The following is a 57,671-nucleotide window of genomic DNA, read 5'->3' as shown; positions in this document are numbered from 1 at the left end:
AGTTGAGAAGCTCGAAAGCAAAGTCGTGAATCGCATTGAAAATGTCAAAGTTGATCCTGCGTATAAAGTTGAAAGCTATAAAGTGCAGCGTGGTGATACGCTTTACAGCATTGCGACGCAGTCAAAAATCAGTTTGTCAGAATTGGCGAGTCTAAATGATATGTCGGTAAATAGTGGGCTGATGGCTGGGCAAAGCATTAAAGTTCCTGCAAGTTCAACTGTTCCGGATACATATGTGGTGCAGTCTGGCGATACACTGACAGGCATTGCTAGTCGCTATGATTTAGGCATGGACTATGTCGCAAATTTAAATGGTATAGAGCGTAGTTCTGGTCTACGCGTTGGGCAGAAATTAAAATTAACAGGTGATGTCGCACCGGTTAAAGTAGAAACCAAAGCTGAGGCGACCAAAATTGAAAGCAAAACCAATACACGAACGAATTCCGTTGATGCGACCGATATTCATGTGGTGAAATCAGGTGAAACATTGGGTGTGATTGCGAAGAAATATCATCTTCAATTACGTTATTTAGCTGAATTAAATGGCCTAAATACCAATAGTGCGATTCGTGTAGGGCAGCGTTTAAAAGTAGATGGTGAACTACCTGCTGATGTAGCTAGTAAAGCAACTGAAACCAAAAAAACGGAAGCTAAATCCTCTACGAGCAATGTGAAACCAACAAATACTGAAAGCTATACTGTGAAATCAGGCGAGTCTTTAAATTCGATTGCTAGTCGGACAGGTTTAACTGTGGCAGCATTGGCTGAATTAAATAACTTGAACCCGCGTGCAGGACTGCGTGTCGGTCAAAATTTACAAGTCCCTAAAACTATTAGTGAATACCGTATTAAACGCGGCGATACGCTGATTGGTTTGGCAAGTCGCTATGGACTTGATACATCAAAACTCGCTGAAATGAATGATATGCAACCGTCTGCTCAGTTACGTATTGGTGACGTGATTAAAGTACCGAATTAAGCAACGACTACAGGGAGTTGTCAGTGATGTTGGTGTCGTTCAAATCAGCACATCAAGCTATTGGGATTTGTGTGCTTACTCTGTTCGGTCAAAGTGTGTGGTCTGCGATACAGACCACGCCTTATATTGCGATTCATAGCACACCCAAATATGACTCTGTCAAAGTCATGCCTTATGCCAATGCTTCTGCACCCAAAGGTGGATATTTAAGTACTTCATCAAATGGGACATTTGACAATTTAAACAGTATGAATGGTAAGGGCAGTGCGGCTGAGGGGGTAAATTATTTATTTGACTCCCTTATGGATAGCTCTTTAGATGAACCTGGCGTGATGTATCCATTATTAGCTGAGAAGGTAACGTTCGACCCCGATCATACGAATTTTGTCATTTATCACTTAAATCCAAAAGCACGATTTAGTGATGGTTCAGAACTCACTGCTGAAGATGTTAAATTTAGTTTTGATACTTTTCAGACCAAGTCAAACCCAGGTTTACAAATGTATTTGGCAGATTTAGATAAAACCCAAGTGTTATCTAAATATGAAGTCAAAATGACCTTTAAGTCGGGTAATAACGCTGAAATGCCATTAATATTGGCGCAAATGCCGATTTATTCCAAAAAAGATTGGGCAAAAAAAGATTTTACTAAAATTACTATGCAGCCGATTTTAGGTTCTGGCCCGTATTTACTTGATCGAATTGATTCTGGCCGTAGTATTAGTTTTAAGCGCAATCCTAATTATTGGGGACGTGATTTAGTGATTAATCGCGGACGATATAATTTTGATCATTTGAAATATGTCTATTACCGAAATTTAGATGTTGCTTTTGAAGGCTTTAAGTCTGGCCAATATACTTTGCATGAGGAATTTACAGCACGAAAATGGGTGACGGAATATAAGTTTCCGTCCATCACTGCAGGAATGGTGGTGAAGTATCGTGATAAGCATGAAAATCCAATTGCAACTCAAAGTTTTGTATTTAATACGCGTCGATCGCCGTTTAATGATATTCGTTTTCGACAAGCTTTAACCTATGCTTATGATTTTGAATGGCAAAATAAAGCTCTGTTTTATGGTCAATACCAGCGCCTACAAAGCTATTTTTCAAATAGTGAGTTAGAAGCTAAAGGGGTACCCTCAGATGCTGAAATGCAAATTTTAAAACCATTGTTAACGAAATTAACCCCTTTAGAGCGTAAAGGGGTGTTATCAAACTGGAAATATCCCGTTTCGGATGCTAGTGGATTTAATCGAAATAATTTATTGACTGCTCGTCAGCTATTAATAAATGCTGGTTATCGATTTAAAAATGGTCAATTATTAGACCGACATGGTCAAGCCATTCGTATTGAATTTCTCATTCACCAAGATGGCTTACAGCGAACATTAATGCCTTTTGTGCGCAATATGAAACGTTTAGGTGTGACTGTAAACATTCGCCAAGTGGACGTGCCTCAATATATAGAACGGATGCGTTCGAAAGACTTTGATATGACAACAAATGTTATGCCACAGTCGCTCAATCCGGGTAATGAGCAAGCGCAATTTTGGGGAAGTGCATCGGCAGATCAGCCTGGCAATTACAACTATGCTGGCATTAAAAGTCCGATCATTGATGAAGTCATACAACAGGTGATTCGGGCACCAAATCGTGAACAATTGGTGGTGCGTACCAAAGTATTGGATCGATTATTAAGAGCTGGGTATTATCAAATTCCAACCTATGGTAAAGGTGAAAAATGGTTTGCGTATTGGAATATGTATCAACAGCCAAAAGTAAAACCAAAATTATCAACAGGTATTGATTATTGGTGGAGTAATGAAGCGCAATCGAAAAAAGTTGCAAACTATTTGCGCCAACAATAAATACTAATGAATGACAGGGAATGTTAAAGCAACATGGGCACATATATTTTAAAAAGATTGCTCCTGATTATTCCAACATTGTTTTTCATTTTACTGATTAACTTTGTCGTGATTCAGATTGCACCGGGAGGACCTGTTGAACAAGCCATACAGCAAGCTGAGTCCTTTCAAGGTATGGGAAACACAGGTGGTGGTGAAACTGCGACGACAGGCAGTAAATACCAAGGTGCTAAAGGCCTCAGTGAAGAAATGGTGGCAAAAATCGAAGCGCAATATGGTTTCGATAAACCATTATTCGAACGTTTTTGGCTCATGTTAAAGGGCTATGTGACGCTAGATTTTGGTACCAGTTTCTTTAAAGATAAGCCTGTGACCCAGCTACTTTGGGAAAAGCTGCCTGTATCCTTATCCCTTGGCTTATGGAGTACCTTGCTGATCTATATGGTGTCTATTCCATTAGGCATTAAAAAAGCCCGTCAACATGGTCTGTTATTTGATAAAAGTACGTCTATTTTATTGGCTATCGGCTACGCCATTCCTGCTTTTGCCTTTGCCATTTTACTCATTGTATTTTTTGCAGGTGGTTCATATTTTCAGTGGTTTCCTCTACAAGGTTTAGTTTCAGAGAATTTTGCTGAGTTAAGTGTATTTGGCAAAATTTCAGATTATTTTTGGCATATGGTGTTGCCTTTGTTTGCTATGGTAATTGGTGGTTTCGCTGGCTTAACTTATCTGACCAAATACTCTTTTATGGAAGAATTAAATAAGCAATATGTTCTTGCTGCTCGTTCTAAAGGTTTGACCGAATCACGTGTGCTGTATGGGCATGTATTTCGTAATGCAATGCTCATTGTTATTGCTGGTCTACCAGAAGCATTAATTGGCATCTTCTTTGTGGGAAATCTATTTATTGAAATTATTTTCAATCTAGATGGTCTGGGGTTATTAGGATTTGAAGCCATTGTACAGCGTGATTATCCAGTGATTTTTGGCACCTTGTTTATTTTTACCTTGATGGGGCTGATATTAAGATTAATCAGTGATGTCATGTATCAAATGATTGATCCACGAATTAATTTTGATTCGCAGGGGGCAAAATAATGTCTCCGATCATGCAAGCACGTTTTCAACGTTTTAAAGAAAATAAATTAGGCTTTACATGCTTTATCAGCTTTGCCTTGATTTTTATGTTGTCATTAGCTGTCGAGTTTATTGCCAATGATAAACCGCTCTTGGTCAAATACGATGATTCTTTATACGTTCCCGTATTAAAAAGTTATCCAGAAACTGCTTTCGGTGGCGTATTTGAAACTGAGGCAGATTATAAAGATCCTGTGGTACAGCAACTGATTGATGATAAAGGATGGGCTGTATGGCCACTGATTAAATTTTCCTATCAAACACCGAATTTAGAGTTGGCTGTGCCTGTGCCATCTGCACCGACTGCACAAAATTGGCTCGGTACCGATGACCAAGGGCGTGATGTGCTCGCACGTATTTTATATGGACTACGTGTGTCGCTCTTGTTTGGTTTTGCATTAACTTTTGCTTCAGCCATATTGGGCATCATGGTTGGGGCGATACAGGGCTATTATGGTGGCTGGGTAGACCTCATTGGTCAACGGATTTTAGAAGTCTGGGGCGGACTACCGATGCTATTCATGGTGATGATTTTGGTCAGCATGTTTACTCCGAGTGTGTATTGGCTCTTTGTCATTATGCTGCTGTTTGGCTGGCCCACTTTGGTCGGCTTGGTTCGTGCAGAGTTTTTGCGTGCTCGTAATTTTGATTATGTCCGTGCAGCACGGAGTCTTGGCGTTACAGATAGCACCATTATGTTTCGGCATATCTTACCAAATGCGATGAGTTCCAGTCTTTCACAGCTACCTTTCATGCTCACGGCAAATATTACGGCACTGACAGCCTTAGATTTCTTAGGTTATGGCTTACCGCCTGATGCCGCGTCCTTAGGTGAGTTATTGCTTCAAGGGAAAAACAATCTGAATGCACCATGGCTAGCCTTATCGGGGTTTTTTACCTTAGCGATCGTGCTGTCTTTATTGATTTACATTGGGGAGGCGACACGTGATGCATTCGATCCTAGACGTCAATAATCATCAAGTTAATGTACCTCCCATCGTGTTAGCGGTGGAGCATTTACATATTTCACATGCAGCACAGGTCTTGGTTGAAGACCTGAATTTTAATTTGCATGCAGGTGAAACGATAGCCATTGTTGGAGAAAGCGGTTCAGGTAAATCGATTAGCAGCCTAGCTATACTCGGTTTGTTGCCAAGTGATCTGCAGGTCACAGGCAGCGTCAGCTTGAATGGACAGAATATTCTTGGACTGAGTCCTGAGCAGCACCGAAACATTCGTGGACAGAAAATTGCCATGATTTTTCAAGAGCCGATGACGGCCTTAAATCCCTTACATCGGGTGGAAAAGATTGTTGGTGAGTCACTGTTGTTACAGGGTTGGTCGAAGGCAAAAACACGACAGCGGGTTATAGAATTATTAAATGATGTGGGTATTCCGGATGCTGAAGATAAATTAAGACGCTATCCACATGAGTTGTCAGGGGGGCAGCGACAACGTGTCATGATTGCCATGGCATTGGCCTTAGATCCTGATATTTTAATCGCTGATGAGCCAACCACGGCTTTAGATGTCACTTTGCAAGCGCAAATCTTAAATTTATTAAAGTCGCTACAACAGCAGCGTAATATGGCCATGATTTTAATTAGCCATGACCTGAATTTGGTCAAGCGCTATGCCGAACATGTGATTGTGATGAATCGTGGACAAGTGGTGGAACAAGGAGATGTTCAGGAAATTTTTGAGCAACCGAAGCAGGCGTATACCAAAAATCTATTAGACCATGATTTTGGTAAAGCAATACAGGTTTCACAAACGCAGACACTTTTAAAATTACACCAATTAGGAGTGAAGTTCCCAGTCAAACAAGGCTTATTGAACCGCATCAAAGATTATGTCGTTGCGGTAGAGGCTTTGGATTTAACAGTGGCTGAAGGTGAGTCGATCGGTATTGTTGGAGAGAGTGGTTCAGGGAAAAGCTCCCTAGCATTGGCTATTGCTCGGCTCATAGAAAGTGATGGCGAAATTATGTTAAATCTACACGCCATCCATCAACTTTCAGAAAAACAGCTCAGACCTTTACGTCGTGAATTTCAAATTGTCTTTCAAGATCCATTCAGTAGTTTAAATCCACGGCTAAATGTAGAGCAAACCATTGGCGAAGGTTTGGCCTTACAGCATTTACCTGCAAATGAAATTGTACAGCGTATAGATGAAGCTTTGCAGAAAGTCGAATTAGCCAGCTCATTTAAGCAGCGTTATCCACATGAATTATCGGGTGGGCAACGGCAGAGAGTCGCCTTAGCACGTGCGTTGGTATTACGTCCTAAATTATTGATACTCGATGAACCCACATCGGCACTAGATCGGACGACACAAAAAGCCATCGTGAAGCTGCTACGGCGTTTGCAGCAAGAATTTAATATGAGTTATTTATTTATCAGTCATGATTTACACGTGGTCAAAGCCCTGTGTCAAAAAGTGTTGGTACTGCGACATGCCAAAGTCATGGAGTTTCAAGACACTGAAGATCTATTTGCACGACCACAAACGGACTATACCCGTAAATTAATTGCAGCCAGCCAATACTAAAATCAAAGCTATGGATATTTTGACATGTGTCATTGTCAAAATATCCTTGACCTTTAGAAAATAATAATTAGAGTAAATACTCAGGACTTATTATTTCATTTTGGACATTGCCATGAGCCATTTAGCTGAAAGCTTTAAAATTCGTAATACCACATTTAAAAATCGCATCATTAAAGGTGCAATGAGCGAAGCATTGGCCAATACCGCAGGCCAACCCAATCACTTACATTTTGGATTATATGAAGCTTGGGCGAAGGGTGGTTTAGGCTGTGCCATTACCGGTAATGTCATGGTGGATTTTCGTGCTAAAAATGAGCCGGGGGTTGTTGTCGCTGAAACAGAGCGAGATTTAGCGCAATTAACACAGTGGGCTGAGCTAGGGAAAAAGCACGGCATGGTGCAATTGGTTCAACTTTCACATCCGGGCCGTCAATGTCCTAAAGGTTTAAATAAAGAAACGGTTGCACCGTCTGCTGTGCCATTTAGTCCGATGTTAGCTACAACATTTGGAACACCGCGCGAACTTCGTGAGGATGAAATTTTAGATATCATTCAGCGTTTTGCACGTGCCGCACACATTTGTCAAAAGGCAGGCTTCGAAGGCGTGCAATTGCATGGTGCGCATGGTTACTTAATTAGTCAGTTCTTGTCGCCACTGACCAATAAACGTCAAGATCAGTGGGGCGGTTCAAATGAAAATCGCATGCGCTTTTTGCTTGAAATCTATAAGGCAGTTCGTGCAGCGACGACAGATAATTTTATTATTTCGGTCAAACTAAATTCTGCTGATTTCCAACGCGGCGGAATTAGCGAAGCAGATGTGATTGAGGTCTTTAAAGCAATCGATGCCGCAGGGATTGATATGATTGAAATCTCGGGCGGTTCCTATGAAGCGCCAGCGATGGCGGGTGCTAAAGAAGAAAAACGTAAAGCCAGTACCATTGCTCGTGAAGCTTATTTCCTCGATTTTGCGGACAATATCCGTAAAGAAGTGAAATGCGCGTTAATGGTTACCGGCGGGTTTAGAACCGTGCAAGGCATGAATGCTGCACTAGACAGTGGAGCTTGTGATTTTATTGGTATTGCACGTCCTTTCGCTGTAGAAGTCGATTTGGCTGATCGTTTATTGTCGGGGCAGGATGTTCGTTACGGTGTGGATAAAATTAAAACTGGCATACCGATGATAGATAAAATGGCGATTATGGAAATTATTTGGTATGCCGCTCAGTTTAAATCGATTGGTGAAGGCAAACAGCCAAATCCTAAACTTTCGCCCTTAAAAGTGTTTTTTAAATATCTCAAAGGTAATTTAACCGCGGTCATTAAAGGGCAAGTCAATTCACGTAAGTCGGCTTAATCAATCATTGAATTTTTAGAATCAGGGCAACCGACATATATTCATGTTATGGTTGCCTTCATTCATATCAATATTGCTTACAATAAAAATGTCTAAAATTTTAATATTAACGGTCATTCTTTCGGGGCTCAGTTCTGCCCTCTATGCTCAGTCTACATTTCAGACGGGAGATATTATTTTTCATATCTCAAAGTCACAGCAAAGTTTAAGCATTCAAAAGGCCACACATTCGCCCTATAGTCACATGGGTATGATCGTAAATAAAAATAACCAAACGTGGGTGCTTGAAGCCATTCAACCTGTGCAATATACCGCTTTAAATCAATGGATCACGCGTGGGGAAAATGCTCACTATGTGGTGAAAAGGCTCAAACAACCCTTAAATGTGCCGCAGAAAACGAAGCTGGTACAACATGCGGAAAAGTACTTGGGCAAACCCTATGATATTTATTTTGAATGGGATGACCGTGCAATTTACTGTTCTGAAATTGTTTGGAAAGCTTATCAGCATGCTTTAGGTATCGAACTTTCTCCATTACAACAACTGAAACAATTTGATTTAAAACAAAATGAAGTGCAGCGTCTAATGCGGCAGCGCTATGGTCAAAATATTCCGCTAAATGAGCAGGTGATTGCCCCTAAGGCCATTTATGATTCAAAACTTTTAAAAGAAATATTTAGAAATTAAGGCAATAAAAAAGCCCAAGTCGCAATGCTTGAGCTTTTTAATGAGTGGTTAAAACCAACTCGAATATGGCGTCCCTACGGGGATTCGAACCCCGGTTACCGCCGTGAAAGGGCGATGTCCTAGGCCTCTAGACGATAGGGACAGTACAGAAAGCAAATTTTAAAACCGTTTATTTTAGTCTAAGTTTTTAGACTAAATAATGGCGTCCCTACGGGGATTCGAACCCCGGTTACCGCCGTGAAAGGGCGATGTCCTAGGCCTCTAGACGATAGGGACTTAATAAAATGTACTTCTGAAAATTGGCGTCCCTACGGGGATTCGAACCCCGGTTACCGCCGTGAAAGGGCGATGTCCTAGGCCTCTAGACGATAGGGACGTTTCAGAGGTGGGCGTATATTAGGGTGAAAATTGGGGGGTGTCAAACGCTTTTCTATAAATAAATTCAGTTTTTGTTGTTGAGTGCATAAAATTAAAACAATTTGCTAAAAATGTTTGAAAAATACATTATTTATGTCGATTTTTTCAACACTTGTAAGATTGTAGCAATAACTTCTGGATGTGTTAAATATCCAGCAATATCGTGTGGGTGTTCAATCGATGTCTGAATTTGCTGATTGAAAATGGCGGGTTGAAAATCAAATGGTGCCTGACTCAGCGGAAAAGCGCTGAGAAAATCATCATGTGAATAAAAGTTTAACCAATCTCCTGAAATTGCATCAGATCGCTGTAAAGGCTGAGGTAAGTGGGCTTGGATGACACGAAAAGCCAAAGGTGAGCCCAAGGTGATAAAGCGCTGTATGTTGAGTTCAGGATGTAACAGTAAAAAATGATACGCAATCACGCTACCTAGCGAATGTGCAATCAACAGGGTGGGTTTCGTTTGATGTAATTGCTCATGCAGACGAGTATGAACTGCCTGAATAAAGTGTGGATTGGATAAATAGAGTTAAGTTTCGACCAAAAATTTATGCAAAAGTGTGGCATGTAATTTGGGGAAATAATTCATTAAAACTGCAAAATCGCGTAGCGCAAGATCTTTGCCGAGTGCGGTGATCGATTTGAATGACTGGCTCAATCCAATAGCATCATTGAGGGTGATGTCAGGTAGATTGTTTTGTACGGCATGATGCTCAAATACTTTTGGTGATTTTTCTGGGAGTTCAGTGCGATGGATAAACGGAAAATGTGGCCACGTTTGAGGTGTCAAGGTGCTGGCTTGAAGCATATTCTGCAAATGATAACGCGTGAGTAAGTCTCCATAAAAAGGCATGCGCATATGGTGCTGTATATACGATAAAAAAGTCTCTTGATGGCTTTGCTTTAAGCCTTGAGACAACAGTGCAAGCCAATGCTGTTCGAGCGAACGTGCAGTTTGTTGCTGTTGATTCATGCCATGGATAAAGATGATCTGCATATTGCACCTCATCGACGGACCAGTTTTTATTCTACTTTTATTAAAATATAGCCATAAAAAAAGAGCAACCGAAGTTACTCTTTTATCGTGTTTGGTGGTATGACAACGCAGATCAATCTTTGTTGTGATACAAGGTGTAGTAGCTGATATAACACGCCACAATGAAGATCATACAGCAGATAAAGCCAGTTAACATTTCTGGGTCAAATACCATACTAATACAGGTAATCAGACAGAATACAAAACCGAGTATCGGCACGATTGGGAAGAGTGGTGCAGCAAAAGCTAAATCTTTTGCAGTTTTGCCTTCTTTATACCACTGACGACGGAAGTTGAATTGGCTTAAACAAATACTCATCCATACCACCACCATGGTAAATGCCGCAACACCTAACAAGTTTTTGAAGATGGTTTCTGGTGCAAATTGCTCAGAAAGTAAGCCTGGCATACCACCGATCATGGTCACAATCACCGCAACATAAGGAATACCACGTGAGTTCACTTTAGAGAACACCGCAGGTAATTGCTTACTATAGGACAATGACCACATCATTCGAGATGCAGCAAATAAACCAGAGTTAGCAGCAGAAAGTAGGGCTGTGATAATCACAAAGCGGATGATGTCTTCTGCATAAGGAATACCAATGTGCTGGAATACTGTTACGAAAGGTGAACTACTTACACCTTCGGCAGATAAGCCAGCTTCTTGATGGGGCAATAATGCAGTAATAACAACAATGGTACCCACAAAGAAAATCAATAAGCGGAAAATCGCCGTGTTAATGGCTTTAGGTACATTTTTCGCTGGATCTTTGGTTTCACCCGCAGCAACACCAATCAGTTCAGTACCTGAGAATGCAAAGTTCACAATCAACATTGTAGCGAAGATTGGGAACAAGCCTTCAGGGAACCAACCTTGTGCAGTGAGGTTGCTAAACAGCGGTGCAGCTTCATAGCCTCGATAGCCTAAAACACCAAAAATGGCCAATAGACCTAAAATAATAAAGGCTACAACGGTAATCACTTTGACTAAAGCTAGCCAAAATTCAGATTCAGCAAACCATTTGGTTGAAATCATATTCAAGCAGAATACAAAAGCACCAAAGATTAAGGTCCACATCCACATAGAGCTGTCTGGGAACCATTCCTGCATTAAAAGTGCAGCAGCGGTAAATTCAGTTCCTAGCGTTACTGACCATGTCAGCCAATAGAGCCAAGTGATGGTATAACCCGTACCAGGTCCGATATAGCGTTTAGCATAAGCGCCAAATGAACCAGATTCTGGCATATGTACAGCGAGCTCGCCTAAGCAAAGCATCACCATATAGGCGATAATACCGCCTAAAAAATACGAAATAATGGCACCTACAGGCCCCGTTTGTGCAATGACTTCACCCGAACCAAGAAATAAACCAGTACCGATTGCGCCGCCAAGCGAAATCATCACCAGATGTCGAGTACTCATAGCGCGTTTTAACGGCGCAGAATTGCCCTGATGCGAAGCATCATTCGGAGAATGTGATGACTGCATAGAGAAAAAGGAGAATCAAATAATGAAGCGAGTAATTGTAGAGAAGAATGCAATGATGATGCAATCAATTAATATAAATTATAGATAAATAAACTTTAAGTTTGTCAGAACTGACAGAAGAATTGGCGTCCCTACGGGGATTCGAACCCCGGTTACCGCCGTGAAAGGGCGATGTCCTAGGCCTCTAGACGATAGGGACGTTTTGAGGTGGGTGTATAGTACATAGCCCATCTATATTTGTCAAAATAGAGTTTCATTGTTATATTCTAAATGTATATAAATGAAACAAAAAACAGAATTTTTTTAATGAAAAATAATTTTAATGAGTTTATTTCTGGAATTTTATTTGAAATCAATCAATTTAATGTGGGCAAAGTCCATGAAAGATTCTATATAGTTTTATTGAATTATTTGCATTGGTTTGAAGTTTATCCAAATAATTTTTCTTCGTATATCAGTAAATCAGAGTTTGAAAGAATTATTGATGAACTTTTATTTAGGGATTTAGATGGGGAAAGTAGAATTACGTATAATCACCTCAAATCTTTAGATGATTCTCATTATTTTTTAGATATCCAGAGCTTTTTTAAATTATATTTAATCTTAAAGGTTCGAAGATATCAGTTGTCTAGTGATGATGTAGAACTTGAAAAATTAGAAAAAAAATTGGATGTAAGTTTTGAGCCAATGTTGTGGAGTAAAGACAAACAAGATTTATTGGTTATTAATCGTGATTTTCCTGAATTTAAAAAACAGATGAATTCAAGTCGGGTGCTTTTGCCACTTTCATTAATAGTTTTTAACTTTACTTTTGTTGAATTAATATCTAATACAAGTTTGAGAGTATCTATCCAAATATTTCTAGCAATAGTAGCTGTGTGTCTTTTAGCTAATGTTTCTAAAGGGGCAAAATCCGAAAAGGACTCATTAGAGTTGAAAGTATGGGATTATATCTTGGTGTTGAGCGAGGATAAAAACTCATTGACGAAAAGCAGTTGAACTATTTCTTTAAATTATAATTTGTACAGTGGTTTTTGTGGATTAAACTGCTCCCACAAATCATTTTTGAATTTATATGGAAACCCTAATTTTTCTCTCATAGGGAAGAGAAATAGTTTCATAAAAAAAGGTGGCTAATGAGCCACCTTAACTATTTTATTTATCGTGATATAACCAATAATAACCTGCATAACACGCCGCCATAAAGATCAGACAGCCAATAAAGCCTGAAAGCATTTCAGGATCTGCAGCCATACTTAAACCTGTTGCGGTACAGCAGACAAAGCCAAGAATTGGAACCAGCGGGAACCATGGTGTACGGAATTTAAGTTCTGACACGCTATGACCTTGTTTCAGCCATTGGCGACGGAAGTTAAATTGACTCCAGCAAATACTCATCCACACGATCACCATGGTGAAGGCAGCAACCCCCATCAAGTTCTTGAAGATGACATCTGCGCCAAATTGTTCTGACAATAGACCTGGTAAACCACCGATCATAGTGACCAATACAGCAATATAAGGCACACCTGTTTTGCTTAATTTGCCGAAAGCACTTGGTAATTGTTTTTGTGCAGACAGTGCCCACATCATACGCGATGCAGCATATAAACCAGAGTTAGCTGTAGACAGTAAAGCCGTAATAATGACGAAACGAATTAAGTCTTCTGCATAGGGAATGCCCATCAGGTTAAATACGGAAACGAATGGACTACTACTTAATCCGCCATGTCCACCGACATTTAAACCTGCATCGGTATAGGTCAACAGGGAACTGATGACGATAATAGTGCCGACAAAGAAAATGATTAAGCGCCATACCGCAGCATGGATGGCTTTAGGTACATTCTTTTCAGGGCTTTCAGTTTCACCTGCAGCGATACCAATCATCTCCGTACCATTAAAGGCAAAGTTCACGATCAATAGCGTGGCAAACAGTGGGAACAAACCATTTGGCAGCCAACCATGTTCAGTCAAATTGTGGAACATTGGAGCTGATTCATAGCCTTGGAAAGGCACGAAACCAAAGATGCAGGCAAAACCAAGGATGATGAAAATCAACACTGTTGCAACTTTCACCATGGATAACCAAAATTCTGACTCTGCGAATGCACGTGTAGAGCTTAAATTAGAGATCAGTACGCCAGCTGCAAAGATCAGTGTCCATAACCAAATAGAGGTTTGTGGAAACCATTCCTGCATCAAAATAGCCGCCGCAGTAAATTCTGTACCTAAGGTGGCAGACCAGCCCAACCAGTACATCCAAGACACCATATAACCGGTACCCGGGCCAATATAATTAGTCGCAAAAGCACCAAAAGAGCCAGAAACAGGTAAATGTACGGCAAGTTCACCCAAACAGAGCATGACCATGTAGGCAATCAAACCGCCAATAATATAGGCAAGAACAGCGCCTAAAGGCCCAGCTTGTGAAATAACTTCACCTGAACCCATAAACAAACCAGTACCAATTGCACCACCAAGTGAGAGCATCACAAGGTGTCGAGTCGTCATCGCACGTTTAAGCGATGGACTTTTACCTTCAGCAGACGAGTGTTGCGAAGGTTCAGAGGGAGATTGCATAGTGAAATGAAAATTGAATGAAAGGTATATTTTATGATTGAATGCAGTGAAATGATTGATAAATCGAATTTTTCTTATAATGTGATAATACTGATCTAAAATTTAAATCTTTAGCACTGACCATTAGATTAATGGTCAGGAGTTTGATATTCGGCTTCGGAGGTTGCAGGTACTTGAGTTTGTTCGGTTACAGGGGCTTTGTTGTCATCGCGGCTCACAATATACAGATAGAGTGCAGATGGAAATAAGATGGCTAAAACCAAGAGCAACTTTTTAAACATAGGGTATTCTTACATCAAAATAGATCAAGCTGAAGTATAAACAAAACCAGTCAGGCTGTAATTAATTAAAGTTTACGGTTTTTCTGTTCTAGATTGGATAGGATGACTTGGTAAATGTCGGGGTAGTGTTGTTTAAAGTTCCGTTGTTGCATGATTGTGATGGTTGAAGCATTTGGCTCGATACCCAGTTTTAAAATTTTTTGGGTTAAAGCGAGTTGAGGGGAGCGACCATCAAAATGTGTATTTAGTAAGTTACCATCGGTATATTTTACTGTGAGTCCGATATTCAGGAGATAATCAAAAACATCAGGCAAACCAAAACCGGCAGCTTTGTAGAGTAAATTATATGTTTCTGCACGATAGCCACGGCCGTATGTTTGATGTGTTTTTAATAATCCTAATGCATTATAAAATTCTAATTTAGCAATAATTTCTTGTTCATTAATAGAACCATCGCCATTTTTTAAAGTCCTATTGATGGTATTAAAAGTGACATCGTTTGAGCTGGGTTTGCAATTAGCAGCAATCAGTCGCTTGATATCTTGAAGTGGAAGTATAAGATGCGCTGTGTCACACATTTTTTTAACTTCTTTATTTTTCATTTTACTGCTTTGAATATTTTTATTTTCAAATTCCTGCACTATGGCTGACCAACCATATATGTTTATAAATTTATAATAACGAGATGCATCATTTGTCATCCCTTTGATCTTTTTAAAGTCTTGAATGTTTTTCACTGATGGTGCATTGGTAGAGAGATTTTGTGGTAATGGAGCATTTGCAAAGCAATGCATACTCATTAGCAGGCAGCTGGTAATAACGATGTTTTTCATGGTTTGTGTGCTTTTAATAAATTGTAAACGTCAGGATATTTGGTTGAAAAGTCATTCTGTTCCATTTGTTTATAAACGTTACTATTGGGCTCGATTCCTGCATTCAGTAGTTTTTGAACCAAACTCACAGAAGGGTTACGGCCTTTGATATTGTCTAAAATTAAATTACCATCCACGCCCGTGTAATCGACTCCAATACTCAGCAAATAATCAGAAACGTCTTCAAGCCCCCAGCCAATTGCTTTGGATTGCAAAGAGCTTTTTTCTTCATACGGGCCAAATTTATACGTAACGTGTGTTTGTAAAACATTTTCCGACTTGTAGAGTTTTAATTTTTCAATGATTTCGTTTTGATCTATTTTGCCTTCTGCATTGGTTAATGCGCCATTAATAATCATAGAGGATGAACGGCCATTGAGTGGTTTGCAATTTGCTTTAAATAAGCGTTTGGTTTTATCGGCAGTGCTTTGACTCAGTGCAATTTCGCAAAGTTTTTCTATTTCCCCTTTAGGCATTTTACTTTTTAGGATGGTTCCATTTTCAAAATCACGAACGATTGACTCCCAACCGTATTTACTTGCTGTTCGGTAATACTGTATTGCTTCTTCGCTCAATTTTTTGGTTTTTTTCGCTTGTATTTGAGTGTCACGATCGTTGGTTTCGGGAATAGAAGATTCTTGGTCATCATTCAATGCTGTTTGATTTGTCTGATTGGCATCGTGCTCAACAGTATTTGAAAGATTTGTCGGTAGGCTGGCTTCGGGTCTAAAAATGTAGATGAAGATACCGAGACATACTATGCACAGGCCAAAGAGTAAGATTATTTTTTTCATGTTTTAGTCTATTTTAAAATGAATCAAGAGCGTTTTTAAGGCGCTCTTGATAGGGAAGATTAAAATTTAAATGTGACATCAGCAATGAACTGTCGCCCAATTTCAGATCTAAGTCTGTTGGTCGACTCACTAATACCTGGGGTGGTATAGATATTATGTCGATTGGTAATATTGTTAATGGTTAAACCGAATATTGCTTTGTAGTCTTTAGCGAAATTGAAATCATAAGTGGTACGCATATCCCAACTAAATCGAGGTCTAATCGTATCTGTAGCATAGGCTTCCAACAGGACACCATCATGCTCAACTTTGTTTTTTAGTTTATACGTATCTTTATATTCAGATTTGTAGCTTAAGAAGTTATTAATCTTTAATGGTAAATTTGAAAACTCAATGTCCCAACCAAAACGAGCAGTCCAAGGCTGATTGAAATTTTCAACAGGACGTTCATTAAATTGGATGAGGCTGCCGTTAAAGATAATATTGCGATCTTCAGCAGCGGTATTACTGTTAACGTTATATGACTCAGAATAGTCTAAATAATTTTTTTCCGATTCAGTGTAATCAAAGCCAAAGTTAAACCCGTGCAGAGAGTTTTTATAAACGACTGGCAGCGTATTTCTGAGTGTGAGTGTGTAAATGTCAGCTTTTGCTTTACCACTATTGCTATATTCAAAATGATCGATGGTGTTACTGGTTGTTGGATCAATAAAACGATTTTTTGTGATTTCATCTTTGCTATCGCGATTCACCCATTTCAGACCAAGGTTCCAGTTTTTAACTTGGCTATTAATGGCAAACACAATTTCGTCAGCATAAGGGGTCTTTAAATTGGCACGTTGAATATTGGAATTAGCTAATATTAAATCTGATAACCCAGTTTGAGTCCAATAGTCTTCAGTTTGATTTTTTGTGCGTTTTAAATTGTATTCCAAAAATGCAAGTTGATCTTGCAGCTCAGTGGCTAAGGTATAGTTTGCATAATATCGATTCCATCCCGTAGTGAAGGACAAAAGATCATTTTTTAGCGGTTTATAGTTAAAGGCAGTACGAGGTGCAATATTTAAATTTTTCGACAAGCTGTCATAATCTGCACGTAAACCTATACGCGCTGAAAAATTATCCCAAGTCGATGTGTTTTCAATGAAGGTATGCACACGTTGTTGGTCAATATTAACTTTACCTTTTTGATAATACTTGCCATTTGTTTGATATTGGCCTTGATAGTTATTTTCATCCGTTGCTTCATCACAAAGAATATCACCTGCCGTACAGCTAATGCCTGAACTAGATGTAAAAGTCTTAGGCTGATTATACATATAGGCATCGTTAGGCCGTTCCCATGCAACTTTAGAATAGTCATAGCCCATACCAAAGCTTAATTGTTGCATGCTGTTGCCAATCTGAATGGTATCAAAAGCATTTTTTAGACTATACGAAAATGTATCTTGGTGTAATTCAATATCACTACTTGTGGCACCTTCACCAGGATTGGAACTCCAGTTTTTAGTTGGTGTTTGCTTCCAAAGAATGCCGGTAGTTGAATCATTTTCACGTGCTTGGCTTAGCGTTTGATAGCTAATATTTTGTTTTAATGTTGAATTATTGAGTTTACTTTCTAATTCACCAAAAAATGTCAGCGTTTCTGTATTGCTAATACTTTTTGAATTTATTCGCTTATCAACGAAATTTAGACTGTCCAAATCCCCTAAATCAAAGCCAAACTTCGCTTTGATTGTGTCCGAAGGTGTGTAAAAAAGGGTAGTTCCTAAGTTGATATTATTACGCTCGCTTTTGACTTTACTGCGATCTTCTAAACCACTCATTACTGGAACGATGGATTCACGTTTAGAGGCATAACTATTGATGCCCCATTGTTCAGAGAGTTTGCTGTATAGGTTCAGGCTTAGGCCGTGTTTTTTATATTCTTTATTATTTGATGATGTTGGATCTTCAAACTCTGCAGCTTCTTCTTCATCGGTAAAATGATAACGTGACCAATCACTTTCCGTGTAGTCGTAAGTAACGGAGCCGTGGATTTTGCCAATTTCAGTATTTGGTGCACAAGTTTCAGCATTAACTACACCACCTGTAAATTCGCCGTATGCTGCAGAAACATTACTATCGATCAATTCTAATTTACAAATTAAATCGGTATTTAGGGCAATCCCTTGTGAGCCACCATCAAGCTTGCCTGAATAGGAGTTGCCGCTTGCCAGAGGGTCAAGGTTATTGGTGGTATTGACGCCGTTAATTACAAATTTATTTCGGTAAGATTGCGCGCCATTAATAGAAATCTCGGAAGGTCGTAGCTCAGCCTGTGAATCTGCAGAACGTTGTTCACGGCTAAACTGCACATTTGGATTAACTTTTAAAAAGTCTGTGATATTTTTTGAGCTATTCGGCGTTTTTTCTAAATCTTCTTTGGTGTAGACGGTTTTACCTACTTCTTGCTTGGCTTTGACTTCAACCTCAATAGGTGTCATCGACACCGTAGTGGTTTTGATTTCTTCGGAGATCTGGCTTTCATTTGCATACGTTTGAGATGCTAAAGCAGTCAAAATTGCGATATTAAGGGGAGAATAGGCAAAGCGCATGGCTGTCAACAATTATGCAGATAAAAACGATAGCGATTATCATTAACTTTACAAGAATAATCAATAGAAATGAGAATTATTTGCAATAAATGTTTTTTTAATACACAGAAATTCAGTCAATGAGAATTAAGATAGAAATAGTGATGATTTAAGAATATTCATTCGTTATGAATATTAGAAAAAAGAAAAAGCTTGATAAGAAGTATTGGCGTCCCTACGGGGATTCGAACCCCGGTTACCGCCGTGAAAGGGCGATGTCCTAGGCCTCTAGACGATAGGGACGTTTAGAAGATGGCGGTATATTATTGATCCGCCATCATAGTGTCAAGTAGGTGAGGGCCGAGTTTGTTCAAAATATAGCAGAACAGTTCAGCGGTCTTCTGAGTATCGTAAAGTGCAGAGTGTGCTTCTTTACCATCAAACTCAATACCTGCTTGAATACATGATTTTGCCAGCACAGTTTGTCCAAACATTACAGCGCTCAAAGTCACTGTATCGAATACGGAAAAACTATGGAAAGGATTTTGATTTTTTGTCCCTGTACGTGCAATAGCTGCCTGTACAAACCCTAAATCAAAATGGGCATTGTGACCAACTAAAACAGCATGAGTGCAGTTTTGTTGACGACGTACTTCATTCACTGACTTAAAAATACGTTTTAATGCTGATTTTTCATCTTCAGCCATGGCCATACGCATCGGATTAAATGGATCTACACCAATAAAATCCAGTGAACGACGGTCAAGGTTGGCACCTTCAAATGGATTGATATGTGCATGGTGGGCTTCACCCGGTACAAAATTACCTTCTGCATCATACACAATAGGAATCGCTGCAATTTCCAGTAAGGCATCGGTCTGTGAATTAAAACCTGCTGTTTCGACATCGACAACAACAGGTAGGAATCCACGGAAACGTTGACCAATGACTGGTCGAGTTTCATCTGTCACACTTTTCTCCATTGGATGGTCTTACCCGCATACAACGGAATAATTTTTTCGCCATCCAAATAGTCTAAACTTTCAGGGATCACTTGATCTTCTTTTACCAAGGTAATGGTATTGGTATTTCGAGGGAGTCCGTAGAAGTCTGCACCAAAGTGGCTTGCAAAACCTTCTAAACGGTCGATTTTACCGACTTGATCAAATGCTTGAGCGTATAGCTCAATTGCTGTTGGTGCACTATAACATCCTGCACAGCCACATGCATTTTCTTTAGCATTTTTTGAGTGCGGCGCACTGTCTGTACCTAAGAAAAATTTAGGGTTCGCACTGGTCGCGACTTCGAGCAAAGTTTGCTGATGGGTTTGACGTTTTAAAATCGGTAAGCAATAGAAATGCGGTTTAATACCACCCACCAACATATCATTACGGTTAAACAATAAATGTTGCGGTGTGATTGTCGCAGCGACATTACGGTCTTGTTCTAATACAAAATGCGCAGCTTCACTTGTGGTGATGTGTTCTAGCACCAATTTTAATTTAGGGAACTGTTTTAACAGTGGAGAAAGTACTTCATCAAGGAAACGTTTTTCACGGTCAAAAATATCGACATGGTTATGCGTCACTTCACCATGTAAGAGTAATGGCACTTGGTGTTCTTCGAGTTGCTCAATCACACCATATACTTTACTAATGTCACTGACACCACTGTCCGAGTTCGTGGTTGCACCTGCTGGATAGAGCTTAATGGCATTAACATACTCAGATTCTTTAATTTTTTTAACTTCACTTGCAGGTGTGTTGTCTGTGAAATAGAGCACCATGCGCGGGTCAAAGTGAACGCCTTCAGGAACATGTGCCATGATACGTTCACGGTATGCATTTGCTTCTTCAACGGTTTTTACCGGTGGTACAGTGTTTGGCATACAAATCGCGCGAGAGAATTGTTGTGCTAAATCAGGAACTGTACGCTTTAGGGCTAGACCGTCACGTAAATGTGCATGCCAATCATCTGGCTGAAGAAGAGTAATCGTATTCACAGCGATTCCAAGCTTGGAAATAAAACAAATGATAATGCAAATAATGTGAAAATGGTAACGAGATTTCTGTACAAATGACTGAACAGATATAAATAAAGAATAAAACTGTGGTATTTTTAAATGACTAAAAGAATTAGATAAATGCTTGGAAATGGAATACAAGTATAACCTTGCAAAGTTGCAATACGATAAAGAAAAAATAGAGGAACTGATTACACGGCAAACTCGTCGTGTAGGGGAAATGTTTCCTAAAAAACTGGAAACTCAATTTTGGACTTTAAGTCTCGATCGTGCGCAAACCAACATACGTCATTTTTTTTGGATGGGAGTGTTGATCTACTTTGTGCTCACGATGCTGATCATTCCCGGAGATTACTGGATAATTAATCAACAGCATTTTGTGCATGATTTTATTCGTTGTTTGCTTGGTCAGCTCAATGGTGCGCTGTGTCTTTTGGCTTTATATACCTTTGCCCGTTACGACCGTCTGAAGCCTTATTTTTCACATGCCAGTATGTTTGTAGTGTTTTGGGCTGTTATTTCAATGTCTTGGCTCACCATGACCGTGTATACCGAAGCACTTAAACATCAGGCCATGATGATCCTTTGTATGATTTACATCTTGAGCTATATTTTGACGGGGGTTAAACCAGTCCAAATGTTGATGTCTGGATTGTTGGCTGCTGTGGTCACCATGTTGATGCTTTTTTCATTAGAAGTGAAATTTGATGTGATGGTGTTGGGGCGTGTACTGATTGGAAGCTGTGTATTGGGTTTTGCAATCAGTAAGATGCTCTGTGCGCGTGAACGGATGATATTTTTGAATATGCTGCGCGCGGATATTAGTGAAAAAATCCATCGTATTCATACCACAGAGCTTTTACATTTAAGTCAGCATGATGAATTAACCAAGATTTCAAACCGACGTACTTTTGATGAAATGCTCGATACCTTTTATGAGCAATCTCGACGTAATAACACCTCGCTTGCTGTGCTATTTATCGATGTTGATCATTTTAAAAACTATAACGATTTCTACGGTCATCAAAAAGGCGATGATGTAATTTCAACCATTGCCAAAACCATTAAAAATGCCATTCGACATATGGATTTTGTAGCGCGATATGGTGGTGAAGAATTTGTGGTTTTATTGCCTGAAACCGATGCGCATGGTGCTTATGCGGTAGCGTCAAATATTTATAAAGCAATCGATCGTTTAGAAATTCCACATGCCAAATCACAGGTTTCAAATCACGTCACTATTAGTTTGGGTATTACGGTATATCGTGCTGAAAATATGACGAAGGATGAACTGTTAAATATTGCCGATCAGGCGTTGTATCGTGCGAAACAATTAGGCCGGAATCAAATTTACTATCAGTCGATTCGTTCAGCACATGTGGCTTAATGTTTAATAAAATTGAGAACTTCTCTGAAATCGGCAATAAAAAACCGCGCAAAATGCGCGGTTTTTTATGACTCAACAAATCTTATTTGTTTTTGTCTTTTAATTGAGGCACTGCAGAACCTGTACCTACTGCAAGTAAGCCAGAGTTTGTGTAGATACCTAATTTAGCGCGAGTATCTGTGATATCCAAGTTACGCATAGTCAATTGACCGATACGGTCAGCAGGGCTAAACATAGAGTCACCTTTCTCCATAGTTAAACGCTCAGCTTCATAAGTGAGGTTAGGAGATTCAGTGTTTAGAATAGTGTAGTCATTACCACGACGAAGTTCTAAAGTCACAGTACCAGTGATTGCTTTAGCAACCCAACGCTGCGCAGTTTCACGAAGCATTAATGATTGAGAATCGAACCAACGACCTTGGTAAAGAAGACGACCTAAACGCAGACCGTTAATACGGTATTGTTCGATGGTGTCTTCGTTATGAATACCAGTCACAAGACGCTCATAAGCGATGTGAAGAAGCGCCATACCCGGAGCTTCGTAAATACCACGAGATTTTGCTTCTATGATACGGTTTTCGATTTGGTCTGACATACCTAGACCGTGACGACCACCGATACGGTTGGCTTCAAGAATGAATTCAACAGGGTTTTCGATGCGTTTGCCGTTTAATGCAACAGGGAAGCCTTCTTCGAAAGTTACAGAAACTTCTTCAGCTTTTACTTCTACGTCATCTTTCCAGAACGCAACGCCCATGATTGGGTCTACGATTTTGATACCCGCATTAAGGTATTCAAGATCTTTTGCTTCGTGAGTCGCACCTAACATGTTTGAGTCAGTTGAGTACGCTTTCTCTTTTGACATTTTGTAGTCAAAACCATTGTCGATCAGGAACTGTGACATTTCTGCACGGCCGCCTAGCTCGTCAATGAAAGTTTGGTCTAACCAAGGTTTGTAAATTTTTAGCGATGGGTTAGTCAATAGACCATAGCGGTAGAAACGTTCAATGTCGTTACCTTTATAAGTCGAACCGTCACCCCAGATGTTTACATCATCTTCTTTCATTGCGGTTACAAGCATCGTACCTGTAACTGCACGACCAAGAGGAGTCGTGTTGAAGTAAGGCATACCACCAGTTGAAATGTGGAAAGCACCACATTGAATAGCCGCAATACCTTCTAATGCAAGTTGTAAACGACAATCAACTAAGCGAGCTTTAACTGCGCCATACGCTTCCGCTTTTTTTGGAATCGCATCGTAGTCGTCTTCATCAGGTTGACCTAAGTTTGCTGTGTAAGCATAAGGTTCTGCACCTTTTTGTTTCATCCACAAAAGCGCAGCTGAAGTATCTAGACCACCAGAGAAGGCAATACCAACTTTTTTGCCAACTGGGACATTCTGCAAGATAGTTGCATTATCAGTCATTGTTAATCCTAACGATATAAATATAGGCACCGAGAATGGGTGGCCTGAAAGAATACATATATGTGCATGATTGTAGCACTTTTCTGCGGGGTTTTTCTAAAAAATCATGAGATACAAGCGATGAGGTGGAAAAAAATGATCGTTGAAATCTATTGGTGAATACTTCATCCAGTTTTTGCGGGCGGAAAATGCGTTTTCTGAATGGAATAGGATGTAAATATAAAGAAATCTATTTGATTTAAATTAATGGTCATACCATTATTGGGTTAATTTGGTTTTTATGCTTTTCATTGAAATGAGACTGAGGTCAAACAAAGCGTGGTTATTAGACTAAAGTATATTTTATAAAGTTTAGTTGTAAATAATAAATACAAAACAGATATTTAAAAGTTGATATGGAGGTTTTTAAACGGAAAAATAATGTTTTTGTATTTTATATTGGTCATACCAAAAACAAGAAAAGCTTGAATGATTGAGTTGAAATAATTAAAAATTGCGGAGTATTTCAGCAATAGTATGAGTTTTTATGTGTTTAATATTTATATTGGTCATACCAATGATAAAAAGACCACATGCTGATATTGCTCAATAATTAAATCTTAGTAAGCATTTCAAGGAGATGACAATGCTTCAATGGCAGCAAATATATGACCCAATGGGGAATATATGGATATCAAGTTTAATTGCGCTCATTCCGATTATCTTTTTTTTCTTGGCGCTTGCTGTATTTCGTTTAAAAGGCAGTGTGGCAGGTACGATCACCGTTGTACTGGCACTGTTGGTGTCTTTATTTGCCTATGACATGCCTGCGCTTATGGCATTGGCTTCGATGGTCTACGGTTTTTTCTATGGTTTATGGCCGATCGCATGGATCATTATTGGTGCGGTGTTCCTGTATAAAATCTCAGTCAAAACAGGGCAGTTTGACATCATCCGTTCTTCGATACTTTCCATTACTGAAGATCAACGTTTACAGATGCTATTAGTCGGCTTTGCTTTCGGTACTTTCCTAGAAGGTGCTGCGGGCTTTGGTGCTCCTGTGGCGATTACCGCAGCACTATTGGTAGGTTTAGGCTTTAAACCTTTATATGCGGCAGGTCTTTGTCTGATCGTAAATACAGCGCCAGTGGCTTTTGGTGCGATGGGTATTCCAATTATCGTTGCTGGACAAGTGTCTGGTGTAGATACGATGGAAATCAGTCAGATGGTTGGTCGACAGTTGCCATTTATGGTGCCGATTGTACTGTTTTGGATTATGGCGATTATGGATGGCTGGCGCGGTGTGAAGGAAACTTGGCCTGCGGTTGTGGTTGGGGCGAGTAGCTTTGCGATTGCACAGTACCTAACCTCGAACTTTGTCGGTCCTGAATTACCCGATATTACTGCGGCGATTGCCTCTTTAGTGTCATTAACGATTTTATTTAAATATTGGCAGCCTAAACATATTTTCCGCTTTGCAGATCAAGATGCGACGATGAGTGAAGATGTGGCTGCACAAAAACAGCAAAAATATAGCTTGGGTCAAATTGCAAAAGCGTGGTCGCCATTTGCGATCTTAACGGTGATGGTCACGATCTGGAGTATTAAACCGTTTAAGGATTTATTTACCAAAGACGGTGCTTTACATGATTTGGTTATTTCGATCAAAGTGCCATTCTTACACCAATTGGTTCAAAAGATGCCGCCAGTCGTACCTGAAATGAAGGACTACGATGCCATCTATAAATTTGATTGGTTTTCGGCAACAGGTACGGCAATTGTCATTGCTGCGATCATTACCATTATTTTCTTAAAAATGAAGCCGAAAGACGCGATTGTGACCTTTGGTGAAACCATTAATGAATTAAAAATTCCAATTTATTCGATTGGGATGGTGTTGTCTTTTGCTTTTATCGCCAACTATTCAGGTATGTCTTCGACCTTGGCTTTGGCCCTTGCACATACAGGTCAAGCCTTTACCTTCTTCTCGCCATTTTTAGGATGGCTTGGTGTATTCCTCACGGGTTCAGATACGTCAGCCAATGCGCTATTTGCAGCATTGCAGGCGACTACTGCACAACAAATCGGTGTGCCAGAAGTATTACTCGTTGCTGCTAATACCAGTGGCGGTGTGACAGGGAAAATGATTTCACCACAGTCAATTGCAATTGCATGTGCGGCAGTCGGGTTGGTAGGTAAAGAGTCGGATTTATTCCGTTTTACCGTAAAACACAGTATAACGTTCACAATTATGATGGGGATTTTAATCACCCTACAAGCTTATGTGTTCCCTTGGATGATTCCATAACACGAATTGTGTAACAACGTTAAGGAAAGCAGATGAAAGTCTCTGATAAAACTGTTCAAAGTCTTCGTGTATTGATTGAACAAAGCAATATGCAAGTTGGAGATCGTCTGCCTGCTGAACGGAAATTGTGTGAACAACTTGGCGTCTCACGCACCTCTTTACGCGAGGCGATTTCTCAATTGACTAGCATGGGCGTGTTGGTCAGTAAAGTGGGTGCGGGGACTTTTTTAAAGCAATTACCAGCGACTTGGTCGAGTTATCAAATTGTGCAGCCCATCAGCAGTTTGATTAGTGAAGACCCTGCCTACCGTTTTGATGTGCAAGAGGCGCGCATTATTTTAGAAGGTGGTACTGCATGGTATGCGGCACAACGTGCTACAGCAGAGGACTTGGCACATATCCGACATTATTATGATCAGATCAATCATTTTCAGGCTTTAGGCAATGACGATGAAGCAGCGCGTGCAGATGCCAAATTTCATTTAGCAATTGCTGAAGCATCACATAATTTAGTGTTGATTCAGATGATGCGTGGTCTATTTGATCTGTTGCAATTTAATGTCGTTTTAGGTCGTCGAAAAGTTTATAGCGAAGCACACCGATTTGATCAATTGCATGATCAGCACTTCCAAGTCATGAATGCAATTGAACGTCGTGATCCTGAAGCTGCACGTAAAGCAGTCTGTGGACACATTGAGTTTGTAGTACAACAGGTGCGCATGATTGATGAAGAAGAAGCTCGTCGTCAGCGTGCCAGTCGATTAAACAGGATATAAGCATGATTATTTCTTCTGCCAATGACTATCGTGAAGCGGCACGTCGTCGTTTACCGCCATTTTTATTTCATTACATCGATGGCGGGGCGTATGCCGAATATACCTTAAAGCGTAATGTAGAAGATTTATCAAAAATAGCGTTGCGTCAACGTGTGCTGAATGACATGTCACAGCTGAGTTTAGAAACCCAACTGTTTAATGAAACCTTATCAATGCCTGTGGCTTTATCACCTGTGGGTTTAACGGGAATGTATGCACGCCGCGGCGAAGTTCAAGCAGCAGTAGCCGCAGATAAAAAGGGCATTCCATTTACGCTGTCTACCGTTTCAGTATGTCCTATTGAAGAGGTGTCGCCAGCGATTCAGCGTCCCATGTGGTTTCAGTTATATGTGCTACGTGACCGTGGCTTTATGAAAAATGCCTTAGAACGTGCCAAAGCTGCAGGCTGTTCAACTTTAGTGTTTACCGTGGATATGCCTGTTCCGGGCGCGCGTTACCGTGATGCGCACTCAGGGATGAGCGGGCCAAATGCAGCCATGCGCCGTTATATGCAGTCGTGTTTCCATCCACACTGGGCATGGAATGTGGGTTTATTAGGTCGTCCGCATGACTTAGGGAATATTTCTAAATACTTGGGCAAACCAACAGGTTTAGAAGATTATATCGGCTGGTTGGGTAATAACTTTGACCCATCAATTTCATGGAAAGATCTTGAGTGGATTCGTGAATTTTGGGATGGACCGATGGTTATTAAAGGCATACTTGACCCTGAAGATGCCAAAGATGCTGTGCGTTTTGGTGCAGATGGCATCGTGGTGTCAAACCATGGTGGCCGTCAGCTCGATGGGGTTTTATCTTCAGCGCGTGCATTGCCACCAATTGCCGATGCCGTAAAAGGCGATATTAAAATTCTTGCGGACTCAGGTATTCGAAATGGTTTAGATGTGGTGCGTATGCTGGCTTTGGGTGCGGATACCTGTATGCTCGGTCGCGCCTTTGTTTATGCGCTCGGTGCAGCAGGTGGTGAAGGTGTTTCCAATCTTTTAGAACTGATTGATAAAGAAATGCGTGTTGCGATGACCTTAACAGGTGCAAAAACCATTGCGGATATTACATCTGATTGTTTGGTGAAGTTAGAGAAAGAGTTGGCTGGGTGATTTTTTGAATCGATCTCTTGGGAAAGTTATTCGTCATCAAAAAAATTAGCAATGAAAGTTCCCTCTCTTTGCAGGAGAGGGTTAGGGAGAGGTGTTTATTGAATAATTCTCCTAACCCTCTTGCGTAGCGTTGCTACTCATCCCAAAGGGAGAAGGGATATTCATTATAGATTTTAATAACAATGACTAAAAACTTTTGATATGTGCAAATAAACCTACGTTGTTTAAAATTATTTAAATCAATATTTTTTCATTGCATAACAATGCTATTCCTCTTTATCAAGGAGAGAAAATATTGAAAATGGAAAATTCTACGAGCATGCAAACTCAATCATTACAAACCATTCAAAACCTCATCAACATCGTCGGTAAGCAACACGTTTTAACTGAAGATAAAGACACACGTTTATACCGCCAAGGTCGCCGTTACGGTGCAGGAAAAGTATTGGCTGTGGTTACACCGGGCTCTTTGCTTGAGCAATGGCAAGTGCTGCAAGCGGCTGTGGATGCAAATTGTATTGTGATTATGCAAGCCGCCAATACAGGTCTGACAGGTGGTTCAACGCCGTTTGGTGATGACTATGACCGTCCTGTGGTGCTGATAAGTACACGTCGTTTGGTTGGCATCCAAGTGATTAATGAAGGCAAGCAAGTGATTTGTCTACCGGGTGCGACATTAGACAAACTTGAAAAAGATTTGCTGCCATTTAATCGTGAACCTCATTCGGTGATTGGTTCTTCTTGTATTGGGGCATCGGTTTTGGGTGGCATCTGTAATAACTCAGGTGGTGCTTTGGTGCGCCGCGGTCCTGCCTATACAGAGCTTGCACTGTATGCACGAGTGAATGAGTCAGGTGACTTAGAGTTGGTCAATCATTTAGGTATCAATCTTGGCAATACGCCTGAAGAAATCCTCACAGCGTTGGAAAATAAAAATTATCAAATCAATGACATTGTGAATAATTCAAGTTGCTGTGCCTCTGATCAGCGCTATTCACATGACGTTAAACAAGTCGATGAAAATACGCCTGCACGCTTTAATGCAGATCCGAGTCGTTTATTTGAAGCATCGGGTTCAGCAGGTAAGGTCTGCGTCTTTGCAGTACGTTTAGATACCTTTGAAAAAATCCCTAGTCAGGTGTTTTATGTAGGGACCAATTCACAAGATGATTTAACAGAAATTCGTCGTTTTCTATTAAAAGATCTTGCACGCCTCCCGATTGCAGGTGAGTACATTCATCGCGTGGCATACGATATTGGGGCTGAGTATGGCAAAGATTCTTTTGTATTTATCGAAAAATTTGGCACCGCAAAAGTTCCTGCTGCTTTTGCCATGAAAGATAAAGTCGATGGCTATTTAGAAAAACTGGGTTTGCAAGGTTTTTCGGATAAGGTTTTACAACTCGTCACTAAATTTATGCCGAATCATCTGCCAAAACGCATGAATGAATTTCGTGATTTATATGAACATCATTTGATGATTCGTATTGAAAATCAGGATGTTGATCAAGTTGATCAGTATTTGAAAACGTATTTTTTAGACAAAACCTCAGGCAATTATTTTAAATGTACGGATGAAGAAGGTCGTAAGGCATTTTTACATCGTTTTGCGGTGGCTGGTGCTGCCATTCGATATCGTGATACGCATCGTTCAGAAGTGGAAGACATTGTTGCATTGGATATTGCATTACGTCGCAATGATCGTGAATGGGTGGAAACTTTGCCGAAAGCCATGAATGAGCAAATTATCCATAAACTCTATTATGGACATTTTCTCTGTCATGTTTTTCATCAAGATTATATTGTGAAAAAAGGCGTAGACCCTTTGGCAATGGAACATGCAATGTGGCATTTACTCGATGATCGTGGCGCTGAATATCCTGCGGAACACAATGTTGGGCATTTGTATGTGGCCAAGCCTGCATTAAAAAATCATTATCAAAAACTGGATCCAACCAATAGCTTTAATGTCGGGATTGGACAAACCAGTAAGCTGAAACATTGGAAATAATGCTTTATAAAACAACACGCCGTGATGTGATATATCACGGCTTTTTTATGAGTGAATAATTTATGCGTCACACGGTATTGACCATAAAAACGAAGAATATTTTCTAAATTGTCATCCCAAAATATAAAAAAACCGCTAAAGTGTTATGCAACAAGTTGCAAAGCCAAAATAAGGATTCAGCATGACAACGACTAGCTATGCAAATATTTTAAAGCCTTTACATTTGGGTTTTACCACGATTAAAAACCGTGTCGTAATGGGGTCCATGCATAGTGGGCTGGAAGATCGTTTTTATAACTATCCTAAATTGGCAGCTTATTTTGGTGAGCGTGCGAAAGGTGGTGTTGGCCTGATTATTACAGGCGGTATTTCGCCAAACCGTCAAGGTTGGCTGTTACCTGCTGGCGGTACCATGAATACTTTAGGTGATATCGCTCCGCATCGCTTGGTGACGCATGCCGTACATAAGCATGGTGCCAAAATTTTAATGCAAATCTTGCATGCTGGGCGTTATGGCTATCAGCCTTTTGCAGTGTCAGCAAGTCCGATTAAATCTCCGATTTCACCGTTTAAACCACGTCAATTAACGGACAAACAAATTCTTTCAACCATTGATGATTATGTCAAAACTGCAAGCCTTGCACATAAGGCCGGCTATGATGGTGTTGAAATTATGGGGTCAGAAGGCTACTTGCTGAATCAGTTTTTAAGCCGTCATGTCAACCAACGGACAGACCGTTGGGGCGGTGAAATTGAAAATCGTATGCGCCTTGCGGTTGATATTGTGAAATCAATACGTGCTGAAGTGGGTGAGAAATTTATTATCTGCTTCCGTTTGTCATTGCTTGATTTGGTTCATGATGGGAACACCATGGCAGAAGTCATTACTGTTGCTAAAGCGTTGGAAGCAGCAGGTGTAACGTTGTTGAACACGGGGATTGGTTGGCATGAAGCACGTATTCCGACAATTGTGACCTCAGTGCCTCGCGCAGCGTTTGTGGACTATACCGCTGAAGTCAAAAAACATGTTGCGATCCCTGTCATTGCGTCCAACCGTATCAATATGCCAGATACTGCTGAAGAAATTTTGGCTTCAGGCAAGGCGGATATGGTGCAAATGGCACGTCCATTCTTGGCAGATCCGTTTTGGGTAAATAAAACGGCGACCAACCGTGTTGATGAAATTAATACCTGTATTGCCTGTAACCAAGCCTGTTTAGATCATACCTTTAAAAATCAGCGTGCGACGTGTTTGGTCAACCCACGAGCGGCATATGAAACTGAATTGGTTTATTTAAAGACCAAAAAACCGAAGCGTATTGCAGTCGTCGGTGGTGGCGTTGCTGGGATGTCTGCTGCAACGGTAGCGGCAAGCCGAGGCCATGCGGTGACACTATTTGAAGCTGGTGCGGAGGTGGGGGGGCAATTTAATTTGGCGAAAGTTGTTCCCGGCAAAGAAGAATTTCACGAAACGATTCGCTACTTTAAAGTTCAAATCGAAAAAACAGGGGTTGATTTGCGTTTAAATACACGTGTAAACCGTGAACAACTTGAACGTGAAGGGTTTGAGGAAGTTGTTATTGCAACAGGTGTGGTTCCTCGCAGCTTAAAAATTGAAGGTAGTGATGCACCGAATGTCTTGTCTTATGCAGAAGTGCTGAAAGGCGCAGCTGTGGGCAATAAAGTTGCTGTGATTGGTGCAGGCGGCATTGGTTTTGATGTATCTGAATTTTTACTCAAACCACCACATCAGCCACAACCAATGCCTTTAGCGGATTGGCAGCGGGAGTGGGGTGTCGATCCGAATCCGAACTACATAACAGAAGGTGGTATGCAGGCTGCTGAGCTCGAACCTCCTGTTCGTGAAATCTACTTATTACAACGTAAAACAACTGCAATTGGTGCTGGGTTAGGTAAAACATCAGGCTGGGTACATCGTGCACAATTAAAGAAAAATGCGGTTCGTATGCTGCGTGGTGTTCAATACAAAGCCATTACTGATGAAGGTCTTTGGGTTGAATATGAAGGGCATGATCAATTATTACGTGTAGATACGATCGTTGTTTGTGCAGGTCAGGAATCGGTAAAGCATTTGATGCCAGAACAGGGTGAGAAAACCCTTGCCAATTACCATATTATTGGTGGTGCAAAACTAGCAGCAGAGTTAGATGCGAAACGCGCAATACGTGAAGGTGCGGAGCTTGCGGCTAAACTTTAAGGATTTGGCGAAACAATATTCATTTGAATGGTTTAGTTGTAATTTTTACTTGTCAGATGAATAAAACCTCCGTATTATGGCGCACATGGAAGCGTGGCAGAGCGGTTTAATGCACCGGTCTTGAAAACCGACGAGGGCGCGAGTCCTCCGTGAGTTCGAATCTCACCGCTTCCGCCATATTCAAAAAAGCCCCTGTAGTGATACAAGGGCTTTTTTTTTGTCTTAGATTTTAATTTGAGACGGCAATCTTATTCATTAGTATTTTTAAGCAATGCTAAAAATGGATATCAGACTTAAAATTCAAGTCAGAAATTAATACAAGGGTTGTCAAAGGTAGAATTAAAAGTAAGAGAAAAGAATGTTTATAGATTGATAGTGTAGAATTTATTTTTAATGGCTTATTTATTTAAATCTTTCACAAGCATTGGGCAGAGCTATGATCGCTTATTTTGAAAAAATATCAATTGTATTTTATTTGATCAAATGTTTAGAAGTGTCACGACCCCTTGGCAAGGGATAAAAAAGTGCTATATTTAAATCACAGTAGGTCATAAGCAAGACGCTACTAATAGGTTGGACGGATCAATGACAGCTCGTTGAGTTTAGTAATATTTAAGATGTTTTTGAATATTACAGACAAGAAATCAGCACTAGCCTTCCAACATAGAGCCCGCAGCAATGCGGGCTTTTTAATGTCTTTCAAAATGTGAAAATATAGTGTTTTTGTCAAACAATAATTAAATAGTCAATCTATGTTATTGATATATATTTACTAAAGTAAAATAAGTTTACATTGCCATGAAATCTAACATTTACAAAGCAGGTTGTTGCGTAAAGGTGTGATATAAACAATTCAATTATTAAAACAAGTAGAGACGTCACTATGACACAGATGATCGATATTAAAGTGAAGGACCAATTTAGTCAGGTTTATGAAGCACAAGCTTTGGTGCGTAATCCTTCAGAAGAAGATTCAAGAGCGCTGTTTCATCGCATTGAACATATCATTATTGCAGGTGAAATCATCCTACCCAGTATCGAATTACTTTTTGAAAGTCAAAAATCGGACAGTATTTACAAGCTTTTAGAAGCTTAAATTGAATGAATAAAAAACTCACCTTAATGGTGAGTTTTTTTTTAGAGATAGAACTTTAAGCTATTTGATCTGCTTTAAATTGATTCAAAATATAAGACAGTAACTGATAGCGTGTCATCGGGTTGCTAGAAGACAGTTCAACGTCTTGTTTACGTACTTGGATTTCTTGAGTTAAAACACCAGCTTGAAAACGTTGTACGATCATATGATCTTTTGATACATCATGGTCGGTCAGCACCAGTTTTGGTCCAAGGTGCAAATGTCCAATCGCATCTAGACATTGTTCTAGGCTGCTATATAGGTTGAAAAGGATGAGTGCCTGATCATTAGAATAATTGGCTAAGTTCATTTTTATTATCCGTGGTCAAAAATTATTGAGCAGGAATAGTGTATACGAATTGAGCAATATTAATCTGTATGGATTATTTTTCATTTAATGTCTGTCTAGGTAACTTTGGTTAAATCATTGAGACAGCTTGAGTCTTTATGCAAAATAAGTTGAAAGTCGCTTTAAATTAAAGAGGCTTGAATACAAGCGGGACATCATAGCGAGCAAATTCTTCAATGATAGTGTTTAAAACCATTTGAGCTTGAGGTTCCGCTGCTGTAAAGGTGAGTTCTTGGTTCGTTTGGCTGTTGAAGCATTCAACTTGTTCTATACGCCAAATTGTTTCAATGGCTGTATTTTGAATGACCACACGTCTAGGCTGTAATTCATCACTAATTTTTCGTGGCATGACATAGGTAATGGCCAATTGAACATTAGGCAATTCGTCTTGTGAGGTTAAGAAGGTAAATACCCAATTGCCAATTTTGCTGAGTTGCATAGGATTATCGAAAGAATCAAATTCTAAACAAAACTGTTGTGACATTGACATGCTCAAACGCTAGGAGGTCGGTTTTATTCTTGCGATTTTTTACTGTTGATTGACATTAGGGGAAGGTCGTATAAAACAGCAGTTAAAACCATAAAAGAAATAAGTAAATCAATAAAGTTAATATAATTCAATTTCTTATATTGATATGTTTGAAAAATAACTCACCTCATTAAGTTGTTTTTTGAATGAGAAGTGAGGAAAAGTCTCTAAGTCAAACCAGTTGTTGCAGATTTTTTATACTGTAATTAATTTGCTGTAATGCATGTTGTAAGAGTTTAGGTTGAATATTGGATTCATTTAGACAGGTGATCCATTGCATCTGACAGGCTTTTAATTCTGCAATGTCCGTGGCCTGTTGAATATTAAGCATTAATTTTTTTGCCATCAGCCCACAATAACGCTGTAAGTAACTGCACATAAAATTCTGTAACTCATCAAAATCATGTTCGATGAAATCAATGATTTGTTCTGCTAATACAGGGTTGTTTGATGTTATGTTTTCAGGTATGGCTTGATTAAATTGATGGGGTATAAAGCCAATTGCATCCATTGGCAGGGAGTCAGTTATTTCGTGCTGTGAATGAGTATGAGGAACTTCCATCGTTGGCATTGAAATTTTATCAAGTGTGACATTTTCTTGCGCTATGCGATCGGATGTCTTTGTTGACGCTATTTTAGGTGTATTAAAAGCAGAAAAATCGGATTTTTGAAGGCGTTGATGATCATGTGCTGTAATTGGCTGAATCAGCCCAAGTTCCATCAGTTGCTCGAGCAAGGACACTTCAGCAATCCGCTGCTGATAATGCACTGGCATTTGGTTAAAGTCATCACTACCAATTAAGAGTAGCAGACGACGTTGTCTTGCATTTAATGCGAGCTGTCGGTCTTTTAAAGTTTGAAAACCCAGCTCAGTTTTTTGATAGTTGAACATGCCTTAATTCCATAGCTCAAAAGAATTAAGGCAATCCTATGCAGTGATAATGACAGTAATATTAAGAAAATATTAAACAATCAATGATTTATAGAGTAATGACAGCAGAGTTTTCTAAAGCTTTACGCAAATAAGGGTCTAAGTCATCTTGACGTAATAGCCATTGCACATAGTCCGCAGGTAATTCTGCAATTGCGGTACCACGGTGTTTACCAAAATTAATACTGCGTGGAATGCGAGCATCTTCCGAAGCTTCGTATAATTCTTCGATGCTGTTGATTTTTAAGTGATGGACGATATGCATCAAAATATTGGCAGTTAAAATAATATCCATATCTGCGCGGTGAGCTTTACGGATCATTTCACGGGCTTTTTCACTGCCTTTGGTGATCATATATATCAAGGCAGAAATATTATGCGCTTCTGCATCAGGCCAAACACGACGAGCTAGCGCAAGGGTACAAATGGCTTTGATTTTTGAACTATCTACACCGCATTTTTCGAGTGCTCGAATATCGTAGTCGATATTATGCCCAATGATATATGTCGTCTCTGATGGGAGTTCAAAACTGCTGTAGTGGGGCTGACCTTCAAGATCTGATTCTAAAATATGATGAACAGCCATCGCTGCAAAAGAAATAGCTTCATCACAACGATATAGTTGATCAAAAATTTTAGATTTATCTAAGGTGATTTTGGCATCTGCCACCTGAATTGGAGCATAGGCAATCTCGATGGGTTGTCCATTTAGTGTATGGGTTTCTGTGTCGAGAATGATGGCTTGCATGTCCAGTTCCAGCATGTTGAATAATGTTTATGAATGTACATGATCACATCCACACTGACAAACCCATGCTGTGATTATTTGTAGGAATATTATGAAGATGGCTGCGCAGTGTTTAAATAATCTGCTTTTATCGCATCTGCCGAAATAAAACTTTACAGCGGGATAAAGCTAAACCATCTTCTAAATCGACTTATTTTAAAGGCTTTTGTCCATCTTGATATCCAAAAATGTCGCTAAGTGGATTAAGCACTAGAGTATGTTCACGATCAATGGCATGGTGGTTTTTCGGCTTTACTTTTGTGCATATGTTTGTGTAGTTGGCAGGGGGGACAGCATTTTTGTTGATTTTACATTTTGCTTTAACCTCCGAAAAATAGCCCAATCTGTATCCAATGATCAGAAATATAAGTTCAGCCATTTTTCTGAGATCGGGGTGGCTGATGTATTTGAATGCTATTAATACATATCGAGCTAAAACAAAGTTTTAGTTCTATATTAATTTGATCAATTAAAATAAGAGTAATTGCTTAAAAATTAGGCTTGAACAAAAGTTTGTTCCATGTATTTAATGATTCATCTTCAATGAAAAATTGACTTTAAAACAACAAACAAAAGGATCATGGAATGAAAATGCTGCGTTTAACGGTTTTTGTCAGCAGTGCGCTATTTTAGCAGCCTGCGGTAATGATAGTAATGACCAACAATTTAGTAATCCTGAAACAAACGCTGATCTCAATCAGATCAAAAATCCAGTGGTAACTACAACAGCCTATAGTCAAGACAATATGCCTGCTATGAGTGCAGACAGCCGATTGATGACCTATAAAATGCTAGGAGTAGATGGCAAAGTTGTTCAAGCCACAGCCTTAGTCTTTACCCCAAAAACAGTTGCTCCGGCAGGTGGTTGGAAAATTGTGGCTTGGGCACATGGAACGACAGGTGTGGCTGATAAATGCGCTCCGAGCCGAAAAGGTTTGCAAGGTATGAATACTTATTGCAAATGTTATTGGCAAAGGGTTATGTCGTTGTGGCACCCGATTATGAGGGAGTAGGGGAACCTAGTGGACGTGAAAACCATCCTTATCTGAATCTAAAAAGTGAAGCCTTTTCGATTACCGATGCCGTTGTCGCTGCTCGAAGTTACTTAACCAGTCAAGGTAAAACGGTGTCGAAGGATTGGCTTTCGATCGGACATTCTCAAGGTGGTCAGGCCGTGTTAGGTGCGGCTGAATTCGCATCACGTGCTGACTTAAATTTTAAGGGAACGATTGCCATAGCACCTGCAAATAATCTTGCGCTCATTCTTGACGCAGGCGAGAAGTTAGCTGTAGGTAAACCTGCAACCGTGCAAAGTATGATTTATGCACCTTTAGACAGTTTTACTGCGCAGATTATTGCGGGTATGCAAGGGCATAAAAACAGTGTGGATTATTCAAAAGTATTTAGTGGACATTTGGCTGCGATTGCACCTCAGGCTGAAACAGTGTGTTCAGGCGAGTTAACTACGCTAATTCAAGATGACATGCTCAGTTATGTGAGTCAGAACACGACTTTGGATAACTATGGACGCACGCAGTCTGATTTCTTAACTTTAAAGCCAATCCAAAAATTTATGAGTGAAGGTTCACAGCCTTTAACGACAGCGGTGAAAACGCCGATCATCATTTATCAAGGTAAAGCCGATCAGACCATTCCAGCAGATGCGACTAAATTTATGATTAGCCTTGCTAAGCCGGGAACATCGATTGACTATCGTGAGCAAGCGACAGCGGATCATCTTACTATTTATACCGATAATCTGGCAAATTTTGTGCAAGATGTAGAGACTCTCATGCCAAATCAATAAGTTGATTTGACTTAAATAATGCTCGTGCAGATTCAACATGGGCATTATTTATTTAAAAACAGCACAAACTTCCCTCTCTCATTTCTAAAACTTCATGCTACAATACGCGCCAATCTTAGCACGGCTTAAAAGCCCTAATTTAATAGGACCTCGCTAATGTTTGCCAACACCTCTATTGCTCAATTTGACCCTGAATTAGCTCAAGCGATCTCGAATGAAGATGCTCGCCAAGAAGCGCACATTGAGTTAATCGCTTCAGAAAACTACTGTTCACCTGCAGTAATGGAAGCTCAAGGTTCAAAACTTACTAACAAATATGCAGAAGGCTACCCTGGCAAACGCTACTACGGCGGTTGCGAGTATGTAGACGTGATCGAACAATTGGCCATTGACCGTGCTAAAGAATTGTTTGGTGCTGATTATGCAAATGTTCAACCACACGCTGGCTCACAAGCAAACTCTGCAGTTTACCTTGCGCTACTTAACCCAGGCGATACAGTTTTAGGTATGAGCTTGGCTCACGGTGGTCACTTGACTCACGGTGCTAAAGTTAGTTTCTCTGGTAAAACTTACAACGCAATTCAATACGGTTTGAACCCAGAAACTGGCGAAATCGACTATGAAGAAGTTGAACGTTTAGCTGAAGAACACAAGCCAAAAATGATCGTGGCTGGTTTCTCTGCGTATAGCCAAGTTGTTGATTGGCAACGTTTCCGAGATATCGCGGACAAAGTTGGTGCTTACTTATTCGTAGATATGGCTCACGTAGCTGGTCTTGTTGCTGCTGGTGTTTACCCAAGCCCAGTACAAATTGCTGACGTAACTACAACGACTACACATAAAACACTTCGTGGTCCACGTTCTGGTTTAATTCTTGCGAAAGCAAATGAAGAAATCGAGAAAAAATTACAATCAGCTGTATTCCCAGGTAACCAAGGTGGTCCTTTAGTTCACGCTGTAGCGGCTAAAGCGATCTGCTTCAAAGAAGCAATGGCGCCTGAATATAAAGCTTACCAACAACAAGTTGTTAAGAATGCGCAAGCAATGGCTGAAGTATTAATCGCTCGTGGTTATGATGTTGTTTCTGGCGGTACTAAGAACCATTTGTTCTTATTATCTTTAATTAAACAAGACATTACTGGTAAAGATGCCGATGCTTGGTTAGGTGCTGCTCACATTACTGTGAACAAAAACTCAGTACCAAACGATCCACGTTCTCCATTCGTGACTTCTGGTATCCGTATCGGTACTCCTGCTGTAACAACACGTGGTTTTGGTGAAGCTGAAGTACGTGACCTTGCAGGCTGGATCGCTGACGTTCTAGACAGCAAAGGTGACGAAGCTGTGATTGCTGCAGTGAAAGAAAAAGTTGCTGCTGTTTGCGCTAAATTCCCAGTTTACGCAAAATAAAACAGACTTGAGAAAAGCCCCCTCAAGGGGGCTTTTTTTATGTCATCAGAAAAATTCAAAAGTTATCTAAACATTTATATTTCTGATATAACGGAATAAGAGATAACAAAAAATTTGCCCATCGCTATAGATCTGTTGGCAAGGTCGCAAAGGAACTTTATATGAAAAAACCCAATATTATTCTTTCAGAACAAGATTTACATCGCTTAGAAACCATGTTGGAGCATCAGTCTAAGTTGACGCCGACGATGGAGCATTTGGAAGATGAGATGGCGCGCGCTGAAGTGGTTGCTCCACAAGATGTCCCTGCCAATGTGGTGAGTATGAACGCCAAGGTTCTCATTAATATTGCACCTGCGACAGAAGCAACCGAAATTACATTGGTTTATCCGCATGATTTTCGTGGCGATAAAGGCCAAGTCAATGTTTTGGCTCCAGTGGGCGCTGCCATTTTAGGTTTGGCTGAAGGGCAGGAAATAGAATGGCCGCAGCCTGATGGTCACTCCATGAAAGTCAAAATCATTAAAGTGCTTTATCAACCTGAGCGTGAAGGGGATTATTTATAATTCCGCAGCGATATACAGATAAAATCTACACACAAAGCCATCGATATTGATGGCTTTTTTTATTTTTCGATATCGCATTTTTAGATATGAAATCGGCAAAAGTTGTTAAGCAGATTTCATCACAACCATAGCAGTTTAACTTGGGAAAACTGTCAAAGAATTGACAGAGTCATGGGCACGAAGTCGGCACACTGTATTTCAACCACACCATCGTTGCTTAATAATTTGAAGAATAAGGTAGAGCCCTATGACACAATTAGAATCGAATCATTACAATCCAGACTATCAATATCAGCATATTGAAGTAAAACCTGTAACCGGTCGTATTGGTGCCAAAATTTCTGGCATTCAGTTGTCTGGAAATTTAGACAAAAGCGTGGTCGATGAATTTAATCATGCACTATTAAAATATAAAGTTGTATTTGTGCGTGGACAGCAAGATCTCACAGATTTAGAACAAGAAGCCTTTGCACGACTTTTAGGAAATCCGTTGAATCACCCAAGTGTGCCACTCAAAGATGGTACAGCACATACGTTGTCAATTGACTCACGTGGTGGGCGCGCAGATTCATGGCATACCGATATTACATTTTTACCCAATTATCCTAAAGCCACAATTTTAAGAAATGTAGTTGCACCTGAACATGGTGGCGATACGGTTTGGGCCAATACCGTGACCGCTTATGAAGATTTAAGTCCTGAGCTGCAAAAGTTGGCGGAACAATTACGCGCGGTGCATAGCAACAGTTATGACTATGCGGCGCCGAAAGGTCAGTACAATGAAGAAGGTCGCCATTTATTCCGTACTGCAGTAGAAGTGGAAACTGAGCATCCTTTGGTGCGTGTACATCCTGAAACAGGTGAAAAAAGTTTGGTGTTGGGTCACTTCTTTAAACGCTTCAGTGGATATAGTCCGGCACAGTCACGTCGTTTATTTGAACTGTTTCAAGAGCAAATCGTGCAATGGGAAAATATTGTGCGTTGGCGCTGGGCGGTAGGTGATGTTGCGATTTGGGACAATCGTGCGACGCAGCACCGTGCCATCAATGACTATGGTGATGAGCTACGTATTGCATCACGTGTCACCATTGAGGGTGATGTACCTGTCGATGTAAATGGTCAGCCGAGTACGGTGTTGAAAAACATTCAAAACACCGACATTTCAAACTTGCGTTCTGAAGCTGGCCGTATTTATGAGAAAGCATCTTAAGTATTAGAGCGTCATTTAAAACAGCATAAAAACAGATAAATAATGCGAAAAACAATGGTTTTACATTTTTCAGCACTTGCCTAAGATCAATGAGATCTTAGGCATTTTTTTATAGACGTGAGCGATCAAAAGAACACAGCCCAACAGCATTTGTTGCAAATTTTGCGTAATGAAGACATCTTTCAGGGCTTTAGCGATCAGACTTTAGAACAGCTTGTACAACAGGTGAAATATTCACGTTTTCATGCACAGCAGCACATCTTAAAACAACAACAAATCGTGCAAGATATTAATATTTTGCTTTCAGGTACGCTACAAATTGGTTGGTTGCAAAATAATGGTGAATTGATTGTAAATGACTATATCCGTCGCCAGTCGGTATTTAATTTTGTCGCAGTCTTACAACAAAAGCCTTTGAATTATGATTATTTTGCTGCGACACACGTCGAGGTGGCAATCATTTCTGGAACAAGGTTTTTAGCAGTTTTACAGCGTGATCCGAAGGCGCTTTGGAATGTCGTGCAATCTCTCAGTCGACGCATGTATTTGATGTTTGAGCATAATCGTTATTTGCGAACGGCAACGCTAGAGCAGCGTATTGCTAGACATTTGATTCGACTCTATGAGCAATATGGATGTCGGCAGGAAATTCCTTTGAGACTCAGTCAGCAGGAATTTGCAGAGTCTTTTAATATTTCACGCCAAACGTTGAATAAACATCTGCAGCAATTTGTCCAAACACAAGTGATCGCGTGGAATTATGGACAAATCGTGATCTTGGATCTTGAGCGTTTAAGGCAAATGAGTGAACTAGATGAATAACTAGATTTAAAATTTGACGAGAAGCCATGATCGCAAATGGCTTCATTGGACTTGTTTTTAGATTAGTGCTTACTGATTTTATCCAAATATCCCATCATAAAAGCAGAAAAAACAAAGGTTAAATGCATGATGATGTACCACATGATTTTGTCATTCGGGATGTTTTTCGCATCCATAAAAATACGTAATAAATGAATCGAAGAAATTGCCACGATTGATGCTGCAACTTTGAGTTTTAATGAATTGGCATCCATGGTGCCGAGCCAATTCAAGCGATTGGTCGATTCATTAATTTTTAATTGCGAAACAAAGTTTTCATAGCCTGAAAACATCACCATCACAATCAGTCCGCCTACCATAGTCATATCGACCAAAGAGAGAATGACTAAAATCAGGTCAGCTTCTGAATATTCTAAAATATGCGGAAGGACATGAATGACTTCTTGGAAAAATTTAATCGCGAGCAGTAGCAGTGCAAAGGATAAACCAAAGTACACGGGAGCCAGAATCCAACGTGCTGCATACATTGTGTTATGGAAAAAACGTTCCATTTAAGCCTCTAAATTTATTGATCTAATATTTGGTTCTAAAGTATATGGATTAAATTTTACGATAATTTTGAGAACAATTCATGTAGAGTCAGTTGTTTAATTTAAATCTAGATTGAATCTTTGGGTATCTTAAGCTTGAATTCATCTGTGTAGGTCATCATATCTATTCAAAGGATGCTGTATGACTGCTTTGGCGGATCTATAGGCAACGGTTGAATTTGATGGCGAAATTTGACCGATGAAATAGATGTATTTTTTGCAAAATACTACAAGACTTTTATGGCAGAACTTGTAGTATAAAAATGATTTTATTGAGTTTAATTGGCTATGTCACAAATTGATGTATTGGTGCCGTTAAAGGATATTACGGTAGATCGGGCGGAAGTGCTTTCGATTAAGCGGAATGACCTTGTGCCATTACTGACCGATCAATATCGTCTAAATCATTATGCAGATCAATTAATTCAAGCACAGTCGGTGCTGCTAGACGGTGTTGACCCTCAATTGACGAAACAACTTAGTCAAACTATTGAACAGTTGATTCAAGCTCTAGCCAATTCAAAAAAATATTTAAAAACACGCAAATTTAATGCCCTGCAAAAATGGTTAGGCATCGATTTGGAATATGGGTCCGGACAAGTTGAATATTATAAAAATCTAGATCAATTACTTGATCGGGCAAATCATCTGAGCCAAAAGTTACAGTTAGAAATTCAAAAGTCCCAAGCACGTTTTAATCAATTGCAGGGTTTACGTGAGCAAATGGCGCGCTATATCGTCGCGGCTGAAGAGTTCTTGGTGGAATACCCACAGTTTGTGAAAAATCAGCATCCGCTTGACAACTTTGCAGAACGTTTATCGAAAAAGGTGAATACGTTGCAAACCTTACAAGCCAGTAATGATATTGCGATTACGCAAATGCAGCTTTCTCAGCAGCTTTCTTTTGAATTATTAGATCGATATAAGGAAGCTCAGCAGGTGTTGATTCCCGCATGGCAATATCATGTGAAACAAAGTCGTCAAAGTAACTCGACAAGTTCATTGGAAAAGCTTGATAATAGCCGTGAAAATTTGATTAAAACTTTAAAAAAATCATTAGAGAATTCCTCTAAGTCTTAGAAATATAAGGTGAGTTATGACCGATTTAGATGCCAAAAATTTACCCGTTGAAGTAAGTAAAGAATTGACTGAAGAAAAATTTCAGCAACTCAATTTGCAGGAAATTGGCTTACAAACTTCCGATTTTCACGAAGTCGAAGCTGCACGTAAGGAATTGGCAGATTTAAGTCATAATAGTGTTGCTGAATATGGTAAAAACATTGCCACCAAGACGTCGACCTATACCGATGAATTATTAAATTTGGTGCAAAATAAAGATCTAGATGCGACAGGTCAAAAGCTCAATCAGGTGGTACAAGTCGCACAGCAATTGAATACCACGAGCATTTTAAATAAATCTAAAAGCTCAGGATTTTTTGGTGGTTTACTGAGTAAATTTAAAGGTGCCAAGCAAAGTTTTGATCAGCACTTTAATACCACCAAAGAGCAAATTGATGCTTTGGTTAAAGAAATTGAAACTTCGCAAAATGGCTTAAAAGCGCGTGTAAATACATTAGATAAAATGTTTGAAGGCGTGCAAGACGAATATAAACAATTAGGGGTGTATATCGCCGCAGGTAAGTTGAAAGAGCAGGAAATCCAACAGGAAATTGCAAGTTTAACTACCCAAGTTCAAGATCAAACCACTACGCAAAAAATCTATGACCTCAACCATTTGGCCAATAATCTTGAAAAACGTGTGAGTGATTTACAGATCTTGCAACAGTCTGCGATGCAGACCTTGCCGATGATTCGTATTATTCAATCCAACAATTTGATGTTGGTCGATAAGTTTTATGCAATTAAAAACATCACCTTACCGGCTTGGAAAAACCAAATTAGCTTGGCGATTTCATTGCAAGAACAAAAGAACAGCGTGCAATTGGCAAATAGCATTGATGATGCGACCAATGACCTGTTAAAACGCAATGCAGATTTGTTACATCAAAATTCTGTCGATACAGCAAAAGCCAATCAGCGTTCAGTGATTGATATCGAAACACTTGAACATGTGCAAAATACCCTCATTAAAACCGTTAATGATGTGATTCAAATTCAGAAAGAAGGTATACAAAAGCGTGAAGAAGCGACGACACGTATTCGTGCCTTACAAAACAATTTGAATCATTTGGTGATTGAATCGAGTGGTTCAAACCCTTCTTCATAAGCTTTGAGGGAGGTGAAAATATAATTTGAAGGAGTATGTCTTTGCCTCCCATTGATGAATATGCGCTAAATCCGCAGCAACTGGAATCTGGGCTTCAAACCATTAAGAAGCGTCAACGCAATTTGACGTTATTGACCTTAACCAGTGTTTCTGTGCTGATCGTTTCGGCTGTGATGCTGTTTATTCAGCATGATATGGTCTATAGTTTTTTTGGCCTAAGTTCTAGCGTACAGCAACTGCATATCCCTGTTAGTGCAGGTGATTTGGCATATCAACTCGGTGAGTCCTCCGACTATTTTTCAAATTTTCTATCCTTTATTGGTTGGTTATTTCTCAAACTCATCGTTTCATTTATTGGCGCATTTTTCTTGGTTGGATTTCTAAAGAAATTTCAATTTTTTAGAATTCGCTTCCAATCTTTTGTATTGAAATTTGTCGGCTGGATTTTATCGTTTATTGTGCTTTGGTCAGGCTTAACTTATGTGCAATATGACCTTAATCATGATGACCGTGCAGCAGATCAAAAATTGGTACATTATGAAAAAAATATTCAAGAAAGCCAGCTAGCTTTCGAGATGGAAGATGCACAATTGGAAAAACCTGTGCAAGCCTATTTACTTGCACAAGCTGCTTTGATGCATAAGCCTGTAGATCGTGCGACAGCCATTCCCTTGGTGCAATCTTTAATCAATGCCGAGCAACAAAATCCAGCAAAATTCCGTGAATATGGTTTTCAGCCTGAACAGCTCTGGGCGATGCAAAATCAGCTATTTGATAAAACTATGACACCGATGGCGCAAAGTGTGGAAAAACAAGTTCAGCAAGCCAATGTGGTTGAAGTTGTTGTACGTTGGGTGTTGATCGTCGTGATGGTACTCACGCTGGTTTTGAGCTTAATTTTGTATCTGCTTTCGCAGCAGTTCAAATCACGGATAAATCGAATTGAGCAGGGACTTCATTAACAGGCCTATTTTCTTTTTAGATCATTGCATTGCTCAGAATAAAAATCCCCATCACATTGTATGGGGATTTTTGATCTTGGGTAGATTAACTTGCGCGATGAAACAGTTGTCGAAGTTCCTGTGTAGAAAAAGTCTGATCATTCACTTCGCCATCCACAAGGTAAAAAGGAATGGGGTGCTGTCCCTTTGATTTTACATATTGTGTAATTTCATGCTGACGGTCTGCAATATCTTTATGTTGAATTGAGCGCAGTACTTTTGAGCCATCTAAACCAATGCCTTCAATGATGCTTTTTAAAACCTGAATATCAGCAATATTTTGACCGTGTGCAAATAATGCATGGAATAAGGCTTGAGTCAGGGCATATTGATCCAGAATATTGTCCAAGGCCAAAATACCTTGATGAGCCAGTTGACTGTTTGGCATACGTTTCATGTGCTCAATATTGATAATCACATCTTCGCTATAAGCGGCAAACTTTGTTATTTCGAGTTTTCGATTTGCTGCACTTGAGCCATACTTATTGGTTAAATACTGCAGCACATCTAAGCCTTGTTCAGGAATTTCAGGAACGCGTTGAATCGACAATAGCTCTACACGGGTTGCTGTATGTTCATTCCAGTTTTGTTTTAACTTTTGAAATCCGACATAACTCATGGGATAAACAATATCAAAGACAAATTCAATTTTCATTATTTTCCTCACTGTTGATTTTATACTTGTAGATCGATGGCTGATTGATGCAAGGGATTGATTGTGGCTTTATTGATGGAACTCAAAAGCAGTCAAATCATCTGATATTTCCTTTGATTTAAAGCCGACTTGCTGAAATGAAACTTAAAGCTTTATAAAGATTTTGTAATTGATCAGGTCGTGCGTATGTCTTGCATAGGCTTGGTGTAATTTCAATAAAAAAGAAAAAAATGAGGGATTTATCACGATATATGTGTACGAAGTAAATCAATTTAATGTTATTATACGTATATATATTTATGATTTAGAAAGAAATTCAATCATTTGATTTGTAAAACCGATTAATTTTATAAAAACAAACCGTTTCACCTATTTAATGGTTTGTTCTATCATTCTCTCATCAAATAAATTTACTCCTCTGGAGACGTTAGCAATGTTAGATCAAAATACTTCTGCTCAATTAAAAACCTTACTTGAACGCCTTGAAGGCCCGATTGAAATCGTCGCGACTTTAAACGGCACAGACAAATCAGACAAAATTAAAGAATTGGTAACTGAAGTTGCTGCTTTATCTGATTTAGTGACTGCACGTTTTGACGGTAACAACAGCCGTGCGCCAAGCTTTGGCATTGCAAAAGCAGGTGAAACACCACGCGTATTCTTCGCAGGTCTACCGATGGGCCACGAATTCACATCTTTGATTCTAGCTTTGCTACAAACTTCAGGTTATGCACCGAAAGTTTCTGACGAAGTACTGAACACTATCAAAGGTCTAGGTCTTAAAACTGACTTTGATGTGTTTGTATCTTTAAGCTGCCATAACTGTCCTGACGTGGTTCAAGCACTTAACTTGATCGCAATTTACAACCCGGGTACAACTGCAACCATGATTGATGGTGCATTCTTCCAAGAAGAAGTGGAAGAACGCAAAATCATGGCTGTACCAATGGTATTCCAAGACGGCAACCACATCGGTCAAGGTCGTATGACCTTGGAAGAAATCATTGCTAAATTAGACACCAACTCTGCCGCAAAAGATGCTGAAAAGTTAAATGCCAAAGAAGCCTTTGATGTTCTTGTGATTGGTGGCGGCCCTGCGGGGAATACTTCTGCAATCTATGCAGCACGTAAAGGCATTAAAACAGGTATCGTGGCTGAACGCATGGGCGGTCAGGTCATGGATACGATGGACATTGAAAACTTCACGTCGATTCAAAAGACTCAAGGTCCTAAGTTTGCTGCTGAAATGGAAGCACATGTACGTGAGTACGGTGTGGACATTATGAACTTGCAACGTGTATCTGACATCAAAGGTGCTGACCAAACAGCTAATGGCTTAGTTGAAGTGACTTTAGAGAATGGTGCAAAACTTGAATCTAAAACAGTGATTCTTTCAACAGGTGCACGTTGGAGAGAAATGAACGTTCCGGGTGAACAAGAATACCGTACACGTGGTGTTGCATACTGCCCACACTGTGACGGTCCATTGTTTAAAGGTAAACGTGTTGCGGTGATTGGTGGTGGTAACTCAGGTGTCGAAGCGGCGATTGACCTTGCAGGTATTGTGGAACATGTAACACTTGTTGAATTTGATACCAAACTTCGTGCTGACCAAGTCCTTCAAGACAAGTTAAACAGCTTACCGAATACCACTGTGATCATGAATGCATTATCTACAGAAGTGGTTGGTGATGGTTCACAAGTGACTGCACTGAACTACAAAGACCGTGCAACTGATGAAATCAAAACGATTGAATTGGCAGGTATCTTTGTACAAATCGGTTTGTTACCAAACACTGATTTCTTAAAAGAAACAGCAGTTGAACTTTCAAACCGTGGTGAGATCGTAATTAACGAACGTAACGAAACCAATGTAAAAGGTGTATTTGCTGCCGGTGACTGTACAACAGTACCTTACAAACAAATCATCATTGCAACAGGTGAAGGCGCGAAAGCTTCATTGTCTGCTTTTGATTACATCATCCGTTCGGGTCAATAAAAGAAAGGCCAGTGTGTTTCGAGAAACACGCTGGCCGCGCTGAATGTTGTCATTTGAATATTATTTTTCTTAATATTCTCGTTTTACAGGAACTTTGGATGCTAACACCGGAGTTCCTTTTTTTGTCTGCAAAATTAGGATTCAAAAATGTCCCCACACATTTTGAATCCTATTCGTTGCCCAGCTATTTTTGTTTTACAACCTTATTTTTATACTTTCCCCAAGGTTGTTTCTCTATAAAATATAAAGCGGAGTATGCAATTAATATACCAATCACATCACGAATTTAAGATTTAAATAAATTCAAACCTTTAAACTTCTCCATTAACTGCTCATCTGTCTCCATGTATTCAGGATGAGGCACAATGCACTCAATCGGACAAACTGAAACACAAGTTTGGTGCGCATAGAAACCGACGCATTCAGTACAACGTGCGACATCGATTTCATAAATCTTTGAGCCTTCATAAATGGCATCATTGGGACATTCAGGTAGACACATGTCACAATTGATGCATTTGTCTGTAATCAACAAAGCCATAAAGTAAACTCAAGCCTGATAAGCTAAAGTTGAAGCCGAAATATCCACTGTCGAATTGGGTAAGTTACGAATCAGTAAGGCGTATCGCATATCCACATCGGCAGGTACAGGAATATCCACGATATGACCTGAACCTTTGGCATCGTCAATTAGATTACCTTTTTTATCTTTCATTTCAGTTAAAACGAAGGTGATGTTGCCTGAAGTGGTCATCAGTTCTAAAGAATCACCTACAACAAAACGGTTTTTCACTTCGATTTTAAGAGAGTCACCATTGCGTTCTAAGACTTCACCTACAAACTGTTGATGATCAAAACGTGAAGAGCCGGTTTCATAGTTTTGATATTCACTATGTACATGGCGGCGTAGAAAACCTTCGGTATAACCACGGTTCGCAAGACCTTCAAGCTGAGACATGAGAGCAGGGTCAAATGGTTTACCAGAAAGGGCATCATCTATGGCTTTACGATAAATTTGAGCGGTACGCGCACAGTAGAAATAAGACTTGGTACGGCCTTCAATTTTTAAAGAATGAATGCCCATTTTGGTTAAACGGTCTACATGCTGTACAGCACGCAAGTCTTTCGAGTTCATGAAATAAGTGCCATGTTCATCTTCTTCGGCAGCAAACATGTCTTCTTCATTGCGTTGTAATAAAACCGGCTCGCCGAATTGGTGTTGTTCTAGGGCGTGTTGCTCATCGGCATTTTTATTATTGCAGCATGATGATTCTTTAATTTGTGTGACTGGAATAACATCACCAGTTTCATCTTCAACTGCATCGTGAATTTTATAATCCCAACGGCATGCATTGGTACATGCACCTTGGTTTGCATCACGTTTATTCATATAGCCAGAAAGTAAGCAACGACCGGAGTAAGCCATACATAATGCACCGTGTACGAAAACTTCAATTTCCATATCAGGTACATTGTGTTTAATTTCTTCAATTTCTTCGATTGATAATTCACGTGACAGAATGACACGTGTCAGTCCCATATTTTTCCAAAATTTAACCGTTGCCCAGTTCACCGCATTGGCTTGGACAGACAAATGAATGGACACTTCTGGAAAATGTTCACGCACCATCATGATCAGACCGGGGTCAGACATGATTAGCGCATCAGGATCCATGGCAACCACAGGCTCAAGGTCACGGATGAAATTTTTCAGTTTTGAGTTATGCGGTTGGATATTCACCACCACATAAAACTTTTTACCTAAGGCATGAGCTTCTTCAATGCCAATTTTTAAATTGTCATGGTCGAAAGCATTATTGCGCACACGTAAGCTATATCGCGGCTGACCTGCATACACGGCATCTGCGCCATAAGCAAAAGCGTAGCGCATATTTTTTAATGAGCCAGCAGGTGAGAGGAGTTCGGTTACGTGTTGAATCGTCATGTCAATAAAGGCATAAAAAATTTATGGCTTTATTGTAGTGATCTAAAAAAAGGATTCAACCAAGTATTTTAGTTGGGTTTTCAAGATATTTCGTTTTCCAAATGTTTTAAAATTTGGCAATCATTAATTTGACTGGTTTCATTACAACTAGCACGGAGCTTACTTAACTGTATTTTAAAATTTTCTAATTCTTTAATTTTTTCAGAAACTTGACGAATGTGATTATCAATTAATTCATTCACAGCATGACAGCTTTGCGTAGGGGATTGCTCAAGTTCAAGCAGGGTTTGAATCTCGGTGAGAGAAATATCGAGGTTTCGACAGCGCTTAATAAAAACCAAACGTTTGTACATTTCTTCATCATAATAGCGATAATTGTTGTCTGCGCGGAAGCTAGGTTTCAGCAGTTTTTTCTTTTCATAAAAGCGAATACTGTCAACGCTTACCCCAGCTTTGGTGGACAATTCTTTAATCAAATAATGTTTTTGTACGTTCATGCTTGACCTTGGAGTGAGTCCATAGTTTTGAATAAGAATAATACAAATCCATTGATTTTTAAATTGGAGCATATTTATGGCATGTACATGTAGTCATGAGCCAGCACCAAGCAAACCCAACAGTAAATTTCGTATTGCACTTTGGATTGCCCTAATCATTAACGCCATAATGTTTTTGGTAGAGCTGATTGGTGGGGCTTATGCACATTCTTCTGCGCTTTGGGCGGACTCGTTAGATTTCTTTGGTGATGCCGTAAATTATGGGGTTTCATTAGCCGTACTTGGCGCCAGTTTATATTGGCGTGCAACAGTTGCCTTGGTGAAAGGTTTTGTTATGGCAGCGTTTGGGATCGTGGTCATTGCCAAAGTGCTCTATGCCTATGCCAATGGGATCGCTCCTGAACCGATCACCATGGGGCTGATTGGTATTTTGGCTCTAGTTGCTAATGTCATTTGTGCATATGTTTTATATGCCTTCCGAGAAGGTGACTCCAATATGCAATCCGTTTGGCTATGTAGCCGTAATGATGCGATTGGTAATGTCGCGGTGATCTTGGCGGCTGTTGGGGTATTTGGTACAGGCAGTCTATGGCCAGATTTGATCGTGGCGGCAATCATGGCGATCTTAGGTTTAACGGGTGGTTATCAGGTGATTCGAAAAGCACTGCAAGAGCGTAAGCAAAAAGATATTCTGAGTACCCCTTGCTCTTAAAATACTTACTCTTAAATCCACCGTTAATGGCATTCATTTTATCCATGTTTTTAACGCAGATGAATAGTCGTTAAATCACTAGTTGAAATTAAAATAGCAGTCAGTTTTATACGAAATTTTCCTGACTGCTAATTTGATAAATCTTCTGAAATCAGACTGTATTTAATGGGGTGCTGAGGTTTTATCTACAGACTCCAGTTAAGTTATGCTTTACAATAGCGCGCGAAAATCATGTTTAAAAATTAGGTTTTCTACCTTAAAAGCTTTATGTTTAGGCTCCATTGGTGCATCAGGTAAATTAAATGTCGAAAAAGCAAGACATCATTAACGTTGCGCTCCAACTCTTCAATTCTTATAGCTATAACTCGATTGGTATAGATCGAATTATTGGGGAATCGGGCGTTGCTAAAATGACGTTTTATAAATATTTCCCCTCTAAAGCCAAATTAATTGAAGAATGTCTCGTGATTCGAAATCTTAATTTACAGGAATCACTTGAAGCTACTATTGCAAAATGTGATCCAGAAGACCATCTTTCGCATATTAAAACCATTTTTGCTTGGTACGATGCTTGGTTTCGTACTGCAGATTTCAATGGTTGTATGTTTCAAAAAGCAGTAGAAGAAATATCTAAAGTTTATCCGTCTTCATTGCAACCTGCGATTGACTATAAAGAGTGGCTTAAATCAAAACTAAGTACTGCCTTACAAAATCTGGGCATTCAGCAAACTGAACAACTAGCTGCATTTCTGAGTAGTATTTTGGATGGCATGACCATCCAAGCCCAAATTGACTCCAACCAAGTGCATTTAGCAGATTATTGGAAGCGAGTTGAAACCTTAATTCGTTTGGAATTGACCGCTTAAATTTGTTTGTAGGCATCTAGGTTTTAAATCTAGCGACGACTTATTTGTATTGATTAACCATCAATTTTTTTCAAATACTTTAAGATTCTAAGAAAATAAAAAGCGCGATTATTTGGGGTAATCGCGCTTTGCTGACAATTGTGCGTTCAAATCATTCACTTTGTTAGCTTAAGTCAATGATTTGATTTTCGAACGTTTTATACGTTTTCTCTCATTTATATTTTTACCCTCTGAATGCTAAATTCATTCGGTTTTTGCAGCAAAATAGACAGACTTGTCTGTTTTTTTGAATTATAGGGGATCTTAGGTGAATTACAAGACAGGAAAGAAAGGGTTGTGTGTTTTTTAATCTGACTTGAGTTTAAATTAATCTACTATTTTTAAAGATAATATTAAAAAATTAATCATTAAGCTCGGTGCTAATTAGACGATAAACTATTTTTACACTTGTGTGAATGACGTTGCTTGTTGGATGCAAGTGCATGGTCTAAGACCATTTGGTGAATATTTTATATGCAAGAAGTATTTAGTGAGTGGGTTCTCAGCTTTTTAGTTTTAAGTGAATTTTTGAATCGTGGATTTTACATAACGAAACATCTTCTATGGTTTTAAGCATTAAGTTTATTGATGAATTTGACTAAACTAGCAGCAAAATTATTTCCATGATTACAATTTAGAATTTTTATTATGTTAGGCAAAATATTTGCTGTATTAGAACAATTGGGTCTATCCGCCCAAAAACGTGCCATTCATGTGCAATTTTCCAACCCTGCGTTGAATGATGAGCTTTTTATTCAACGTATTGATGGGGAGCATGTCTTAAACCAAGGCGTGCAAGCGACTTTGATTTGCCTATCTACTAATGCACTTATTCCACTAAAACAATTTATTGGCGCACAAGTTGCCGTTGATCAAGTGACTGATCAGGGCGAACTCTTCCGTACTACGGGTATTATTACAGAGGCGGCTCAAGGGCAGAGTGACGGTTCACTCACCCTATATAAACTCACTTTAGAAGATGCAACTTCACTGTGGCATAAACGCCGCAACAGCCGTGTGTTTATGAACAAATCTGTTCGCGATGTTAGTGAAACAATCTTCAAAGAATGGCAAAGCAAAAGTCCGCTCTTTGCTGCCAGTCTAACGCTTGATCTAAGCGGTTTAAGCCAAAACTATGATGTACGACCTTTCATCATGCAGTCGAATGAAAGCGATTATGACTTTTTAACGCGACTTTGGCGCAGTGAAGGCATCAACTGGCTCATCGATGAAGCGCAGCTGAAAGTGCCACCTTCCTCAGCCCCAATTGAAAAACAAAAACTTCGCCTGATTGATGACAATAGCCAATATCAAGCACTCAGCCGTCGTAGCATCCGCTTTCATCGCTCTAGCGCCACAGAAAAACAAGACAGCATCACCAGCTTGATCGGTGAGCGTAGCATTCAACCGACTGCGGTCCATGTGCAGCGCTGGCAAGCCGATGGACTCAGCCAAGAAGAAGGCGCAGGTTCAGTTCAAAGTAAACATCAGCATAGCCAAAGCCAAGACAATGCCAGTTTAAGTTTGGAACAAGCATGGCATATCAGCCCTGCATGGATGCAAGATTTAAAAGGTGAAGATCAAGCCACTGCTTCATCCAACAGCCAAATTGAAAAATTGAATCAAAACCTTACGCGCTATCACGAGCTACAATCGAAAAAATTCAGTGCACAATCGACCGTGCGTGATACACAAGTCGGTTATTGGTTTGAATTGAATGAACACCCTGAAATTGATCAACACAGCGGTGCAGACAAACAATTTTTAATTACAGAAAAGAAATTCTATAACCAAAATAACTTACCCAAAGACCTTACTGAACAAGTCAATCAACTGATTGAACAAAGTCAGTGGAACATTAAACCGATCCATGAACAGGCCGAGCGTCAGGCCAATCAGCTCACATTACAACGCCGCAATATTGCGACGGTTCCTGAATATAACCCACTCGAACACCGTCCAAGCACCCATCCGCAACGTGCTAAAGTCGTTGGTCCAAGCGGTGAAGAAATTCATGTCGATGAATGGGGACGTATCAAAGTCCGCTTCTTATTTACCCGTGGTAATGACCACAGCCATGATGGCGGTGCAGGCAGCAATGACAATGATACGGACTCTGCATGGGTAGATGTACTTACTCCATGGGCAGGCGAAGGCTATGGCGCACGCTTCTTACCGCGCATTAATGAAATCGTGGTCATCGATTTCTTTGACGGTAATATCGACCGACCATTTGTAGTGGGGCGCATACATGAGGCACAGCGCAGTCCAACCCAATTTGATGGTAAAGGCAAACTGCCCGACACCAAAAAACTGGCTGGAATAAAAAGTAAGGAAGTCCAAGGTGAAGGCTTTGGACAACTGCGCTTTGATGACACCACAGGACAAATCTCAACACAATTACAAAGTACCCATGGTGCCACCCAGCTCAACCTCGGTAACCTCAGTCATCCCAAAGAAACCGCAGAAAGTGAGGGAAGAGGCGAAGGCTTTGAGCTGAGAACCGATCAATGGGGTGCTATTCGAGCTGGTAAGGGATTATTGATTAGTTCTGCGAGTCAAGAAAACGCCAAAGATATACAATTAAATATAAAAGAGTTGTTAACGCAATTAAATGAATCTATAGAAAAACTCAAAAGTTTAGAAAAAATGCTCGAGTAAGTAAGGCTTTCCAAGATGAAAACTATCAAATTAGTAATGATTTGATTGCTCAAGTAGAAAATAGTCTAGAAAAGTTTGAGCATCCTAATATTCTGCTTAGTACTCCTCAGGATTTTGTTTCTGTAAGTCAAAAAAACCAAACTCATGTTGCTAAAGAAAATATAAAAATTATATCGGGTCAACAGTTAGATATAAATTCAAATGGTGAGTTTACTGCTCATGCTGCGAAGGGATTAAGCTTTTATACTCAAGAAAAAGGTATAAATATTGTAGCGGCTCAAGGTGAAATTAAAGTTCATGCGCAAAATGATCAAATTGATCTAGCATCTCTCAAGGATTTTAAGATCATGAGTACTGAGAATTCCATTACGATTGCAGCCAAAAAAGAAATTATGCTGACTTGTGGTGGGGGGTACATAAAAATAAAGACTGACGGTTCTATTGATATTAATAGTCCTGGGCTCGTTGAGGTTAGGTCTGCTCAAGCACAATTTGTCAAAGGTACACGTCATAATTTCCAGCTTCCTAATATTTCTACGAAAATATGTATTCCCTGTTTAATTGATGCCGCTCGAAAAGGTTTACCGTTTGTGTATAGGGAAATATAGGATGGACATATTACAGTTATCAAAGAAAATTAGTGGTGAAGAATCTAAATATAATTTCTTCCTGTTGATTGATGCAGCTAAAAATTATACTTATATGCGCCATTGGCTTACTTTAAACTATGATAGAAATATCAAATATATAGGTAATTTATTCGATGGAACTGTTGATGATTCTACACCATTAGAATTTTCCCCTTTATTGTTGAATTTAAATAAACTAAATAATCAAAAATTTATTAATGAACTTGTTATAGAAGAAAATTTAGGAATGTTTTCGATATTGAAAACAAATCTATCGAACCAAGAATTGATCAAACATTTTCAGCCATTCTTACAAGCAGAATTACCATCCGGCGAATTAGCATTGTTCAGATTTTATGATCCTTCAGTTATCAAATCATTAAATCGACTATTAGATAAAAAAAATTTAGATATTCTGTTAGAACCTATTGATGGTTGGTGGTATCAAGAAGTATCTGGTGATTTCAAGTTATTGGAGAGGATTTAGAATGGTTATCGAATTTACTAAAGAACAGCTTGAGGAATTTTCTGCAGATCGTGAAGAAAGTCTAGCCTTGTGGAACTGGAATCGGCTAAAAAACACTTATAGTGAACTGGCGATAAAGTATTTTAATAATAATGAAGATAGTGGACTAAAATTCCTGATTACTGCCCAAACAAAAATTCGAAAATATCTGGTAGGAATGGAAAATCATGCTGACTATGACAAATGGAGAGCGGCTTATGGAGAACTATGTTTTATTTTGAATAAAAATAATTTAGATGATGATCCATGGAATCGCAGTTTATTAATAAATAGATTATTTCCACCATTTCTTGCAATTGATATCTTAGCTGGAGTTTTACAAAGCTCTTTAAATTCTTCAGATAGTCAAAAATTCTATGAAGCATTGGAGAAAAAATCGTGGCAATAGCGGCTGATGCAGCAGATATTTTTGGTGGTTGGGGGACAACTGCTGAAAAAGCTGCTGAAAGAGCAGGAACTGCAGCTAAAGTAGGAGCAAGAGCAAATCCTATAGGCGTAATATTAACTGGAATATTCACTCCATCCCCATTAGGAGATGGAACAATTACAGGCATGCTCAATCAAAGAATTGATCTGGCTGAAGAGGATATCGATAATAGTCGTTCGGGTATAACTCAAGAGCAAAAAGATCAAGCATTGGCAGCAAGTAAAGCGAAATCTAAGGAACTTGAGAGATCTTGTAATAGTTCTAATAAGGAGTTTAAGAATGAACAGCATAGTGGTCGTATACAGGCGCAGAATGCAAATAGAATGATTGTGACTGCAACTGAAGCAGGTAGCGTTAGGACAAACCACCCTTTTCCACCGCCTCTAGTACTATGTAAGCAATATGCACTTTCTATGAGTATTGCCATGCTAAAATTAGAAGGTCATAGCAAACCAGATCCTAAAATAAAAAGTCCAGTTGATTATCACAAAGGTGCAACTCAAGCCTATAAAGCAATGATCGCTTGGATGGAAGCGAAGACACCATATGGAGTTTCTGTAGGTAAACATTCTTTTAGTTTTGCAGGTCGTCATTTTACTGGTGTTATTCCACCAGATTTTGATGCTAGAAGAATGGATATAGATATTTTGAAGGGCGAAATATTAAAAGGTTAAATAATGACGAATATAGAAAAGATAGTTAATTTTTTTAAGGATCACCCAAAATTTCCATTTTTACAGTGGGATAGAGAATATGACGATTATTGTAGTATGTATCTTTGTTTAAAGAATATTTTAGAAGCATACATACCAAAAGAGCAGATTACAGCTTGGTCTGCTGCAAATGAATACTCTGATTTCAGAAGAAATCCAGATGGAGAGGTATATTATCCTTTGACAATTATTAATGATGCCATCGAAATAGTAATTCACTTAGGAATTTTAAAAGAAAATAAAGATGGTTTAGTCGATGTGAATTCATCAATTCAAATTAGTAGAGATGACAGATGGGGGGATCGTTGGGAAAATAATGCACCTGAAGATGAATGGTATAATGAAGTGGCGATTATGCTTGATCTGAACAATGCTGAGTCATTAAGAAAGACAGATTTTATCTTAAAGACAATTGTTCAAAAAAAACAAACTTATCATGATTTATTAAAGTTGAAAGATGGAACTCTATAAAAAATTAAATTAATTTTTAGTTTTGAAATATAGCCAAATCCTAAAAACTATAGAACAATAGAGATATGGGATATTCAAAAGATTTTAAAGATAAAGTCATAGAAATTATGATTCGAGACGAAATGTCTGTGCGAAAAGCAGCACAGCATTTTAACATCTGTATACAGACGATTCAGAACTGGAAAAAGTCCACTACAAACAAACCTATTCCTGGCCGTCCAGCTAAAATTAGCAGAGAGCAAATAT

At 39.5% G+C, this 57,671-nt stretch carries 50 protein-coding genes, 6 tRNA genes and 2 pseudogenes (1 of these 58 running past the window's edge); 34 read left to right on the top strand and 24 right to left on the bottom strand.

The features are described from left to right. The 7 genes from FTT88_RS09345 to FTT88_RS09315 all read left to right on the top strand — a co-directional run. Window positions 1–979, top strand: the end of a protein-coding gene (locus FTT88_RS09345) for a LysM peptidoglycan-binding domain-containing protein (RefSeq protein WP_180004172.1). Its footprint begins 2,348 nt before the window's first position; only the last 979 of its 3,327 coding nucleotides appear in the window; the start codon falls outside the window, past its left edge; its stop codon occupies window positions 977–979. Window positions 980–1,005: 26 nt separating this feature from the next. Further along, window positions 1,006–2,850, top strand: a complete 1,845-nt coding sequence (locus FTT88_RS09340; protein WP_180004175.1) for an extracellular solute-binding protein — start codon at window positions 1,006–1,008, stop codon at window positions 2,848–2,850. Between the two features lie 33 nt (window positions 2,851–2,883). Further along, on the top strand, window positions 2,884–3,951 hold the full coding sequence (locus FTT88_RS09335; protein WP_180004177.1) for a microcin C ABC transporter permease YejB: 1,068 nt from the start codon (window positions 2,884–2,886) through the stop codon (window positions 3,949–3,951). Beyond that, complete coding sequence (locus FTT88_RS09330) at window positions 3,951–4,964, top strand: ABC transporter permease (protein ID WP_180004178.1); 1,014 nt, start codon at window positions 3,951–3,953, stop codon at window positions 4,962–4,964. The genes FTT88_RS09335 and FTT88_RS09330 overlap by 1 nt, the downstream gene beginning before the upstream one ends. Next, window positions 4,939–6,540, top strand: coding sequence for an ABC transporter ATP-binding protein (locus FTT88_RS09325; protein ID WP_180004221.1), 1,602 nt, complete (start codon window positions 4,939–4,941; stop codon window positions 6,538–6,540). Before FTT88_RS09330 ends, FTT88_RS09325 begins: the two co-directional genes overlap by 26 nt. Window positions 6,541–6,652: 112 nt before the next feature. Then, complete coding sequence (locus FTT88_RS09320; RefSeq protein WP_180004179.1) at window positions 6,653–7,897, top strand: NADH:flavin oxidoreductase/NADH oxidase family protein; 1,245 nt, start codon at window positions 6,653–6,655, stop codon at window positions 7,895–7,897. Window positions 7,898–7,985: 88 nt separating this feature from the next. Next, on the top strand, window positions 7,986–8,585 hold the full coding sequence (locus tag FTT88_RS09315) for a YiiX family permuted papain-like enzyme (RefSeq protein WP_180004180.1): 600 nt from the start codon (window positions 7,986–7,988) through the stop codon (window positions 8,583–8,585). A gap of 66 nt (window positions 8,586–8,651) precedes the next feature. Here the strand turns inward: FTT88_RS09315 and FTT88_RS09310 are convergent. The 6 genes and pseudogenes from FTT88_RS09310 to FTT88_RS09285 form a co-directional block, all read right to left on the bottom strand. After that, window positions 8,652–8,727: transfer RNA gene (locus FTT88_RS09310), tRNA-Glu, on the bottom strand. Between the two features lie 58 nt (window positions 8,728–8,785). Continuing rightward, window positions 8,786–8,861: transfer RNA gene (locus FTT88_RS09305), tRNA-Glu, on the bottom strand. Window positions 8,862–8,885: 24 nt separating this feature from the next. Then, window positions 8,886–8,961 (bottom strand) — tRNA-Glu (locus FTT88_RS09300). A gap of 132 nt (window positions 8,962–9,093) precedes the next feature. After that, window positions 9,094–9,999: pseudogene (locus FTT88_RS09295) on the bottom strand (alpha/beta hydrolase). Window positions 10,000–10,111: 112 nt separating this feature from the next. Further along, window positions 10,112–11,530 (bottom strand): amino acid permease, encoded by a 1,419-nt coding sequence (locus tag FTT88_RS09290; RefSeq protein ID WP_078189154.1) that lies wholly within the window; start codon window positions 11,528–11,530, stop codon window positions 10,112–10,114. 123 nt (window positions 11,531–11,653) lie between these two features. Then, window positions 11,654–11,729 (bottom strand) — tRNA-Glu (locus tag FTT88_RS09285). 107 nt (window positions 11,730–11,836) lie between these two features. Here FTT88_RS09285 and FTT88_RS09280 point away from each other — a divergent pair. Beyond that, complete coding sequence (locus tag FTT88_RS09280) at window positions 11,837–12,529, top strand: hypothetical protein (protein ID WP_180004181.1); 693 nt, start codon at window positions 11,837–11,839, stop codon at window positions 12,527–12,529. Between the two features lie 156 nt (window positions 12,530–12,685). Here FTT88_RS09280 and FTT88_RS09275 read toward each other — a convergent pair whose 3' ends face one another. From FTT88_RS09275 to pyrC, 8 genes are all read right to left on the bottom strand, one after another. Beyond that, window positions 12,686–14,113 carry an amino acid permease gene (locus FTT88_RS09275; protein WP_180004182.1) on the bottom strand — a complete coding sequence of 476 codons (1,428 nt, stop codon included), beginning with the start codon at window positions 14,111–14,113 and terminating at the stop codon, window positions 12,686–12,688. A 128-nt stretch (window positions 14,114–14,241) separates the two neighbouring features. Continuing rightward, a complete protein-coding gene (locus FTT88_RS09270; RefSeq protein ID WP_180004134.1) occupies window positions 14,242–14,394 on the bottom strand; it encodes a hypothetical protein in 153 nt (50 codons plus the stop codon). A gap of 65 nt (window positions 14,395–14,459) precedes the next feature. Then, entirely contained in the window at window positions 14,460–15,227 is a 768-nt protein-coding gene (locus FTT88_RS09265) for a hypothetical protein (RefSeq protein ID WP_180004184.1), read from the bottom strand. Further along, the gene (locus FTT88_RS09260) at window positions 15,224–16,060 is read right to left on the bottom strand and encodes a hypothetical protein (RefSeq protein ID WP_180004186.1); all 837 of its coding nucleotides are present in this window, start codon (window positions 16,058–16,060) and stop codon (window positions 15,224–15,226) included. The genes FTT88_RS09265 and FTT88_RS09260 overlap by 4 nt, the downstream gene beginning before the upstream one ends. Before the next feature lie 59 nt (window positions 16,061–16,119). Beyond that, entirely contained in the window at window positions 16,120–18,657 is a 2,538-nt protein-coding gene (locus tag FTT88_RS09255; RefSeq protein WP_180004188.1) for a TonB-dependent receptor plug domain-containing protein, read from the bottom strand. Between the two features lie 206 nt (window positions 18,658–18,863). Then, window positions 18,864–18,939, bottom strand: a tRNA-Glu gene (locus FTT88_RS09250). 20 nt (window positions 18,940–18,959) lie between these two features. After that, entirely contained in the window at window positions 18,960–19,619 is a 660-nt protein-coding gene (gene rnt, locus FTT88_RS09245) for a ribonuclease T (protein WP_078192915.1), read from the bottom strand. Then, window positions 19,604–20,638: a dihydroorotase gene (gene pyrC / locus FTT88_RS09240; protein ID WP_180004190.1), complete on the bottom strand. Its 1,035-nt coding sequence runs from the start codon at window positions 20,636–20,638 to the stop codon at window positions 19,604–19,606. Before pyrC ends, rnt begins: the two co-directional genes overlap by 16 nt. A 151-nt stretch (window positions 20,639–20,789) precedes the next feature. On the opposite strand from pyrC, the gene FTT88_RS09235 reads away from it, so the two are divergent. Next, a complete protein-coding gene (locus FTT88_RS09235; RefSeq protein ID WP_180004192.1) occupies window positions 20,790–22,046 on the top strand; it encodes a diguanylate cyclase in 1,257 nt (418 codons plus the stop codon). A gap of 82 nt (window positions 22,047–22,128) precedes the next feature. Here the strand turns inward: FTT88_RS09235 and argG are convergent, their stop codons facing one another. Continuing rightward, window positions 22,129–23,472, bottom strand: a complete 1,344-nt coding sequence (gene argG, locus FTT88_RS09230) for an argininosuccinate synthase (RefSeq protein ID WP_078189146.1) — start codon at window positions 23,470–23,472, stop codon at window positions 22,129–22,131. A gap of 619 nt (window positions 23,473–24,091) precedes the next feature. On the opposite strand from argG, the gene lldP reads away from it, so the two are divergent. From lldP to FTT88_RS09195, 7 genes are all read left to right on the top strand, one after another. Then, on the top strand, window positions 24,092–25,759 hold the full coding sequence (lldP, locus tag FTT88_RS09225; protein WP_180004194.1) for an L-lactate permease: 1,668 nt from the start codon (window positions 24,092–24,094) through the stop codon (window positions 25,757–25,759). Window positions 25,760–25,791: 32 nt separating this feature from the next. After that, window positions 25,792–26,535: a transcriptional regulator LldR gene (gene lldR, locus FTT88_RS09220; RefSeq protein WP_180004196.1), complete on the top strand. Its 744-nt coding sequence runs from the start codon at window positions 25,792–25,794 to the stop codon at window positions 26,533–26,535. Between the two features lie 2 nt (window positions 26,536–26,537). Then, the gene (gene lldD, locus FTT88_RS09215; protein WP_180004197.1) at window positions 26,538–27,692 is read left to right on the top strand and encodes an FMN-dependent L-lactate dehydrogenase LldD; all 1,155 of its coding nucleotides are present in this window, start codon (window positions 26,538–26,540) and stop codon (window positions 27,690–27,692) included. 319 nt (window positions 27,693–28,011) lie between these two features. Then, window positions 28,012–29,703 (top strand): D-lactate dehydrogenase, encoded by a 1,692-nt coding sequence (gene dld, locus FTT88_RS09210; RefSeq protein ID WP_180004222.1) that lies wholly within the window; start codon window positions 28,012–28,014, stop codon window positions 29,701–29,703. A 181-nt stretch (window positions 29,704–29,884) separates the two neighbouring features. After that, complete coding sequence (locus FTT88_RS09205) at window positions 29,885–31,921, top strand: NADPH-dependent 2,4-dienoyl-CoA reductase (protein ID WP_180004199.1); 2,037 nt, start codon at window positions 29,885–29,887, stop codon at window positions 31,919–31,921. Between the two features lie 87 nt (window positions 31,922–32,008). Next, window positions 32,009–32,098, top strand: a tRNA-Ser gene (locus FTT88_RS09200). 706 nt (window positions 32,099–32,804) lie between these two features. Then, entirely contained in the window at window positions 32,805–33,017 is a 213-nt protein-coding gene (locus FTT88_RS09195) for a hypothetical protein (protein WP_078189132.1), read from the top strand. 55 nt (window positions 33,018–33,072) lie between these two features. Here the strand turns inward: FTT88_RS09195 and FTT88_RS09190 are convergent, their stop codons facing one another. The 4 genes from FTT88_RS09190 to FTT88_RS09175 all read right to left on the bottom strand — a co-directional run bounded on the left by FTT88_RS09190 (window position 33,073) and on the right by FTT88_RS09175 (window position 35,613). Beyond that, window positions 33,073–33,366 (bottom strand): hypothetical protein, encoded by a 294-nt coding sequence (locus FTT88_RS09190; RefSeq protein ID WP_180004201.1) that lies wholly within the window; start codon window positions 33,364–33,366, stop codon window positions 33,073–33,075. A 166-nt stretch (window positions 33,367–33,532) separates the two neighbouring features. Then, window positions 33,533–33,889: a hypothetical protein gene (locus FTT88_RS09185; protein ID WP_180004202.1), complete on the bottom strand. Its 357-nt coding sequence runs from the start codon at window positions 33,887–33,889 to the stop codon at window positions 33,533–33,535. Window positions 33,890–34,106: 217 nt separating this feature from the next. Next, the gene (locus FTT88_RS09180; RefSeq protein WP_180173885.1) at window positions 34,107–34,826 is read right to left on the bottom strand and encodes a hypothetical protein; all 720 of its coding nucleotides are present in this window, start codon (window positions 34,824–34,826) and stop codon (window positions 34,107–34,109) included. An 88-nt stretch (window positions 34,827–34,914) separates the two neighbouring features. Then, complete coding sequence (locus FTT88_RS09175; RefSeq protein WP_180004204.1) at window positions 34,915–35,613, bottom strand: 3'-5' exonuclease; 699 nt, start codon at window positions 35,611–35,613, stop codon at window positions 34,915–34,917. Between the two features lie 624 nt (window positions 35,614–36,237). On the opposite strand from FTT88_RS09175, the pseudogene FTT88_RS09170 reads away from it, so the two are divergent. From FTT88_RS09170 to FTT88_RS09150, 5 genes and pseudogenes are all read left to right on the top strand, one after another. Next, window positions 36,238–37,459 (top strand): annotated as a pseudogene (locus FTT88_RS09170) (alpha/beta fold hydrolase). 156 nt (window positions 37,460–37,615) lie between these two features. Next, the gene (gene glyA, locus FTT88_RS09165; protein ID WP_180004205.1) at window positions 37,616–38,869 is read left to right on the top strand and encodes a serine hydroxymethyltransferase; all 1,254 of its coding nucleotides are present in this window, start codon (window positions 37,616–37,618) and stop codon (window positions 38,867–38,869) included. A 161-nt stretch (window positions 38,870–39,030) separates the two neighbouring features. After that, a complete protein-coding gene (rnk, locus tag FTT88_RS09160) occupies window positions 39,031–39,435 on the top strand; it encodes a nucleoside diphosphate kinase regulator (protein ID WP_180004206.1) in 405 nt (134 codons plus the stop codon). A 247-nt stretch (window positions 39,436–39,682) separates the two neighbouring features. Next, the gene (locus FTT88_RS09155; RefSeq protein WP_180004207.1) at window positions 39,683–40,645 is read left to right on the top strand and encodes a TauD/TfdA family dioxygenase; all 963 of its coding nucleotides are present in this window, start codon (window positions 39,683–39,685) and stop codon (window positions 40,643–40,645) included. Between the two features lie 117 nt (window positions 40,646–40,762). Continuing rightward, a complete protein-coding gene (locus tag FTT88_RS09150; protein ID WP_180004208.1) occupies window positions 40,763–41,467 on the top strand; it encodes a Crp/Fnr family transcriptional regulator in 705 nt (234 codons plus the stop codon). Between the two features lie 62 nt (window positions 41,468–41,529). On the opposite strand, the gene FTT88_RS09145 is transcribed toward FTT88_RS09150, so the two are convergent. Further along, window positions 41,530–42,018 carry a TIGR00645 family protein gene (locus FTT88_RS09145; RefSeq protein ID WP_078189122.1) on the bottom strand — a complete coding sequence of 163 codons (489 nt, stop codon included), beginning with the start codon at window positions 42,016–42,018 and terminating at the stop codon, window positions 41,530–41,532. A 327-nt stretch (window positions 42,019–42,345) separates the two neighbouring features. Here FTT88_RS09145 and FTT88_RS09140 point away from each other — a divergent pair, with 327 nt between their 5' ends. From FTT88_RS09140 to FTT88_RS09130, 3 genes are read left to right on the top strand one after another with little or no spacing between them, the layout of a single operon-like run. After that, entirely contained in the window at window positions 42,346–43,137 is a 792-nt protein-coding gene (locus FTT88_RS09140) for a tellurium resistance protein (protein WP_078192897.1), read from the top strand. A 16-nt stretch (window positions 43,138–43,153) separates the two neighbouring features. Then, window positions 43,154–44,284: a toxic anion resistance protein gene (locus FTT88_RS09135; RefSeq protein ID WP_180004210.1), complete on the top strand. Its 1,131-nt coding sequence runs from the start codon at window positions 43,154–43,156 to the stop codon at window positions 44,282–44,284. A gap of 41 nt (window positions 44,285–44,325) precedes the next feature. Further along, a complete protein-coding gene (locus tag FTT88_RS09130; protein ID WP_180004224.1) occupies window positions 44,326–45,246 on the top strand; it encodes a hypothetical protein in 921 nt (306 codons plus the stop codon). 85 nt (window positions 45,247–45,331) lie between these two features. Here FTT88_RS09130 and FTT88_RS09125 read toward each other — a convergent pair whose 3' ends face one another. Beyond that, entirely contained in the window at window positions 45,332–45,940 is a 609-nt protein-coding gene (locus FTT88_RS09125) for a DsbA family protein (RefSeq protein WP_180004212.1), read from the bottom strand. 433 nt (window positions 45,941–46,373) lie between these two features. Here FTT88_RS09125 and ahpF point away from each other — a divergent pair, with 433 nt between their 5' ends. After that, window positions 46,374–47,939, top strand: a complete 1,566-nt coding sequence (ahpF, locus tag FTT88_RS09120) for an alkyl hydroperoxide reductase subunit F (protein WP_180004214.1) — start codon at window positions 46,374–46,376, stop codon at window positions 47,937–47,939. Window positions 47,940–48,225: 286 nt separating this feature from the next. On the opposite strand, the gene FTT88_RS09115 is transcribed toward ahpF, so the two are convergent. From FTT88_RS09115 to FTT88_RS09105, 3 genes are all read right to left on the bottom strand, one after another. After that, window positions 48,226–48,480: a YfhL family 4Fe-4S dicluster ferredoxin gene (locus tag FTT88_RS09115; RefSeq protein ID WP_168379317.1), complete on the bottom strand. Its 255-nt coding sequence runs from the start codon at window positions 48,478–48,480 to the stop codon at window positions 48,226–48,228. A gap of 9 nt (window positions 48,481–48,489) precedes the next feature. Beyond that, window positions 48,490–49,884, bottom strand: coding sequence for a tRNA 5-hydroxyuridine modification protein YegQ (yegQ, locus tag FTT88_RS09110; protein WP_180004215.1), 1,395 nt, complete (start codon window positions 49,882–49,884; stop codon window positions 48,490–48,492). Between the two features lie 80 nt (window positions 49,885–49,964). After that, window positions 49,965–50,381, bottom strand: a complete 417-nt coding sequence (locus tag FTT88_RS09105) for a Cd(II)/Pb(II)-responsive transcriptional regulator (protein WP_180004216.1) — start codon at window positions 50,379–50,381, stop codon at window positions 49,965–49,967. 76 nt (window positions 50,382–50,457) lie between these two features. Here FTT88_RS09105 and FTT88_RS09100 point away from each other — a divergent pair, with 76 nt between their 5' ends. From FTT88_RS09100 to FTT88_RS09065, 9 genes are all read left to right on the top strand, one after another. Next, on the top strand, window positions 50,458–51,093 hold the full coding sequence (locus FTT88_RS09100; RefSeq protein WP_180004217.1) for a cation transporter: 636 nt from the start codon (window positions 50,458–50,460) through the stop codon (window positions 51,091–51,093). Window positions 51,094–51,395: 302 nt separating this feature from the next. Next, window positions 51,396–51,959, top strand: coding sequence for a TetR/AcrR family transcriptional regulator (locus FTT88_RS09095; protein ID WP_180004218.1), 564 nt, complete (start codon window positions 51,396–51,398; stop codon window positions 51,957–51,959). Window positions 51,960–52,646: 687 nt separating this feature from the next. After that, a complete protein-coding gene (locus FTT88_RS09090; protein ID WP_373683049.1) occupies window positions 52,647–54,659 on the top strand; it encodes a type VI secretion system Vgr family protein in 2,013 nt (670 codons plus the stop codon). Between the two features lie 41 nt (window positions 54,660–54,700). Continuing rightward, complete coding sequence (locus FTT88_RS17530) at window positions 54,701–55,267, top strand: DUF2345 domain-containing protein (RefSeq protein WP_373683050.1); 567 nt, start codon at window positions 54,701–54,703, stop codon at window positions 55,265–55,267. 1 nt (window position 55,268) lies between these two features. Beyond that, window positions 55,269–55,775, top strand: a complete 507-nt coding sequence (locus tag FTT88_RS09085) for a DUF4123 domain-containing protein (protein WP_111885353.1) — start codon at window positions 55,269–55,271, stop codon at window positions 55,773–55,775. A gap of 1 nt (window position 55,776) precedes the next feature. Then, entirely contained in the window at window positions 55,777–56,202 is a 426-nt protein-coding gene (locus tag FTT88_RS09080; protein WP_111885352.1) for a hypothetical protein, read from the top strand. Next, window positions 56,193–56,915, top strand: a complete 723-nt coding sequence (locus tag FTT88_RS09075; protein WP_180004219.1) for a hypothetical protein — start codon at window positions 56,193–56,195, stop codon at window positions 56,913–56,915. Before FTT88_RS09080 ends, FTT88_RS09075 begins: the two co-directional genes overlap by 10 nt. A gap of 3 nt (window positions 56,916–56,918) precedes the next feature. Further along, window positions 56,919–57,425: a hypothetical protein gene (locus FTT88_RS09070; protein WP_111885350.1), complete on the top strand. Its 507-nt coding sequence runs from the start codon at window positions 56,919–56,921 to the stop codon at window positions 57,423–57,425. 65 nt (window positions 57,426–57,490) lie between these two features. After that, a partial coding sequence (locus FTT88_RS09065) for a helix-turn-helix domain-containing protein (protein ID WP_180040462.1) occupies window positions 57,491–57,671 on the top strand: 181 nt, incomplete at its 3' end.

Origin of the sequence: Acinetobacter sp. YH01024 (assembly GCF_013420195.1) — a bacterium.
GTDB classification, from domain to species: domain Bacteria; phylum Pseudomonadota; class Gammaproteobacteria; order Pseudomonadales; family Moraxellaceae; genus Acinetobacter; species Acinetobacter amyesii.
The sequence above is the reverse complement of the archived record's forward strand: the minus strand, read 5'-3'. Positions and strand labels throughout refer to the sequence as shown.

Bases quoted from the DNA above. Each gene is read 5' to 3' on its own strand.
- FTT88_RS09340 (WP_180004175.1), top strand. From the start codon at position 1,006: ATGTTGGTGTCGTTCAAATCAGCACATCAAGCTATTGGGATTTGTGTG.
- FTT88_RS09335 (WP_180004177.1), top strand. From the start codon at position 2,884: ATGGGCACATATATTTTAAAAAGATTGCTCCTGATTATTCCAACATTG.
- FTT88_RS09330 (WP_180004178.1), top strand. From the start codon at position 3,951: ATGTCTCCGATCATGCAAGCACGTTTTCAACGTTTTAAAGAAAATAAA.
- FTT88_RS09325 (WP_180004221.1), top strand. From the start codon at position 4,939: ATGCATTCGATCCTAGACGTCAATAATCATCAAGTTAATGTACCTCCC.
- FTT88_RS09320 (WP_180004179.1), top strand. From the start codon at position 6,653: ATGAGCCATTTAGCTGAAAGCTTTAAAATTCGTAATACCACATTTAAA.
- FTT88_RS09315 (WP_180004180.1), top strand. From the start codon at position 7,986: ATGTCTAAAATTTTAATATTAACGGTCATTCTTTCGGGGCTCAGTTCT.
- FTT88_RS09290 (WP_078189154.1), bottom strand. From the start codon at position 11,530: ATGCAGTCATCACATTCTCCGAATGATGCTTCGCATCAGGGCAATTCT.
- FTT88_RS09280 (WP_180004181.1), top strand. From the start codon at position 11,837: ATGAAAAATAATTTTAATGAGTTTATTTCTGGAATTTTATTTGAAATC.
- FTT88_RS09275 (WP_180004182.1), bottom strand. From the start codon at position 14,113: ATGCAATCTCCCTCTGAACCTTCGCAACACTCGTCTGCTGAAGGTAAA.
- FTT88_RS09270 (WP_180004134.1), bottom strand. From the start codon at position 14,394: ATGTTTAAAAAGTTGCTCTTGGTTTTAGCCATCTTATTTCCATCTGCA.
- FTT88_RS09265 (WP_180004184.1), bottom strand. From the start codon at position 15,227: ATGAAAAACATCGTTATTACCAGCTGCCTGCTAATGAGTATGCATTGC.
- FTT88_RS09260 (WP_180004186.1), bottom strand. From the start codon at position 16,060: ATGAAAAAAATAATCTTACTCTTTGGCCTGTGCATAGTATGTCTCGGT.
- FTT88_RS09255 (WP_180004188.1), bottom strand. From the start codon at position 18,657: ATGCGCTTTGCCTATTCTCCCCTTAATATCGCAATTTTGACTGCTTTA.
- rnt (WP_078192915.1), bottom strand. From the start codon at position 19,619: ATGGAGAAAAGTGTGACAGATGAAACTCGACCAGTCATTGGTCAACGT.
- FTT88_RS09235 (WP_180004192.1), top strand. From the start codon at position 20,790: ATGGAATACAAGTATAACCTTGCAAAGTTGCAATACGATAAAGAAAAA.
- argG (WP_078189146.1), bottom strand. From the start codon at position 23,472: ATGACTGATAATGCAACTATCTTGCAGAATGTCCCAGTTGGCAAAAAA.
- lldP (WP_180004194.1), top strand. From the start codon at position 24,092: ATGACAATGCTTCAATGGCAGCAAATATATGACCCAATGGGGAATATA.
- lldR (WP_180004196.1), top strand. From the start codon at position 25,792: ATGAAAGTCTCTGATAAAACTGTTCAAAGTCTTCGTGTATTGATTGAA.
- lldD (WP_180004197.1), top strand. From the start codon at position 26,538: ATGATTATTTCTTCTGCCAATGACTATCGTGAAGCGGCACGTCGTCGT.
- dld (WP_180004222.1), top strand. From the start codon at position 28,012: ATGCAAACTCAATCATTACAAACCATTCAAAACCTCATCAACATCGTC.
- FTT88_RS09205 (WP_180004199.1), top strand. From the start codon at position 29,885: ATGACAACGACTAGCTATGCAAATATTTTAAAGCCTTTACATTTGGGT.
- FTT88_RS09195 (WP_078189132.1), top strand. From the start codon at position 32,805: ATGACACAGATGATCGATATTAAAGTGAAGGACCAATTTAGTCAGGTT.
- FTT88_RS09190 (WP_180004201.1), bottom strand. From the start codon at position 33,366: ATGAACTTAGCCAATTATTCTAATGATCAGGCACTCATCCTTTTCAAC.
- FTT88_RS09185 (WP_180004202.1), bottom strand. From the start codon at position 33,889: ATGTCACAACAGTTTTGTTTAGAATTTGATTCTTTCGATAATCCTATG.
- FTT88_RS09180 (WP_180173885.1), bottom strand. From the start codon at position 34,826: ATGTTCAACTATCAAAAAACTGAGCTGGGTTTTCAAACTTTAAAAGAC.
- FTT88_RS09175 (WP_180004204.1), bottom strand. From the start codon at position 35,613: ATGCAAGCCATCATTCTCGACACAGAAACCCATACACTAAATGGACAA.
- glyA (WP_180004205.1), top strand. From the start codon at position 37,616: ATGTTTGCCAACACCTCTATTGCTCAATTTGACCCTGAATTAGCTCAA.
- rnk (WP_180004206.1), top strand. From the start codon at position 39,031: ATGAAAAAACCCAATATTATTCTTTCAGAACAAGATTTACATCGCTTA.
- FTT88_RS09155 (WP_180004207.1), top strand. From the start codon at position 39,683: ATGACACAATTAGAATCGAATCATTACAATCCAGACTATCAATATCAG.
- FTT88_RS09145 (WP_078189122.1), bottom strand. From the start codon at position 42,018: ATGGAACGTTTTTTCCATAACACAATGTATGCAGCACGTTGGATTCTG.
- FTT88_RS09140 (WP_078192897.1), top strand. From the start codon at position 42,346: ATGTCACAAATTGATGTATTGGTGCCGTTAAAGGATATTACGGTAGAT.
- FTT88_RS09135 (WP_180004210.1), top strand. From the start codon at position 43,154: ATGACCGATTTAGATGCCAAAAATTTACCCGTTGAAGTAAGTAAAGAA.
- FTT88_RS09125 (WP_180004212.1), bottom strand. From the start codon at position 45,940: ATGAAAATTGAATTTGTCTTTGATATTGTTTATCCCATGAGTTATGTC.
- ahpF (WP_180004214.1), top strand. From the start codon at position 46,374: ATGTTAGATCAAAATACTTCTGCTCAATTAAAAACCTTACTTGAACGC.
- FTT88_RS09115 (WP_168379317.1), bottom strand. From the start codon at position 48,480: ATGGCTTTGTTGATTACAGACAAATGCATCAATTGTGACATGTGTCTA.
- yegQ (WP_180004215.1), bottom strand. From the start codon at position 49,884: ATGACGATTCAACACGTAACCGAACTCCTCTCACCTGCTGGCTCATTA.
- FTT88_RS09105 (WP_180004216.1), bottom strand. From the start codon at position 50,381: ATGAACGTACAAAAACATTATTTGATTAAAGAATTGTCCACCAAAGCT.
- FTT88_RS09100 (WP_180004217.1), top strand. From the start codon at position 50,458: ATGGCATGTACATGTAGTCATGAGCCAGCACCAAGCAAACCCAACAGT.
- FTT88_RS09095 (WP_180004218.1), top strand. From the start codon at position 51,396: ATGTCGAAAAAGCAAGACATCATTAACGTTGCGCTCCAACTCTTCAAT.
- FTT88_RS09090 (WP_373683049.1), top strand. From the start codon at position 52,647: ATGTTAGGCAAAATATTTGCTGTATTAGAACAATTGGGTCTATCCGCC.
- FTT88_RS09085 (WP_111885353.1), top strand. From the start codon at position 55,269: ATGGACATATTACAGTTATCAAAGAAAATTAGTGGTGAAGAATCTAAA.
- FTT88_RS09080 (WP_111885352.1), top strand. From the start codon at position 55,777: ATGGTTATCGAATTTACTAAAGAACAGCTTGAGGAATTTTCTGCAGAT.
- FTT88_RS09070 (WP_111885350.1), top strand. From the start codon at position 56,919: ATGACGAATATAGAAAAGATAGTTAATTTTTTTAAGGATCACCCAAAA.